The sequence below is a fragment of the Paucibacter sp. TC2R-5 genome, from assembly GCF_025717605.1.
Taxonomy (GTDB): domain Bacteria; phylum Pseudomonadota; class Gammaproteobacteria; order Burkholderiales; family Burkholderiaceae_C; genus Paucibacter_A; species Paucibacter_A albus.
The window spans coordinates 299,757-357,427 of record NZ_JAJIRQ010000002.1; the positions used below are offsets into that span (position 1 = coordinate 299,757).

General features: G+C 64.8%; 46 protein-coding genes, 1 tRNA gene and 2 pseudogenes (2 of these 49 cut by a window edge). 31 read left to right on the top strand and 18 right to left on the bottom strand.

The window, feature by feature from the left end; genetic code table 11:
• A protein-coding gene (locus LNV08_RS05040) for a PEP-CTERM sorting domain-containing protein (RefSeq protein ID WP_263532579.1) crosses the window boundary here: on the bottom strand, positions 1 to 556 show its 5' portion. Its footprint begins 26 nt before the window's first position; only the first 556 of its 582 coding nucleotides appear in the window; it begins with the start codon at positions 554 to 556; the stop codon falls past the left edge of the window.
• A gap of 260 nt (positions 557 to 816) precedes the next feature.
• On the opposite strand from LNV08_RS05040, the gene LNV08_RS05045 reads away from it, so the two are divergent.
• Genes LNV08_RS05045 through LNV08_RS05065 form a run of 5 tightly spaced genes read left to right on the top strand, consistent with a single transcriptional unit; the run spans position 817 to position 4,031 of the window.
• A complete protein-coding gene (locus LNV08_RS05045) occupies positions 817 to 1,740 on the top strand; it encodes a branched-chain amino acid transaminase (protein ID WP_263532580.1) in 924 nt (307 codons plus the stop codon).
• Between the two features lie 18 nt (positions 1,741 to 1,758).
• Positions 1,759 to 1,971, top strand: a complete 213-nt coding sequence (locus LNV08_RS05050; protein WP_263532581.1) for a zinc-finger domain-containing protein — start codon at positions 1,759 to 1,761, stop codon at positions 1,969 to 1,971.
• 7 nt (positions 1,972 to 1,978) lie between these two features.
• Positions 1,979 to 2,434 (top strand): YybH family protein, encoded by a 456-nt coding sequence (locus LNV08_RS05055; protein WP_263532582.1) that lies wholly within the window; start codon positions 1,979 to 1,981, stop codon positions 2,432 to 2,434.
• An 11-nt stretch (positions 2,435 to 2,445) separates the two neighbouring features.
• Positions 2,446 to 3,501 carry a YheT family hydrolase gene (locus tag LNV08_RS05060; protein WP_263532583.1) on the top strand — a complete coding sequence of 352 codons (1,056 nt, stop codon included), beginning with the start codon at positions 2,446 to 2,448 and terminating at the stop codon, positions 3,499 to 3,501.
• A gap of 2 nt (positions 3,502 to 3,503) precedes the next feature.
• Positions 3,504 to 4,031: a DUF2946 family protein gene (locus tag LNV08_RS05065; protein WP_263532584.1), complete on the top strand. Its 528-nt coding sequence runs from the start codon at positions 3,504 to 3,506 to the stop codon at positions 4,029 to 4,031.
• A 69-nt stretch (positions 4,032 to 4,100) separates the two neighbouring features.
• Here the strand turns inward: LNV08_RS05065 and LNV08_RS05070 are convergent, their stop codons facing one another.
• The 3 genes from LNV08_RS05070 to LNV08_RS05080 all read right to left on the bottom strand — a co-directional run bounded on the left by LNV08_RS05070 (position 4,101) and on the right by LNV08_RS05080 (position 7,427).
• Positions 4,101 to 4,667, bottom strand: coding sequence for a c-type cytochrome (locus LNV08_RS05070; RefSeq protein WP_263532585.1), 567 nt, complete (start codon positions 4,665 to 4,667; stop codon positions 4,101 to 4,103).
• A gap of 113 nt (positions 4,668 to 4,780) precedes the next feature.
• Positions 4,781 to 6,151 carry a hypothetical protein gene (locus LNV08_RS05075; protein ID WP_263532586.1) on the bottom strand — a complete coding sequence of 457 codons (1,371 nt, stop codon included), beginning with the start codon at positions 6,149 to 6,151 and terminating at the stop codon, positions 4,781 to 4,783.
• Positions 6,152 to 6,155: 4 nt separating this feature from the next.
• Positions 6,156 to 7,427 (bottom strand): PEP-CTERM sorting domain-containing protein, encoded by a 1,272-nt coding sequence (locus LNV08_RS05080; RefSeq protein WP_263532587.1) that lies wholly within the window; start codon positions 7,425 to 7,427, stop codon positions 6,156 to 6,158.
• Positions 7,428 to 7,559: 132 nt separating this feature from the next.
• Here LNV08_RS05080 and LNV08_RS05085 point away from each other — a divergent pair, with 132 nt between their 5' ends.
• Entirely contained in the window at positions 7,560 to 8,465 is a 906-nt protein-coding gene (locus LNV08_RS05085; RefSeq protein WP_263532955.1) for a LysR family transcriptional regulator, read from the top strand.
• 54 nt (positions 8,466 to 8,519) lie between these two features.
• Positions 8,520 to 8,594 (top strand) — tRNA-Arg (locus LNV08_RS05090).
• A 235-nt stretch (positions 8,595 to 8,829) separates the two neighbouring features.
• Here the strand turns inward: LNV08_RS05090 and LNV08_RS05095 are convergent.
• On the bottom strand, positions 8,830 to 9,828 hold the full coding sequence (locus LNV08_RS05095; protein ID WP_263532588.1) for a cation diffusion facilitator family transporter: 999 nt from the start codon (positions 9,826 to 9,828) through the stop codon (positions 8,830 to 8,832).
• Between the two features lie 578 nt (positions 9,829 to 10,406).
• Between LNV08_RS05095 and LNV08_RS05100 the strand changes: the two genes are divergently transcribed.
• Entirely contained in the window at positions 10,407 to 10,673 is a 267-nt protein-coding gene (locus tag LNV08_RS05100; protein ID WP_263532589.1) for a hypothetical protein, read from the top strand.
• A gap of 70 nt (positions 10,674 to 10,743) precedes the next feature.
• Here LNV08_RS05100 and LNV08_RS05105 read toward each other — a convergent pair whose 3' ends face one another.
• Positions 10,744 to 10,935: a zf-HC2 domain-containing protein gene (locus tag LNV08_RS05105; RefSeq protein ID WP_263532590.1), complete on the bottom strand. Its 192-nt coding sequence runs from the start codon at positions 10,933 to 10,935 to the stop codon at positions 10,744 to 10,746.
• The gene (locus LNV08_RS05110) at positions 10,932 to 11,504 is read right to left on the bottom strand and encodes a sigma-70 family RNA polymerase sigma factor (RefSeq protein WP_263532591.1); all 573 of its coding nucleotides are present in this window, start codon (positions 11,502 to 11,504) and stop codon (positions 10,932 to 10,934) included. The genes LNV08_RS05105 and LNV08_RS05110 overlap by 4 nt, the downstream gene beginning before the upstream one ends.
• 140 nt (positions 11,505 to 11,644) lie before the next feature.
• Here LNV08_RS05110 and LNV08_RS05115 point away from each other — a divergent pair, with 140 nt between their 5' ends.
• Positions 11,645 to 12,205, top strand: coding sequence for a cytochrome b (locus tag LNV08_RS05115; protein WP_263532592.1), 561 nt, complete (start codon positions 11,645 to 11,647; stop codon positions 12,203 to 12,205).
• A 6-nt stretch (positions 12,206 to 12,211) separates the two neighbouring features.
• Here LNV08_RS05115 and LNV08_RS05120 read toward each other — a convergent pair whose 3' ends face one another.
• Both LNV08_RS05120 and LNV08_RS05125 read right to left on the bottom strand, forming a co-directional pair.
• Positions 12,212 to 13,921 carry a mechanosensitive ion channel family protein gene (locus LNV08_RS05120; RefSeq protein ID WP_263532593.1) on the bottom strand — a complete coding sequence of 570 codons (1,710 nt, stop codon included), beginning with the start codon at positions 13,919 to 13,921 and terminating at the stop codon, positions 12,212 to 12,214.
• A gap of 99 nt (positions 13,922 to 14,020) precedes the next feature.
• On the bottom strand, positions 14,021 to 14,725 hold the full coding sequence (locus tag LNV08_RS05125) for a hypothetical protein (RefSeq protein ID WP_263532594.1): 705 nt from the start codon (positions 14,723 to 14,725) through the stop codon (positions 14,021 to 14,023).
• A 213-nt stretch (positions 14,726 to 14,938) separates the two neighbouring features.
• Between LNV08_RS05125 and LNV08_RS05130 the strand changes: the two genes are divergently transcribed.
• Positions 14,939 to 15,988, top strand: a complete 1,050-nt coding sequence (locus LNV08_RS05130) for an AraC family transcriptional regulator (protein ID WP_263532595.1) — start codon at positions 14,939 to 14,941, stop codon at positions 15,986 to 15,988.
• A gap of 42 nt (positions 15,989 to 16,030) precedes the next feature.
• On the opposite strand, the gene LNV08_RS05135 is transcribed toward LNV08_RS05130, so the two are convergent.
• Positions 16,031 to 16,894: a transglutaminase-like domain-containing protein gene (locus LNV08_RS05135; protein WP_263532596.1), complete on the bottom strand. Its 864-nt coding sequence runs from the start codon at positions 16,892 to 16,894 to the stop codon at positions 16,031 to 16,033.
• A gap of 298 nt (positions 16,895 to 17,192) precedes the next feature.
• On the opposite strand from LNV08_RS05135, the gene LNV08_RS05140 reads away from it, so the two are divergent.
• The 6 genes from LNV08_RS05140 (at position 17,193) to LNV08_RS05160 (ending at position 26,758) form a co-directional block, all read left to right on the top strand.
• Positions 17,193 to 18,662: a circularly permuted type 2 ATP-grasp protein gene (locus tag LNV08_RS05140; RefSeq protein WP_263532597.1), complete on the top strand. Its 1,470-nt coding sequence runs from the start codon at positions 17,193 to 17,195 to the stop codon at positions 18,660 to 18,662.
• Positions 18,663 to 18,688: 26 nt separating this feature from the next.
• Positions 18,689 to 18,820, top strand: a complete 132-nt coding sequence (locus tag LNV08_RS23115; protein WP_414858681.1) for an alpha-E domain-containing protein — start codon at positions 18,689 to 18,691, stop codon at positions 18,818 to 18,820.
• A gap of 13 nt (positions 18,821 to 18,833) precedes the next feature.
• A complete protein-coding gene (locus tag LNV08_RS05145; RefSeq protein ID WP_263532598.1) occupies positions 18,834 to 19,781 on the top strand; it encodes an alpha-E domain-containing protein in 948 nt (315 codons plus the stop codon).
• 14 nt (positions 19,782 to 19,795) lie between these two features.
• Positions 19,796 to 23,224: a DUF2126 domain-containing protein gene (locus LNV08_RS05150; RefSeq protein WP_263532599.1), complete on the top strand. Its 3,429-nt coding sequence runs from the start codon at positions 19,796 to 19,798 to the stop codon at positions 23,222 to 23,224.
• 67 nt (positions 23,225 to 23,291) lie between these two features.
• Positions 23,292 to 25,868, top strand: coding sequence for a circularly permuted type 2 ATP-grasp protein (locus tag LNV08_RS05155; RefSeq protein WP_263532600.1), 2,577 nt, complete (start codon positions 23,292 to 23,294; stop codon positions 25,866 to 25,868).
• A complete protein-coding gene (locus LNV08_RS05160) occupies positions 25,865 to 26,758 on the top strand; it encodes a transglutaminase family protein (protein ID WP_263532601.1) in 894 nt (297 codons plus the stop codon). The genes LNV08_RS05155 and LNV08_RS05160 overlap by 4 nt, the downstream gene beginning before the upstream one ends.
• A 274-nt stretch (positions 26,759 to 27,032) precedes the next feature.
• Here the strand turns inward: LNV08_RS05160 and LNV08_RS05165 are convergent, their stop codons facing one another.
• From LNV08_RS05165 to LNV08_RS23120, 3 genes are all read right to left on the bottom strand, one after another.
• Entirely contained in the window at positions 27,033 to 27,377 is a 345-nt protein-coding gene (locus LNV08_RS05165) for a hypothetical protein (protein ID WP_263532602.1), read from the bottom strand.
• Positions 27,378 to 27,668: 291 nt separating this feature from the next.
• Positions 27,669 to 28,703, bottom strand: coding sequence for a M35 family metallo-endopeptidase (locus LNV08_RS05170; protein ID WP_263532603.1), 1,035 nt, complete (start codon positions 28,701 to 28,703; stop codon positions 27,669 to 27,671).
• Between the two features lie 29 nt (positions 28,704 to 28,732).
• Positions 28,733 to 28,891: a PEP-CTERM sorting domain-containing protein gene (locus tag LNV08_RS23120; RefSeq protein ID WP_414858682.1), complete on the bottom strand. Its 159-nt coding sequence runs from the start codon at positions 28,889 to 28,891 to the stop codon at positions 28,733 to 28,735.
• Between the two features lie 53 nt (positions 28,892 to 28,944).
• Here LNV08_RS23120 and LNV08_RS05175 point away from each other — a divergent pair, with 53 nt between their 5' ends.
• The 7 genes from LNV08_RS05175 (at position 28,945) to LNV08_RS05205 (ending at position 41,124) form a co-directional block, all read left to right on the top strand.
• Complete coding sequence (locus tag LNV08_RS05175; RefSeq protein WP_263532604.1) at positions 28,945 to 32,751, top strand: AAA family ATPase; 3,807 nt, start codon at positions 28,945 to 28,947, stop codon at positions 32,749 to 32,751.
• Positions 32,752 to 32,819: 68 nt separating this feature from the next.
• Positions 32,820 to 34,181 (top strand): hypothetical protein, encoded by a 1,362-nt coding sequence (locus LNV08_RS05180; protein ID WP_263532605.1) that lies wholly within the window; start codon positions 32,820 to 32,822, stop codon positions 34,179 to 34,181.
• A gap of 13 nt (positions 34,182 to 34,194) precedes the next feature.
• A complete protein-coding gene (locus tag LNV08_RS05185; RefSeq protein WP_263532606.1) occupies positions 34,195 to 34,671 on the top strand; it encodes a hypothetical protein in 477 nt (158 codons plus the stop codon).
• A 5-nt stretch (positions 34,672 to 34,676) separates the two neighbouring features.
• The gene (locus tag LNV08_RS05190) at positions 34,677 to 37,217 is read left to right on the top strand and encodes a SpoIIE family protein phosphatase (RefSeq protein WP_263532607.1); all 2,541 of its coding nucleotides are present in this window, start codon (positions 34,677 to 34,679) and stop codon (positions 37,215 to 37,217) included.
• A 60-nt stretch (positions 37,218 to 37,277) separates the two neighbouring features.
• On the top strand, positions 37,278 to 37,622 hold the full coding sequence (locus LNV08_RS05195; RefSeq protein WP_263532608.1) for an STAS domain-containing protein: 345 nt from the start codon (positions 37,278 to 37,280) through the stop codon (positions 37,620 to 37,622).
• Positions 37,623 to 37,642: 20 nt separating this feature from the next.
• Positions 37,643 to 39,271, top strand: a complete 1,629-nt coding sequence (locus LNV08_RS05200) for a Na/Pi symporter (protein WP_263532609.1) — start codon at positions 37,643 to 37,645, stop codon at positions 39,269 to 39,271.
• Positions 39,272 to 39,285: 14 nt separating this feature from the next.
• Complete coding sequence (locus tag LNV08_RS05205; protein WP_263532956.1) at positions 39,286 to 41,124, top strand: uracil-xanthine permease family protein; 1,839 nt, start codon at positions 39,286 to 39,288, stop codon at positions 41,122 to 41,124.
• Between the two features lie 75 nt (positions 41,125 to 41,199).
• On the opposite strand, the gene LNV08_RS05210 is transcribed toward LNV08_RS05205, so the two are convergent.
• Positions 41,200 to 42,126, bottom strand: a complete 927-nt coding sequence (locus tag LNV08_RS05210; RefSeq protein ID WP_263532610.1) for a LysR family transcriptional regulator — start codon at positions 42,124 to 42,126, stop codon at positions 41,200 to 41,202.
• Positions 42,127 to 42,217: 91 nt separating this feature from the next.
• Between LNV08_RS05210 and LNV08_RS05215 the strand changes: the two genes are divergently transcribed.
• Entirely contained in the window at positions 42,218 to 43,123 is a 906-nt protein-coding gene (locus LNV08_RS05215) for a DMT family transporter (protein WP_263532611.1), read from the top strand.
• Positions 43,124 to 43,138: 15 nt separating this feature from the next.
• On the top strand, positions 43,139 to 44,041 hold the full coding sequence (locus LNV08_RS05220) for a CHAD domain-containing protein (protein WP_263532612.1): 903 nt from the start codon (positions 43,139 to 43,141) through the stop codon (positions 44,039 to 44,041).
• Here the strand turns inward: LNV08_RS05220 and LNV08_RS23125 are convergent.
• A pseudogene (locus tag LNV08_RS23125) lies at positions 44,038 to 44,121 on the bottom strand (PEP-CTERM sorting domain-containing protein); the annotation flags it as partial. The gene LNV08_RS05220 and the pseudogene LNV08_RS23125 sit on opposite strands and share 4 nt — an antisense overlap.
• Before the next feature lie 78 nt (positions 44,122 to 44,199).
• Positions 44,200 to 45,078: pseudogene (locus tag LNV08_RS05225) on the bottom strand (SdiA-regulated domain-containing protein); the annotation flags it as partial.
• Positions 45,079 to 45,342: 264 nt separating this feature from the next.
• Here LNV08_RS05225 and LNV08_RS05230 point away from each other — a divergent pair.
• The 3 genes from LNV08_RS05230 to LNV08_RS05240 all read left to right on the top strand — a co-directional run bounded on the left by LNV08_RS05230 (position 45,343) and on the right by LNV08_RS05240 (position 51,864).
• Complete coding sequence (locus LNV08_RS05230; protein ID WP_263532614.1) at positions 45,343 to 46,107, top strand: ParA family protein; 765 nt, start codon at positions 45,343 to 45,345, stop codon at positions 46,105 to 46,107.
• A gap of 114 nt (positions 46,108 to 46,221) precedes the next feature.
• A complete protein-coding gene (locus LNV08_RS05235) occupies positions 46,222 to 50,832 on the top strand; it encodes a PAS domain S-box protein (protein WP_263532957.1) in 4,611 nt (1,536 codons plus the stop codon).
• Between the two features lie 15 nt (positions 50,833 to 50,847).
• Positions 50,848 to 51,864, top strand: coding sequence for a two-component system response regulator (locus tag LNV08_RS05240; RefSeq protein ID WP_263532615.1), 1,017 nt, complete (start codon positions 50,848 to 50,850; stop codon positions 51,862 to 51,864).
• Positions 51,865 to 51,879: 15 nt separating this feature from the next.
• Here the strand turns inward: LNV08_RS05240 and LNV08_RS05245 are convergent, their stop codons facing one another.
• On the bottom strand, positions 51,880 to 53,637 hold the full coding sequence (locus LNV08_RS05245; protein WP_263532616.1) for a diguanylate cyclase: 1,758 nt from the start codon (positions 53,635 to 53,637) through the stop codon (positions 51,880 to 51,882).
• Positions 53,638 to 53,891: 254 nt separating this feature from the next.
• Here LNV08_RS05245 and LNV08_RS05250 point away from each other — a divergent pair, with 254 nt between their 5' ends.
• From LNV08_RS05250 to LNV08_RS05260, 3 genes are all read left to right on the top strand, one after another.
• On the top strand, positions 53,892 to 55,442 hold the full coding sequence (locus LNV08_RS05250) for a methyl-accepting chemotaxis protein (RefSeq protein WP_263532617.1): 1,551 nt from the start codon (positions 53,892 to 53,894) through the stop codon (positions 55,440 to 55,442).
• 31 nt (positions 55,443 to 55,473) lie between these two features.
• Positions 55,474 to 56,229, top strand: a complete 756-nt coding sequence (locus LNV08_RS05255; protein ID WP_263532618.1) for a hypothetical protein — start codon at positions 55,474 to 55,476, stop codon at positions 56,227 to 56,229.
• A gap of 178 nt (positions 56,230 to 56,407) precedes the next feature.
• Positions 56,408 to 56,788 (top strand): hypothetical protein, encoded by a 381-nt coding sequence (locus LNV08_RS05260; RefSeq protein ID WP_263532619.1) that lies wholly within the window; start codon positions 56,408 to 56,410, stop codon positions 56,786 to 56,788.
• A 28-nt stretch (positions 56,789 to 56,816) separates the two neighbouring features.
• Here LNV08_RS05260 and nadC read toward each other — a convergent pair whose 3' ends face one another.
• A protein-coding gene (gene nadC / locus LNV08_RS05265) for a carboxylating nicotinate-nucleotide diphosphorylase (RefSeq protein WP_263532620.1) crosses the window boundary here: on the bottom strand, positions 56,817 to 57,671 show its 3' portion. 12 nt of this gene lie beyond the right edge of the window; the window shows 855 of its 867 coding nt (coding positions 13-867); the start codon falls outside the window, past its right edge; it ends in the stop codon at positions 56,817 to 56,819.

The following is a 57,671-nucleotide window of genomic DNA, read 5'->3' on the forward strand; positions in this document are numbered from 1 at the left end:
CAAAACCGACAGCGGCCAGACCGGCCAGCATCAAGGCGTAGGTTTCTGGCTCCGGCACTGGAGATACGCCGGTCTTGTAAATGGCGGCATTGGACAAACCGCCCAAGTTGTACGTCAATTTATCCAGATTGGTGCCCGCGTTGATTAGGTAAAACGCCGTGCCTTGGGCGCCTTCACCGGCACCACCTTTGTGGATACCCAGAAAGGTAAGTCCATTCAGCGGGGTTGTGAAATCGATGGTGTTGCCGCTGAAGTCCTTCTTTTCCACCCAGATATCGGTTCCGCCATAGGCATGGCCGGCTTTTTGACCCAAGGCCGTCAAGGCAGTAAACGTTGCCAACTTGTCTGGGGCGCTGCCGTTGATCAAGTTGCCCGAGAGATATCCGCTACAGGCCAAGAACGTTCCGCCAGTCAAATCATTGGCTCCGCAAGTCTGCAATGCTTGACTACCGCCACTATTGCCATTGTTGTTGCCGTTGCCATTGCCATTGCCCGCCATCGCCGGCAAGGAGAACCCCGCCAGAGCAAGCAACGCAATCGATAGTTTCGTGTTCATGGGGGACTCCTGGTAAGTCGGTGCGGTTGTGGCCCAAGCCTTGCGCCAAGCCATGAATGAATTCTGCGGGCTTGAGATAGATTTGGGCGCCGTTTACCCCCCCGAATGGGGGAGCCAGAAGCGTACGCATTTCACGAATTGATATCGTGCCGAGCAATGCCGTGACCGGCTTCACGGATGGCCAGCGGCACCGAGCGCCCCGTTAGAATCGAACTCCTGTCAGATTCAGCGCTAAGCAGCGCAACGCACAAGGAAGCCCCATGTCACTGGACGATCGCGACGGCAAAATTTGGATGGACGGCGAGTTGGTGGAATGGCGTGACGCCAAGATCCATGTGCTGAGCCACACCCTGCACTATGGCTGCGGCGCCTTCGAGGGCGTACGCGCTTACAAGACCGACAAAGGCCCGGCCATCTTCCGCCTGCAAGAGCACAGCCGGCGCTTGTTCGACAGCGCCAAGATTTTGCGCATGAAGATCCCCTTCACGCAGAGCCAAGTCGAAGAGGCACAGCGCCAAGTCGTGCGCGAAAACAAGCTGGAGAGCTGCTACCTGCGCCCGCTGGTCTGGATCGGCTCCGAAAAACTCGGCATCAGCCCCAAGGGCAACAAGATCCATCTGATGGTGGCGGCCTGGGCCTGGGGCGCTTACCTGGGCGAAGACGGCATGAAGCGCGGCATCCGCGTCAAGACCAGCAGCTACACCCGCCACCACGTCAACATCACGATGACGCAGGCAAAGGCCGTTAGCAATTACACCAACTCGATCCTGGCCAATATGGAAGCGACCGAGGACGGCTATGACGAAGCGATGTTGCTGGACGCCTCGGGCTTTGTCTCCGAAGGCGCCGGCGAGAACCTGTTCGTGATCAAGAACGGCGTGGTCTACACGCCCGATCTGTCGGCCGGCGCGCTGAACGGCATCACCCGCAATACGATCTTCCACATCTGCGAAGACCTGGGGCTCAAGCTGGTTGAAAAGCGCATCACCCGCGACGAGGTCTATATCTGCGACGAGGCCTTCTTCACCGGCACCGCCGCCGAAGTGACGCCGATCCGCGAGTTGGACCGCATCGAGCTGGGCTCTGGTTCACGTGGACCGATCACCGAGAAAATCCAAGCCGCGTTCTTTGACATCGTCAACGGCCGCAATCCGAAATATGCACATTGGCTCAGCTTGGTCTGAGCTGCGAAGGACATCATCTTGAGCAATAGCACCGACAAATCCATCGTTGAAGTCACCGCCGCCGACGTGCAAGGCCCCGGCGTCGTCGCCTGCCCAAACCCCAAGATGGCGCTGTGGAGCAGCCACCCAAAGGTCTTCATCGACCTCAGCCATGACGGCCAAGGCAAGTGCCCTTATTGCGGCACGGTCTACAAGCTCAAGGCCGGCGAAGTGCTGCACAGCCACCACTGAAGGGCCTATGCAACACCCCAAAGTGCCGGCCGCCGCGCTCTTGTCCTCACCCGAAGACACCGAGGCGCAGTTTTACGAAGCGCTGCAACAGGCCGATCTCAGCCGCTTGATGGCCGTCTGGTCGGACGAGGAAGAAGTCTCCTGCGTTCACCCGGGCGGCCCGCGCGTGGTCGGACTGGGCGCGATCAGAGCCGCCTTCGAGGTGGTCTTCGCCCAAGGGGCGATCTCGGTCCACCCTGAGAGGGTGAGGCGTGTGCAAACCAATGAGACCGCCATCCATCAGGTGCTGGAGCGCGTCGTCGTGGAGGGCAGCGGTGGCAGCGGCCAGCAAAGCGCCTGGGTGATCGCCACCAATGTCTACCTGAAGACGGCGATGGGCTGGCGCATGGTCGTGCACCACGCCAGCCCCGGCACCGCGCATGACATCCAGGAAGTCATCGAAGAGCCGGCCACGCTGCATTGAAGCCCTCGACCATGCAGTACCAAGCCCCACGCTGGTTGCCCGGCGGTCAGGCGCAGACCATCTGGCCCTCGCTGTTCTCGCGCCACACCGGTGGCCCCAAACTGGACTTCAGGCGCGAACGCTGGGACACGCCCGACGGCGATTTTGTCGATGTTGACTGGCTGGATGGAGCCCCCTTGCCGCCGGGTACGGCGTCAACCCCCCGAGGGGGGGACGAGGCCATCTTGGGGCGGCCCGGCGATGACCTCGCTCTGACCAACAAGGCTGAGAGTCGCCCACTGCTGGTCCTCTTCCACGGCCTGGAAGGCAGCTCGCAAAGCCATTCCTCGCAGGCCTTTGCTACCGTCGCGCGCTCGCGCGGCTGGGCGTTTGCGATGCCGCATTTCCGCGGCTGCTCGGGCGAGCTGAATCTGGCGCCGCGCGCCTACCACTCGGGCGACTTCGAGGAAGTGGGCTGGATGCTGGCACGCTTCAAGGACATGCATGACGGCCCCGTGCTGGCTGCCGGTGTTTCCTTGGGTGGCAATGCTTTGCTGCGCTGGGCCGAGGAGCATGGCCAAAGCGCGGCGGCCACCACCCGCGCGGTCTGCTCGATCTGCTCGCCGGTCGATCTGGCCGCCGCCGGCCACGCCATCGGCCAGGGTTTCAACCGCCTCGTCTATACCCGCATGTTCTTGCGCACCATGGTGCCCAAGGCGCTGCGCAAGCTGCAGCAGCATCCGGGCCTGTTCGATGGTGAGCGGCTGCGCGCGGCCAGCGATTTGTATGAGTTCGACAATCTGTTCACCGCGCCGCTGCATGGTTTTCGCAGCACCGAAGACTATTGGGCGCGGGCCTCGGCCAAGCCACATCTGAAGCGCATCCGCATCCCGGCGCTGGTGCTGAACGCCCGCAACGATCCCTTTGTTCCGGCCGCCAGCCTGCCACGCCAGCAAGATGCCGGTTCCTATGTGCAGCTCTGGCAGCCGGCGCAGGGCGGTCATGTCGGCTTCGCACAGGGTCGCCCGCCGGGCCATGTCTTCGGCATGCCCGAGCAGGTCTGTGACTGGTTGGCGAGAGCGCTCTAGCGATGGACGCCATCGTCGAAGCGGCGCTGAAGAAATGGCCCAATGTGCCGCATTGCTATGGCTGGCTGGCGCTGGACGCGCGCGGCGACTGGTATATGCGCGACGAGCGTATTCAAGCGGCCGGGCCGTTTCCGCAGGTCAAGGGCAGCCGCGTCACGCATGAAAAGCTGCGCCAGTTCATTGCGCGCAATTACGCGGCGGACGAGTCGGGCTGCTGGTTTTTCCAGAACGGGCCGCAGCGCGTCTATCTGCAGCTGGAGGCCGCACCCTGGGTATTCAGGTTGGGCGCCGAGCTGCTCCAGGACGGCTTGGTGCACACCCACACAGACTTGAGTTGCAGCGTCAGCTCGACCTGGCTTGATGAGCAGGATCGCCTCTTCCTCAGCACGCCCTTGGGCCTGGGGCTGGTGCACAGCATGGACATGGACTGGGCGGCGCGAGCCGTGGAGGCCGGCTTGTGGGAACCGCTCGCCAGCACACATGCCGAGTTACTCGGGCGGCACGGGGTGCGATTGAATCCCGGCGCTTAGACGTACAGAAAAAAGCAGGCGAAAAAAAGCCGACCTCAGCGAGTCGGCCTTTTTTGGCGCAAAGACGCGTCAGTTGGCTGCCGAGGCCGCCGCTGCAGGCGCCTTAGGCTCATCAAACTTGGCGCCGCCTTGGTTGGCCATATAGACCACGGCACGGCCGATTTCGAAATCGCTGAAGTCGCCACCACCTTGCGCGCCCATCGCGTTCTTGCCCTTCAGGGCCGAGTTCAGCAAGGCCTCGTAACCAGCACCAATGCGCGGGCCCCAGGCTGCAGCGTCGGCCAGCTTCGGTGCGCCGGCCGCGCCGGTGGCGTGGCAAGCAGCGCATTGCGCCTGGAACACTTGCTCGCCGGTCTTCAGCGTAGCGACGTTGTTGGCGTCCTTCAATTCGATGCCGCCGACGGGCTGGATACGGGCCGCGACGGCCATCGCCTCAAGCGCTTCGCTGCCGGCGGCCGGCTTGGTGGCGCTTGACACGTAGTTGGCCAGCATGATGATCACGATGATGGGCACAACGAAGGCAAAGAACACCGCCCAAGCCAGTTGTTTAGGCGTCTTGATCGGGCCTTCATGGGCCTCTTCCTCGTGAGCGTGCGCCTGAGCTTTTGCGTTCTCGTGATTGTTGTTTGCGCTCATGAAATCCTCGTTGGCCAGTTAGCCGTGTTGGGCAGAGAGAAGAAAGGCTGTGCCCCGCAAAGTCGCAGGGCGCAAAACCGGCAGATTATATCGATTGACGCGGGCCGAAAACTTCAGGGGCGTTGGCGCGGCGCCACCCTTGATTCCAATTCTGCCGCTTGATAGTTCGGCAGCAGCCGGCAGCCAGGGCCAAAGCGGGCCTCCATCGCCTGGCAGCGCCGCGCCACGCTGGCAGGACTGGGCTTTTCACCGCGCCCGGCCCAGCCCAACAACTCCGCCATCAAAGCCGGGTAGACCGGGTCACTCAGATAGCTGTGCTCGCCGTCGTCGCTGAAGGTCTGCACCAGTCTATCCCCCTGCCCGGCAGCCACCACCGTGCGGCGGAGCTGCGATTCCAACTCCACAAAGGCGGTCGCATCGTAAACGCCGTGCACGCTCAACATCGGCACCCCCACCCGCCCGCTGGGGTCACTGTCCAAGCCGAACTGGGTCACAGCTCGCGCATCGGCAGCGTAGCGCTGCACGCCGGCGTTCAGGGCGGCATCGTCGATCGAGCCGCTGTAACGCGCACCGATATTGCCCCAGGGGCTCAAGCCGCCGGTGCGCTTTTGCACCACGTCTTGAAAATGCCAGGTCGCCCAATTCAAGTGCCCCAGCACGGAACGCTCCGGGATTTGAAGCACGTTCACAACAGTATGCAAACGCGCCTGCTGCTCGGGTGTGCGCTTTGGCACGGGCGTCGCCAAACCTAAGCAACTGTCTGCACGGGCGGCCAAGTCGGCCCGCGTCAGCGTGGCGCCCGCCGGCAAGCCCATCCACAAGGGGTATTGCGCCTCGTCGGGCCGCGGATGATTGCCGCACAGGTATTGATAGATCACGCGCAAATCGAGCCTGAAATCGTAGGACCGGGTGCCGCCGCCGAGTACGCCGTTGCTGAGCAGCACGCCGTCATAGGCCGGCCTTGGCTGGCCGGGCGCGGCATAGCGCTCGGCCGCCTTGAGCGCCACGCCTGCGCCCCAGGACTGGCCGTGCAGAATGGTCGTCGTCGGCTGGGCGATATGCGTGACAAAAATCTGCCGCAGCCTTTCGGTATCGGCCGCCGCCGCGCTGACAGCCACGCCGCCCTGTGCAAAGGTCGAGCCCGCCCAGGCATAACCCGCCTTGACCATGATGGCCCAGCGCTTCAGGTCCTCGGCCGCGCGTTCGGCCTTGGGAGGTCCCAACTCCGGCCCGCCATGCGCATGCAAGACCAGTACGCCGCCCCAGTCCCTGGGGATCGCGATCAGATAGAAGGCCCCGGCCGAGTCCTGCCCGCCCAGGCAGCGCGTGCCTGCGGCCAAGCCGGCCGGGCACTCATGCACCTGCGGGGCCGCCTCGGCGAGGGGCGGTGGTAGTGGCGAAGGCAGGCGCGGGCCGCTGCAGCCGAGCAACAGTTGCAAGGCCAATAGCGCGCCGGCACCACGCATGATCCGAGCCATGCTCATCGCCTCAAGCCTTGGCTTGACGTGTGCGCAAGCCAAGCAAAAGCAGGCCGGCCAAACTCAAGCCCCAAGTGGCCGGCTCGGGCACCGCCACGGCGAAGCCCAATTGCGCCGCCGCCACGCCTTGCAGCGCCCAGGCCGCATCGGCGCTGATGCCGAGGTCGGCGGCCGCCTGCTCCTGCCTACCCAGGCTTTGCGGGTCCAGGCCGGTGATGCTGCCGAACAGGGTCAAGGCACTCAGGTAGGAGCCGTATTTGCTGGCGTGGGTGCGGTCCAACCACCACAAATTCATACGGCCATCGCTCGGTTCGACATACAGGCCGTTGGCATCGTAGAAGCCCTGGCCCAAGGCCAGACCTTGATCGACAGCGCGCTGAAACGCGTCGCCCACTGGCACCACGCCGGCAAAGCCGCTGTTGCTGGCCGCCTTATCGAAGAAAGACTTGTGCAGATCAGCCGTCATGCCAGCCAGGCTGCCGTAATAGAGCGTCGCCGCGCCGCCGGCGCTGCTGGTGTCGACGATGGGCGCGCCGTTGGGCGTGGTCTTGTCGGGCGTGGTGATTTTGTGCGCCTCGACCATATCGGGCCGGGCCCAGCTTTGCTCCAGATAGATCTGCGTATTGGCGTTGGCGTTGTTGTTCTTCGGAATCACACGGCTGAGATTGCAGCTGGCGCTGCTCAGGCCGGTGGCCATACAGGCTGCGAGGCTGCCGAAGAGCTGTGCCTCGGTATAGGTCTGAGCCGCGCCGTTGTGGATGAAGCGCTCAAACTGATCGGCATAGGCGTTGAAAGTGGCGAGGTTGGCATTTTTGCCCTTGCCGGACGGCAGCGCCGCATCGCTTTGCTCCTGCAAGACCACCTTGCTCCAGTTTTGAGAGGCCACATTGCCGCGCAAGTCCCAGGTGGCGTTGGCGGTGTTGAGAAACTGGCCGCGCAGCGAAGCGGCGTTGCGGGTGGACAGTGAAACTTCGTAATCAAGCCCGGCCTGGTCGGTCATCTTCTTGAACACCCCTGGCACCCCGCCCCAAGGATGCTGTTCGAAGGAACCAAAGCCGGCTGTACCCACCGGGTAGCTGTTGGTGCCGCTGGGGTTGATCGCATTGAAAGCGGCGGTCAGGTCATGAACCTTGGCCGCGTTGTAACTCATCACGGGGTCAACCCGGCCGAAGGTGTAGCTGTTGCCGACGAACAAAATCGTCGTTGGCGCGGCCAAGGCGGCCGCACCCGCGCTCAAGCAGATCAAACCGAGGGCGGATTGGCGCAAAAAGGACAGTGTCATGTCTTGTCTCCATTTCTTATGGTCTGCGCTCAAGCCGGCGCTGGCCGACTATGGACAGGAAGGCACACAAGGTCAAATATACTGAAATCGTCTTTTCAAGACTTTTTAAATATGACAACGACCGCACTTCCGCTGGACTTGCGCCTGCTGCGCTACTTTCAAGCCGTTGCCGAAGAAGGCCATATGACGCGGGCCGCCGCGCGCCTGGGCCTGCAGCAGCCGCCCTTGAGCCAGCAGATCAAGGCGCTGGAGTTGCAACTGGGCTTGCAGTTATTCGAGCGCCACCCCAAGGGCGTCAGGCTGACCGAAGCCGGCCGCTTGCTGCAGGCCGAGGTGGCCAAAATCCTGCAAGACATGGCCGATATGCAACAGCGCATGGCCCGACTGGCGCAGGGCGAGCAGGGGCGTGTGGCCTTGGGCTTCACCAGTTCGGCCGCAGCGCATCGCTTCACGCCGGCCGCGCTGCGCGAATGCCGGCGCCGCTACCCCGCCATCTCGCTGGAGTTGAGCGAGGCCAATGCCGCCGACATCACCGCCGCCGTGCTGGCCCACAGGCTCGACTGCGGCCTGATCCGCGTGCCGGTGAGCGAGCCGGAGGAACTGCTGTTCGAGACCTTGTTCCGCGAACCAGTGCTGTTGGCGCTGCCGGTCGACCACCCACTTTTACAAGGTCGGCCACCCCAGCCACGCCTGAGCTTGACCGACCTAGACGGCGAAGCCCTGATCCTTGCACGCCGCCCCGGTGCGCCCGGTCTGTATGCCAATTTGCTCGAGCAATGCCGGGCACTGGGCGTCACGCCGCGCATCGCGGCAGAGGTCGACCGCATGATGAGCAATCTCAACCTGGTCGCCGCCGGTGCCGGCATCAGCGTGGTGCCCGCATCCATGCAGGGCACTCATCCGGAAGCGATCGTTTACTGCCCGCTGAAGGAAGCCGATCTGCTCGACGCGCCCATGACCTTGGTGCGGCGGCGCACCCAGCCGGCCGGCGCCGTGGCAACTTTTTTGGCCTTGCTGGCCGAGTCGGTCGCAGGCTGAGTCGGCCAGCCAGACCGGCCCTCGCCGACGCGGGTTAGAATGCCGCTCCAGTCAGCGACCGTGGTGAAGTGGATATCATTGGGCCCTCCGAAGGCTTAGGCGCAAGTTCGATTCTTGCCGGTCGCACCAGATTAGTGAATCACGATGGTTCACAAAGCATCAAGCCCCCAAGTAAATCAACGACTTAGGGGCTTTTTCTTTGTCACCTTGCGTCACGTTTGGGCCAGGCAGAGCGTTGCTTGTGAGGGCAAATGCCGGGGTAGAAGACGGGCTCCGTAGATTGAGCAGCATCTAGGCGTTCGAAAGGTCGATTGCGCGGCTTGAGTCCCCCGGGAGCTACGTGCATGCCATCAGCCGGCAGCCCCTACGTCCAGCGCGGATCCTCGAAGAAGGAGACGGTCAGCCAAGCCTCATCCAATGAAATGCCGATGGCAGCGCGGATCTCCTCGCGCAGCTGGTCCTGCTGCGCAATGCGCTGCACCGTGAAGCGCGGGCCGACCACGAAGTCGATCTCCACGAACACCGTGCGACCGGTACGCACCACATGGTGTGTGGCGCTGACGATGTCGTGCCGTGCCCGCAGGTCGGCCAGCACCACATCAATCCGCTGCACCAGTTCGTCTTCCGGTACAGCCATGCGCAGCACCTCGCGCAGGCTCTCGCGCAGGATGTCGATCGGCACCAGCAGAAACAGCAACGACAGCACCGTCACCATCGCCGGGTCAGCATAGCGGGCCCACAGGCTGTGCTGCGGCTCGGGCAGCAGCGGCAGGACCGCGAAGCCGGCAAAGGTGACCAGGCTGAACGCCGCATCCATCAGCCATTCCTTGGCGTCATTCAGCATCAGCTGCGAACCAATGCGCCGCGCCAGCACCCACTCCCACGCACCGGCGGCCAAGCAGAACAGCGCAGTGGCCACCGCGAACAGGATCACGCCCTCGGCATCGGTCTCGTGACCGCCGTGGCGCATGCCCTCGATGCCGTTGAGTGCCGCGTAGAGGCACATCAGCAACATGAACACGCCGTTCACTGTGTGAACCAGCGGTTCCACATGCGCGTAGCCGAAGGGAAAGCGCCGGTCCTCGGGGCGCACGACCAGACGGGCTGCCAGCAGGCTCAGCCCGCCGCTAACCGCGCTCAACATCGAGAACACCCCGTTCAGGATGACGATGTCCGAATCGATAATCAGGCCCCAGATCACGCTTCCGCCAGCCAATACCAGCACGCCCACCACGGACAGCAGCAGGGCGCGCTGCTCGAGGCGGTTGCCGTCGCTGCCGCGTGGCGCGGCCTGGCGTGTGCGGCCGGACCCGCTCTTGCCGGCTTGGGCGGGGGCGGTCGCAGAGGAAGTCATGGTCATCATCGGTGCGGGTCGGACGTTTAGGTTGATGGCACTCGGCCTGGTCCTTTCCCCGGCTGTGCCGCAGAGCGCGCAGTCCGTCTCGAAGCACTGTGGGGCTGCTCAGGGCTGGCTCACTCCCGCACCTTGCCATGGCACTGTTGGCGAACGACGCCGGGGCGAACTTGGCGCAGGCATCTTACCGAAATGCAGTTGCCGGGAGCCAGGACTTGCAGGGCAAGCAGATACAGGTCCCAAATGCTGCCGGTGGGTTCGCCAGTTCGGCACTACCCCGAGGGACAGGTCGTTTCTCGACCCTGCAAGCGTTGCGTTGTTCTGCTCGTCATGGGCGCGTCGCATGTCACAGACCGCTGCGAGCCTGCCAGACAATGTCGCCTAGGACGAGGTCAGAGATGTCGGCTTTGCGGCTGAGAAATTGACCTTGTGCCTGGCAGCCACGGTGAAGTTTTGCTGTGGAGCGGTCGAATCTCTTATGCCTAACGGCGCTGCTTGAGTCTCGGGCACCAAGCCCCGGACTCAATCGGGCAAAAAACTCATCATGACCTCTTGAGTGGCCTTGTCGGCCCCATGTCGAGACCGAGATGAGCGAGACAGAGAAGCTCTCGTTGCTGATGCTGGGCCAGGGCCTGGGCGAGGTGCGCGAAACCATCCTTCGTCTGGGCACGCAGCTGTGCTGCGTCGGCTACGAGCGCGGACTCAACTCCACCACAGGCAATTGGCAGCTGATCTACCGCATAGCCCGCGCTTCGCGCTGCGCGCGCAATAAGGCAGATTTCCTATCCGTGGCGCCCTGTTCCTTGTGGCGAGCGACGATTCCACCGGAGCGCCGGCACCGCGCAGCACGGTGAAAAACCCCCAAGTCGACCCATGACTTGAGGGCTATTTTCATTCATGTGTGGCATGCGCCACCGCCGGCACTCACTCCCCGGAATAGCCACGCCAGCGCGCCGAGGCCTTACTCATCAGTTCGACTTGCTTGCCGAAGTTGGTGCAGGCCTTGCAGATCAGGAAATGCGCTCGGACGGCGAGCTTCTCGCTGGAGCGCAGCGGGCGCTCTTCGCCCTCCAGCACCAGGCGGGTGACTTCTCTGCAGTTGGGCAGGCCCATCATGAGGCAGCCCCTGCCTGCAATTCCTGCGCGTCAAACCAGTTCAGCTGCAGGCATTCGCGCAGGCGCAGGCGCGCCCGGTGCAACATGACCCACAGATTGCTCGGGCTGATGCTCAGCTGCTGGCAAATTTCCTCGGTATCCAATTCCAACCATTCACGCATCATGAAGAGCCGACCTTGCTGGCCGGGCAGATGCTCAACGCAGGCTTCCATCACTTTCATGAAGTCCACCTGGCGCAGGCAGTGATCGGGGTCGCCCCAGTCCTTGGGCCGCTCACGCCAGTGACCATCGGCGCTGAAGAGCTCATCGTCCAAGTCCTCGCCGTCTTCTGGGGTGCTGGACATTTCGCGGCAGTTGCGGCGGATCTGGTCGACCAGTTTGTGCTTGAGGATGCCGATCAGCCAGGTCTTGAGCTGGGATTGGCCGCCAAAGCTTTGCGGCTTCTCGATCGCCGCCAGCAGCGTCTCGGAAACCGCGTCTTCGGCCCAGGCCGCATTGCGCAGCTGCAGCTGCGCAAACTTCAGCAGCTGCGGGCGGAGCAGGTTCAATTGGGCGGCGATGTCGTTCATGACCTAAGGCGAGTCCCGGCAAGTTTGTGCGCAGTGTAAACACAGCGTGCTCTGAGGCCGAAAGTGAAGCCATGTGACCTTCAGCCCCTTCAACAAAGAGTGCCAGAATCGCCCCAAACCCAAACTAACCCTATATGTCCATGGACCAGCCCAACAAACTCAGCCCCATCTCCGTCGCCCTGCATTGGCTGGTCGGCCTCGGCATGATCGCGCTGACCGCGATTGGCCTTTACATGAGCCGCGCCGAAGTTTGGGCCCTGTATCCGATTCACAAATCGGTCGGCGTGCTCTTGTTCGTGCTGATTCTGGCCCGCGTGGTCTGGCGGCTCAAGAATGGCTGGCCGGCGCATGTGGCCGGCGGCTCAAAGCTGGAACAAGCCCTGGCCAAGCTGGTGCACTGGCTGCTGATACTGGCCACCCTGGCCATGCCGATCAGCGGCATGATGAATTCAGGCGCCGGCGGCCATGGCATTGACGTCTTCGGCCTGCAGATTGTGCCCAGCCAACACAGCGCCGATAAACCCGATCAAGCGCTGCCCTATAACGCCAGCGTCGCCGAGCTCGGCGACGAGATGCATGAGTGGATCGCCTATTTGCTGATCCTGGCGCTGGTCCTGCATGTGGCGGGGGCGCTCAAGCATCATCTGGTCTACAAGGACGGGGTGCTGCGGCGCATGCTGGGCAGCCGGATCGAGCCCTGACAGCGCTTAGCCCTGTTTCGCCGGCGCGGCAAACCAGGCCGCCTTGGGCACAAACTTCGCCTCGGCCGGGTCGGCCAAATAATGTGGCGACATGATTTGCACGCCGTATTCATTGAACACATCCTGGATATTGGCGTGCAAGGCGCTCAAGACCTCGGCGCGCGGGCGCGGCTGGCTGGGCACGGCCTGGCAGACCAAGCGGTACTCCGGGTAGAAATCCGACAAGGCCGTCTGATACACCCGGGCCGACGGGTTGCTCAGCACACCCGGCGTGCGGTGCGCCGCCTCGATCAGCATCGCCTCGACCTGGCGCCACGGCGTGTCATAACCAATCGTCACGACGGTGTCGACGATATAGCCGGGGCCCTTGACGGCGCGCGAATAGTTCTTCGTCACCGAGCCCATCACCAGCGAATTCGGCATCGACAGCTCCTCGCCCAGGCCGGTACGAATGCGGGTATTGAACATGCCCAACTCGGTGATGGTGCCTTCATGACCGTCAATTCGCACATACTCGCCGACGCGGATGGTGCGCGTGAACATCAAAATCATGCCGCTCGCCCCCTGCCCCACCAGGCTGGAGGCGCCCAGCGAGATCATCAGCCCCAAGAGCACCGAAACCCCCTTGAAGGCCTCGCTGCTGGAGCCGGGCAAATAGGGGTAGGCCATCACCAGCGCGAACAACCAGATGCCAGTGCTGATGATGCGCCGCGAGGGCCGCACCGTGTCGCGGTCCAGCCAGCCGAGCGAGGCCTCACCGCGCTCGATGCGATTGAATACCGGCGTGAACAACTTGATGACGGTGCGCGCCAGCATAAAGATCAGCAGCGCCACAAACAAATCCGGCAGCGCCCCCAAGATGCCCGTGCCCAGCCGCACCACCACCTGCCATAAATAGCCGCTGAGTTGCTCGCCCCAGGGCCTTGTGTAAGGGAACTGGCTGAGGACCAGGCTCAGCCACTCATAGCTCAGCAAGGCCAGCAAGGCCCAGCCCGCGCCGCGCACGGCGAAGCTGACCGCCGTCAAGACCTTGTCGCCCTGCAGCAGCTGGGTGCCGGCCACCTCCAGTTCGGCAGCGCGCCGACTCATCTGCGCCGACAACCAAGCACCCAAAGCCCGCTGGCCGCGCCGCACCAGGGCGAGCAGGCCAGCAAACACCAGCGTCGCGGCCAACGCAATCAAGAGTCCGCGCAGCAGCCGCGATTCGTCGCGGCTCTCGCGCGTTTCTGCGATCACCTGTTCGAGCTGAAACTTGGCCGCTGCGGCGGTCTCGTCCAGGGTCTTGTCGCCCTTGGCGTCCACATCCTCGGGCGTCAAGACTAAGGCCATCTCGCCGTCAATCATCACGATGCGACCCTGCGCCTCTTGCTTGACGGTCACCTCGCCGGCCCCGGTGCGTGCCAGCACCTCGTTCATATACAGATGGGTGCGCCTTGCACGCTCGGCCGGGCTAACGCCGAGAAACGGCGCCCTGTAAACCGCAATGGTGCGGTTGAAAATTTGCACAGCGGCCTCCGGCGCCGTATTCACCGGCGCCGCCACCAAGGGGCTTGCCGATGCTGCCGCCGCGACTGCCTGTACTTGCGCGGCCACAGGCAAGGCAGCCAAGCCCATGGAGAACAGCAGGGCAAGGCTCAGCCAGGCCACGATGCGATGCAGCCGCGCAGCATTGGCCAACACGGCGAGGACCTTCAAATCGACATTGATGACGCGCATGTACAAGCACCCGAAGCAAGAAGTCAACGGGTGGTGCACGCGATGATGCCCCAACCCGGCGCCCGGGCCGGCCCCGCGCGCCGCGCGAGCATATCGCCCTCAGTGCAGCGTCGGCAAGCAGTCGGTATGGCGTCGCCTCGGTGTGACCGAAAGTTCGGCGATGTCCTGTGCTTGGGGCTGCGTCGCAATACCCGGCATCGCAATACTGGGCGCCGCAGAGACTGCGGCAGGCGTGCTGAGCGGATTGGTATGCGCCTGGCTGGACGGGCTGGGCTCAGACACCGGTCCGTCCCGCAACTGCATATAGGCTGCCAACAAGCGGTCGCTATAAAGCAGCCAAGCGCTTTGCAGACTCAACAAATCTTCGTCCATCTGCCGGCGGGCTGCCTCGGTCAGGGGCATTTTGTCGGCCTGAATTCGGCTGAGCAGTTCCTGCGCCTGCAGCATCGCCAGCTCGATCGGCCGGTTCACCGCACGGCGCATCAGGCGCAGGGTCTGCTCACGCTTGCGCTCGGTGCCGAGCAAGCTGAGCACCACTTTTTCGTAGCGTGTGCTCTCGGCCACGGCTTGCGCTTGCCAGCGCGCGTTCGCCAACTCGGCCAGCATCGCCGCCGTCCAGGGGTCGCCCGACAGTTTCAACAGCGCCGCAATCTCATCCCTGGCAAACACGCATTCCGCGCCCACGCGCGCAAACTCGGGGCGCTGATTGAGCAGCGCCAGAACCGTGTCGATACGGGCATCGGCGGGCATATGAAAGCCCTGCACTGCGGGGTTTTTAGGTGTCTTGGGGCCGGGGTCGAACATGGCATCTCCTGAATGGCTGTGGTGGCCACTTCAGTGCGGTGACCATAGGAAGGATGCTAAGAAGAGATCAGGGTTTCCCCCATGTCTGGCGCGGCCATCGGTTTGACAATTCGGGACAATCGTTCACCGACCATCTGGCTCCGGCAAGCCGGCTAAGATAGCCGTTACTGTTTTGACCGCGGCTTGCACCGTCAGTGAAGGAGTTGCCCCAGCGTGAACAAACCCAGTCGACAGCGCGACGGCGTCGCAAGCGGTCTATTGCTGCCCTTGCATCAGACCTTGCTGCTGCGCGGGCTGGACGCCAACGCCTTGCTGCAGCGCGCCAACATCAGCCCGCAGCAGTTGCTGGACCAGCGCAGCCGCATCAGTCAACGCGACACCATCCAGTTCTGGCGTTTAGCCGATGCCGCCTGCGCCCATGACCCGGGCCTGGCGGTTGAGATCGCCGGGCAGTTCAATTTGCGCGCGCTGGGGCTGCTGGGCGTGGCCTGGCTGGCCAGCACCAGCTTGCGCGAGGCGACCCGGCGGCTGGTGCGTTATTACGATCTGGTCAGCTCGATTGCCGTGTTACGCGTGTGCATCGAAGGCGAAGGCGAGCAGGCCTTGACCTGGCTGCAATACCACGCCAGCCCCGGCGTGCTGGCGCTGACGCATGACACCTGGGCCGGTGTTGTCGGCGCCATGTGCCGTCATGCCTACGCCGGCGCCAGCGGCCAGTCCTTCACGCCCGCAGCCGTGCGTGTGGCCCATGGACGCAACGCCGGCACCGACTTGCTGGCCACCAGCCTGGGCTGCAGGGTCGAACCGGATGCGGATTGCACGGCGGTGGCCTTCACGGCCGCCCAACTCGATGCGCCGCTGCCCGGCGGCCACCCCGGCATGGCCTTGAACGCCGAGAAGATCTTGGCGGCCACGCTGTCCGAACTCGATAGCGGTGCGATTCACCACCGGGTACGCGCTCATCTGCTGAATATGCTGCCCTCGGGCCATGTGTCACGCGCGGCGGTAGCGGCGCGCATGCATATGACCGAGCGCACCTTGCAGCGCCGGCTGGAGGAGGAGCAATTCGGCTTTGCCGAGCTGCTGCAACAGACCCGGCTGGAGCTGGCACAGAACCTCTTGCGCGACCCCGAGCATGATGTGCAAGACGTCGCTTTCATCCTCGGTTTTGCCGAAATTTCCAGCTTCACGCGCGCGTTCCGGCGCTGGACCGGGGCTGCGCCGAGCACTTGGCGCGAGCAGGTCGGGGCGGGCATGCACTGAGAACCCCGTCAATCGCCAAGGCTCTGCGCCTGCGCCGGGCACTCAAGCCGCCGTCGACAAGCCCTGCGTCACATGCTCGGGCAGCACCACCTGGCCCTGGGCGTTTGCGATGGCCTCGATATGGATGACCGGTGAAGCGCCGCGCACGCCGCCGAAGATGGTGGCGAAGGCAGTATCGGCCGCGTCATGGCCGGTGCCGATGCGGATCAAGGCCATCGGGATGGCCACGCCCGAGGGGTCAAACAAATACCAACGCTGCCCCAGATAGACCTCCACATAGGCGTGAAAGTCCTGCGCGCGCAGGCTCAAGTCCAAGCCGTAGTCGATGCCGGTGACAAAGCGCGCCGGCATATTCAAGGCCCGGCACAGAGCAATCATCAGATGGGCGAAATCGCGGCAGACACCGGCGCGGTCCACCAGGGTGTCCACCGCCGTGGTGGTGCCGGTGGATGAGTTGGCCTGAAAGCTCGTGCGCGCCTGCACCCAGTCACGGATCGCCAGCACCCGGCCGTAGCCCTTGGGCAGCTGACCAAACTCCTGCGCCGCCAGCCGGTATAAGCGGTCCGACTCGCAATAGCGGCTAGGGTAGACATAGGGCAAGACGGCGCCGGGCAAATCGGCAACGGCCAACTCGGTGAGCTGATCGGTCGGCGTTTGCACATGATCCAGATCGACGCTGGCGCTGTAGTTCATTGTCAGCTGGCCGGCCTGCGCCTGCAGGCGCAAAAAACGCGTCTGGCTCAGCGCGTCAACGTAGAGGACGGAGTTGACACCTTGGCTATTGCTGAGCGACTCGCTGAGCACGGTCTGCTGCGGTGTCTGCGCGGCATGCAGGTTGAAAATGAAATCGCAGCCCGGTGCGTCAATCTCGTAGCTCAACTCAACGGTGTATTGGAATCTGAGCATAGGGAGGCTCCGTTTTGGGCGGGGCCAGCGCGGGCTCAAAAGGCAACCGTCAGCCGATATGGCGCTGCGGGGAGCCATTATGGGGCTAGGGCGCGCCCTTGTCAGGACGCACTTTCCCGCGCTGCGCAAATTGCCCCCGGACGAAGCCACAGCGGACACCAGCTTGGTGCGGCGCGTGCGACCATGCTGGTGCACAAACGCCCGATATTGAGCTAGCGCCAAAACCGCACGCACCAATCAGCACCGCCCAGCACATGGCCCGGATATTGCTCACACGTTAAAGACAAGGAGAGCATGAATGAAATCCAGCTTCGACGAAATGCACTTCAATGGCGCACCCGGTGCTTTTGAGTTCCCCGGCCCAAGCGCCCGCACGCATTACCAAACCTTCGAACGCTGGCTGGCCGGTCAAGCCGAAGAGACCATGCGCTTGCGCCGCGAAGAAGCGGAAGTGATCTTCCGCCGCGTCGGCATCACTTTCGCCGTCTATGGCGACAAGGACAGCGGCGAAGGCACCGAACGCTTGATTCCCTTCGACGTGATCCCGCGCGTCATTCCCGCTGATGAATGGCGCGAGATGGAAGCCGGCCTGCGCCAACGCGTGACCGCCTTGAACCGCTTCATTCACGATGTGTATCACGGTCAGGACATCATCCGCGCCGGCATCGTGCCCGAAGGGCCCATCCTCAACAACGCGCAGTTCCGGCCCGAGATGATGGGCGTGGATGTGCCGCTGAATATCTATTCCCAGATTGCCGGCATCGACATCGTGCGCGCCGCCAACCCCGACGGCAGCGGCAGCTACTACGTGCTGGAAGACAATCTGCGCGTACCCAGCGGCGTCAGCTATATGCTGGAAAACCGCAAGATGATGATGCGGCTTTTCCCCGATTTGTTCTCCCAGCACCGTATCGCGCCAGTCGCCCATTACCCCGATCTGCTGTTGGAAACGCTGCGCAGCGTCGGCCCGCACAGCATGAACGTCAAGAGCGAGCCGACCGTGGTGGTGCTGACGCCGGGCATGTACAACTCGGCCTATTTCGAGCATGCCTTCTTAGCCCAACAAATGGGTGTCGAGCTGGTCGAGGGCAAGGACTTGTTCGTCAAGGAGAACATCGTCTATATGCGCACCACGCGCGGCCCGAAACGGGTGGACGTGATCTACCGCCGCCTGGACGACGACTTTCTCGACCCCAAGGTGTTCCGCAAGGATTCGACATTAGGCTGCGCAGGCCTGGTCGAGGCCTACAAGGCCGGCAATGTGAATCTGGCCAATGGCATCGGCACGGGCATCGCGGACGACAAGTCCATCTACCCCTATGTGCCCAAGATGATCGAGTTCTATCTGGGCGAAAAACCTATCCTGAACAATGTGCCCACGCATGTCTGCCGCGAGGCCGATGACCTGAAGTATGTGCTGGACAACCTGGCCGACCTGGTGGTGAAGGAGGTGCATGGTGCGGGCGGCTACGGCATGTTGGTCGGCCCGGCCGCCACCAAGCAGGAGATCGAAGACTTCCGCGCTTGCCTGCTGGCCAATCCGAGCAATTACATCGCCCAGCCGACCTTGAGCCTGTCGACCTGTCCGACCTTTGTCGAAGCCGGCATCGCACCGCGCCATATCGATCTGCGGCCTTTTGTGCTGTCCGGCGAGAAGGTGCAAATCGTGCCCGGCGGCTTGACGCGCGTGGCACTGAAGGAAGGCTCGCTGGTCGTCAACAGCAGCCAGGGTGGCGGCACCAAGGACACCTGGGTGTTGGAAGACTAATAGACAGGCTTTGACGGAAAAGACCCATGCTCTCAAGAACCGCAGATCACCTGTTTTGGCTCTCCAGATACATGGAGCGGGCTGTTCTGACGCGCAGCGTCAGCGGCGCAGCCACAACACAGCCGAGCGCGCCAGCGCGTGCGGTGTTTTCGGCCTGAAGGAAGAATAACAATGCTGTCAAGAACCGCCGACCACCTGTTCTGGCTCTCTCGTTACATGGAGCGGGCCGAAAACACCGCCCGCATGCTGGACGTCAACTATCAGACCTCGCTGCTGCCGCAGTCGGCCGAAGCGGCGCTGCAGGGCTGGCGCAGCTTGCTCTCTATCTCCGAGTTGACCGGGCCTTATCAAGCCCGCTGGGGCGAGATCGACAGTGAGCGGGTCAAGCATTTCATGGTCAGCGACGAGCGCAACCCCTCGTCCATCCTGAGCTGCTTGCGCGAAGCGCGCGAGAACGCCCGCGCGGTGCGCGGCACACTGACCACCGAGGTTTGGGAAACCACCAACCAGACCTGGCTGGAGTTCAAACGGATGATTGCCGACGGCTTGCTCAAGCAAGACCCGGCCGCTCTGTGCGAATGGGTCAAGTTCCGCTCGCATCTGTCGCGCGGCGTGACGGTGGGCACGATGCTGCAGGACGAAGCTTTTAACTTCCTGCGCATAGGCTCCTTCCTGGAGCGGGCCGACAACACCGCCCGGCTGCTGGACGTCAAGTTCCACGCACTGGAAGCCAAGCCTGAGCCTTCGGGACCTGGTGCGCGCGACTTCTACCATTGGTCAGCGGTGCTGCGATCGGTCTCGGCCTTTGAGGTCTACCGCAAGGTCTATAGCAATGTGATCACGCCGGACAAAGTGGCCGAGCTGCTGATTCTGCGACCCGATATGCCGCGCTCATTGGCGCATTGCATGGCGCGCCTGCTCAGCAACTTGAAGCGGGTGGCCAACAACCAGTCCGGCGAGACGCTGCGCCTGGCAGGCCGCATCCATGCCGACCTGGAATTCGCCAGCATCGATGAAATCCTGCAACCCGGTCTGCATGTTTTCCTGAGCCAGTTTCTGGACCGCGTTGGCAAGCTCGGCCTTGGCATCAGCCGCGACTTTTTGAATCCGTCGGTCTAACAAATTAGGCACACATGGCTATCCGCGTCGCACTGCACCACCGCACCAGCTACCGCTATGACCGCGCCGTAGCACTATCCCCGCATGAGGTGAGGCTGCGGCCGGCGCCGCATGCGCGCACGCCCATCCTGTCCTACTCGCTGACGGTCGAACCGGCCGAGCATTTCATCAACTGGCAGCAAGACCCCTACGGCAATTACATCGGCCGCTTTGTGTTCCCCGAGAAGGCCGAAGAGCTCAGCTTCACCGTCGATCTCGTGGCCGATATGACGGTGATCAACCCGTTTGACTTCTTCGTCGAAAAATACGCCGAGCGCTTTCCCTTTGCCTACCCGGCCCAGCTGGCGGCGGAGTTGGGGCCCTATCTGCAGGTCGACCCGCCCGGCCCGATGCTCAAAGATTGGATAGAGGCGGTACGCACGGAGATGCTCAGCACGTCGCTGCCGACGAATGACTTTCTGGTCTATCTGAATCAGCGCGTGCAGGTCCGCATCGGCTATTTGCTGCGCATGGAACCGGGCATTCAAACGCCCGAGGAGACGCTGCAAAAAGCCTCGGGCTCCTGCCGCGACAGCGCCTGGCTGCTGGTGCAGATCCTGCGCTCGCTGGGCCTGGCCGCGCGTTTTGTGTCCGGCTATCTGATCCAGCTCAAGCCCGATCAAGCCTCGCTCGACGGCCCCAGCGGCTCGGCGGTTGATTTCACCGATCTGCATGCCTGGACCGAGGTCTACATCCCCGGCGCCGGTTGGATAGGCCTGGACCCAACCTCGGGCATGCTGGCCAGCGAAGGCCATATCCCGCTCGCCTGCACCGCCCTGCCCTCGTCGGCTGCTCCGGTCAGCGGCTTCACCGACAAGGCCGAGGTCACTTTCGTGCATGAGATGACGGTGACCCGCATCCATGAAGATCCGCGCGTCACCAAGCCCTATTCCGACGCCGACTGGCAGGCCATAGACCGCCTGGGCCAGCAGGTCGACGCCGACCTCAAGCGCAATGATGTGCGCCTCACGCAAGGCGGCGAGCCGACCTTTGTGTCCATCGACGATATGGACGGCGCGCAATGGAATACCGAAGCGCATGGCGAGCACAAGCGCGAGCTGGCCGGCCAGCTGATGCTGCGGCTCAAGAAGCATTTCGCCCCCGGCGGCATGCTGCACTACGGCCAGGGCAAGTGGTACCCGGGCGAGCCGCTGCCGCGCTGGGCGCTGAATATCTATTGGCGGGTCGACGGCCAGCCGATGTGGCGCGACGCCTCGCTGTTCTCGGCAGAAGGCAGCAACGACGGCTATGGCAAGGCCGAAGCCGAACGCTTTATGGCCGCGCTTCTGGAGGGTCTGCATCTGCCCTCCGCCAGCGCCATTCCCGCCTATGAAGACGTGCGCCAGCAGGCGCAGATCGAAGAGGGCCTGCCGAGCAATTTGAACCCGCTGTTCGCTGATCTGAGCGACTCCGAGCAGCGTCGCCGTCTGGCCCGTTTGCTGGACAAGGGCCTGGGCGAAGTTGTGGGCTATGTGCTGCCACTGGCGCCGACACCGTTTGAGCCCGGCGTGAGCCTGAGCAGCAGCTGGCGCAGCTCGGCCTGGCCGCTCAAGCGCGAGCATCTCTACCTGATCGACGGCGACTCCCCATTGGGTCTGCGCCTGCCGCTGAACTCGCTGCCCTGGGTCTTGCCAGACGAGCAAGAGGTCGAATTCGATCTCGACCCCTTTGCCGAGCGCAGCGCGCTGCTGGAAGCCAAGGCGACGCTGGACGTCAAATTGACCCATGCTGACCGCGAAACTCAGCGGGGCCCACGCGCCGCGCTGGCGGCGGCCAAACGGCTGGCGCGTGCCACCCTGGGTCGCTCGACCAGTACCGAATCCGAGCCAACGCCGCCTCCTTTGGCCGGCCAGCACAATGCGGCGCCGGCACCACGCGACGTCATTCACACTGCCCTGTGCGTGCAAGTCCGTGATGGGCGCTTGCATGTCTTCATGCCGCCGATCAAACGCATCGAAGACTATCTGGCCCTGGTGCAGATCGTTGAAGCGAGTGCCGCCAAGCTGCAGCTGAAACTCTGGATCGAAGGCTATGGCCCGCCGCGCGATCCCCGCATCAAGCTGCTCAGCGTGACGCCGGACCCCGGCGTGATCGAGGTCAATGTGCATCCGTCGGCAAGCTGGAACGAGCTGGTCTACACCATGAGCACGCTCTATGAAGAGGCGCGGCTGAGCCGCCTGGGCACCGAGAAGTTCATGGTCGACGGCCGCCACACGGGAACGGGCGGCGGCAACCACGCGACGCTTGGCGGCGCCACCGCCGAAGACAGCCCGATGCTGCGCCGCCCCGATCTTCTCAAGAGCCTGATCACCTATTGGCAGAACCATCCGGCCCTGTCCTATCTGTTCTCGGGCACCTTCATCGGCCCGACCAGCCAGGCGCCGCGCGTGGACGAGGCGCGCGATGACAATCTGTATGAGCTGGCGATCGCCTTCCAGCAGATGGACCGGGTCTTGCCCGGCATGATGCCGGGCGACAAACCCTGGATGGTTGACCGCCTCTTGCGTAATTTGTTGGTCGATCTGACCGGCAACACGCATCGCTCGGAGTTTTCGATCGACAAGCTCTACTCACCCGACGGCCCGACCGGGCGTCTGGGCCTGGTCGAGTTCCGCGCCTTCGAGATGCCGCCGCATGAGCGCATGAGCCTGTTGCAGATGTTGTTGCTGCGGGCGCTGGTGGCGCGCTTCTGGCAGCAGCCTTACCAGGCCAAGCTGGTGCACTGGGGCACGGCCCTGCATGACCGCTGGATGTTGCCGCATTTTGTCGCGCAGGACATTCGCGATGTGGCGCGCGACCTGCGTGCGGCCGGCTATGCCTTCGAGGACCATTGGTTCGACCCTTTCATCGAGTTCCGCTTCCCGCGCTTCGGCACCGTCGTCTACGAGGGCGTGGAGCTGGAACTCAGGCAGGCGATCGAACCCTGGAATGTGCTGGGCGAAGAGATGGCCGCCGGCGGCACGGCGCGTTATGTCGACTCCTCGGTCGAGCGCATGCAGCTTCTGGTGCGCGGCCTGACCGACGGGCGCCATGTGATTGCCTGCAACGGCCGCATGTTGCCGCTGCACCCGACCGGTGTGCCGGGTGAATATGTGGCGGCTGTGCGCTTTCGCGCCTGGAGCCCTTGGTCAGCACTGCACCCGACGATTGGCGTGCAAGCACCCTTGACCTTTGATCTGGTTGACACCTGGAGCGGCCGCGCGATCGGCGGCTGCACTTATCACGTCGTCCATCCGGGCGGTCGCAGTGAGGAGCATTCGCCCGTCAATGCCAACGCGGCCGAAGCGAGGCGCTTCGCGCGGTTTTGGCCACATGGCCACACGCCGGGGCCGATGACGGTGTTCAAGGAGCCGCTCAACCCGAGCTTTCCGATGACGCTGGATCTGCGCTGGCAGCCGCTGTGAACGTGGCGGCCACGCGCGCAGAGATAATCACGGCCCTGTAGTCCCCCGCGAACCTGCTCGCCACACCGTGCCCTCTCGACTCCTTGCCGGCTACCCGGCCGCCACCGACCGCTTTGACGAAATGCTGGGCGCCGATGGTCAGCCGCGCCCGCATTGGCGCGCGCTGCTGACGGCGCTGGCGCGCGAAGCGCCGGGCGTGATGCGCGAGCGCGACGAGGCGGTACAGCGCCAGGTGCGCGAAAACGGCGTCACCTACAACGTCTACGCCGACACCCGCGGCGCCGGTCGGCCCTGGGACTTGAACGTGCTGCCGCTGATCTTGCCGCACAACGAGTGGGCCGAGATCGAGGCTGCCGTGACACAGCGCGCCACACTGCTGAATCAAATTCTGCTGGATGTCTACGGCCCGCAACTGCTGCTGCAGCAGGGCCAGTTGCCGCCGGCCTTGATCCACGGTCATGCCGGCTTCTTGCGCCCCTGTCATGGCATGCGGCATCGCGACGGCATTGCCCTGCACTTCTACGCAGTGGACCTGGCGCGCGCGCCGAGCGGCCGCTGGTGGGTGGTGGCGGACCGCACACAAGCGCCGTCCGGCAGCGGTTATGCGCTGGAGAACCGGGCTGTGATTGGCCGCACCTTCCCCGATCTGATGCGCGACCTGAATGTGCGCCCCTTGACCGGCTTCTTCGACAAAATGCGCGACAGCCTCAGCTACTGGGGCCACCAATGCGCCAACAGCGGCAGCACGCCGCTGCGCGCCGGCGAGCCGCCGCTGATCGTTTTGCTGACACCCGGCCCCTACAACGAAACCTATTACGAGCAAGCCTATATGGCGCGCCACCTGGGCCTGCCGCTGGTGGAGGGGTCGGATCTGACCGTGCGCAATGGCATGGTCTGGCACAAGACCTTGTCCGGCATGAAGCGTGTGCATGTGATCATGCGCCGGGTCGACGACGACTATTGCGACCCGCTGGAGCTGCGCGCCGACTCCAGCCTCGGCATCCCTGGCCTGATCGAAGCAGCGCGGCTGGGCAATGTCTTGATCGCCAACAGCCTGGGCTCCAATCTGCTGGAGTCGGGCGCTTTGCTGGGCTTTTTGCCGGCGCTGTCGCAGCGCGTGCTGGGCGCGCCCTTGAAGATGCCTTCGGTGGCAACTTGGTGGTGCGGCGAGCCGGCAGCGCTGGCCCAGGTGATTGCCAAGCTGGACCGCCTGGTGATCAAGCCCGCCTTTCCGCAAAGCCGCCAGTTCACCGTCTTCGGCCAAGACCTGAAGGGCGCCGAGAGGGCGGCCTTCATCGCCAAGCTGCGCGCCCACCCGGCCAACTATGTGGCGCAGGAGCTGGTGCATTTGTCGCAAGCGCCGGTCTGGCGCGCCGATATGTCCAAACAGCAAGGACATGGCTCACGTGCAGGTGCGCATGGTGCATTGACCGCCAGCGCAATGGGCTTGCGCGTTTATGCCTGCGCCACGCCAACCGGCTATGTGGTGATGCCCGGTGGCCTGACCCGTGTGGCCACCGGCCCCGATGTGCGCGTGATCACGCTGCAGCGCGGCGGCGGCAGCAAAGACACCTGGGTGCAGGCGCGCGAGCTGCCGCTGGTCGATGCGCACCGGCCGCTATCGCGCACCACCACCGTGGCCGATCTGGTGCGCGACGACACCCATGTGTCGAGCCGCGCGGCCGAGAACCTGTTTTGGTTCGGCCGCAATGCCGAGCGTTGCGACAACATCGCGCGCCTGCTGCGCGTCAGCCTGAACTTCCTGTTCAATCTGCGCCCCGCCAGCCAAGGCGCCGAATGGCCGACCGTCAAGGCGCTGTGCGCGCAGCATCATTTACTCGACGGCAAGCAGCCGCCCAAAGACAGCGCCGAGCGTGCGCAGCTCAACGCATCACTGAGCGACGCGCAGGTCGAACAAGCCTTGCTGCTGGCCGTGGTGTCGCCCGAGGTGCCGGGCTTGGCACGCCAGCAACAGCAGCTTTACCGCAGCGCCAGCCAGTTACGTGAGCGGCTCTCGATCGACAACTGGCGCGCCCTCAACCGCATGCTGCAGCAGCAAGCGCCGGCCGAGGGCAAGCACTTATCGCAAGCAGATGCGATGACCCTGCTCGACGATGCGGCCGCCGCCTCGATGACGATGGCCGGCTTTGCCCTGGACGGCATGAACCGTGACCTGGGCTGGCGCTTTTTGTCGCTGGGCCGGCGCTTGGAGCGCTTGCAGTATCAGTGCCAGGTCTTGCAGAGCGCGCTCAGCATGGACGCCGACGGCGAGCTGGACTGGTTGCTGGAGTTGGCCGACAGCATCGTCACCTACCGCTCTCGCTACCGGGCTCAGCCCGAGTGGCTGCCTGTGCTGGACCTCTTGTTGCTGGACGCCAGCAACCCGCGCTCCATCTTGTTCCAGCTCGACGGCATCACCAAGGGAATGGACAAAATGGCGCTGGCGGCGGGCGGCTGCGGTGAGGCCGAAATGCAGGCAGTGCGCACCGAGCTATTGGCGCTGGCGCCAGCCACCGACCTTTACCGCGGCAATGCGCGCCTGACGCAATTGCTGCTGCGCATACGGCGCGCCAGCGAGGCCATGTCCGAGCTGATCAGCGTGCAGTTCTTCAGCTACACCGGCGAGAAGGCGGCCCAGCGATGAAGGTCGCCAGCATCAAATACCGGGTCGAACACGAGACCGAGTACCGCTATCAAAGCCAGGTCACCTTGTCGCAGCAATACCTGCATCTGACGCCGCGCAGCTTTGCACTGCAAAGCACCGAGTCACACCGGATTGTGGTGCGCCCAACCGAGCATGAAACCAGCGAGGGCCGCGACTACTTTGGCAACCCGACGCGGCGATTGACCCTGATGGCGCCTCACATGACGCTCAACGTGCATGCCGAATCGGTCGTGAGCTTGAGCAAGCGGCCGAGCATGGCGGAGCTGCAGGGCTCCAAGCCATGGGAATCGGTACGTGAGCTGGTGCAACGCGCGCAGTCCCCCGACACCCTGGAAGCAACGCGTTATCTCTACGCCTCACCGCATGTCGAGCTGAGCGCTGCGCTGGAGCTGTATGCACGCCCCAGCTTTCGCCCGGGCAGGCCGATACTGGAGGCCGCGCTGGACCTGACGCAACGCATCTTTGCCGACTTCAAGTTCGACCCTGCCGCCACCGAAATCTCCACCCCGCTGGAGCAGGTCTTGAGCGGCCGCCGCGGTGTCTGCCAAGACTTTGCCCAGCTGATGATTGGCTGCCTGCGCAGCCTGGGGCTGCCGGCGCGCTATTTGAGCGGCTACATCCTCACCCACCCCAAGCCCGGCCAGCCGCGCTTGGTTGGCGCCGACGCCTCACATGCCTGGGTCTCGGTGTTCTGCCCCGTGCATGGCTGGATCGACTTCGACCCGACCAACCGCTGCCTGGTGCAGGGCGAGCACATCACCTTGGGCTGGGGCCGCGATTTCAGCGACGTGACGCCGATGCGCGGCATCGTGCTGGGCGGTGGCGCGCAGCATTTGCAGGTGAAGGTGACGGTGACGCCGCTCGGGTGAGACGGGCCGGCTTTGCGCCAAGTTTTGCTTGGATGAATTGCAGGGCTTGGTGTGGCTGCAAAGTACCCACACCAGCCCTTGGGAATCGGCACCAGCCGCTGCAATGCCGTCTTTTGCGGTGCGAGCCGTGTTGACGCCGTACTCCAATGCCAAACATGTGCTGAGCATGCCGCAGGCGTCAGCGATCGGTCTGAAGGGTAATCAGGCCTCGCGGTTCAAGCGGCTCTACCGCGTACATCGACCGCAGAAGGGCAGTCCTGGCGAGACATAGGGGTCAGCGCTGCAGATCAAAGTCCAGGCTGTTGCAGTCCAGCGGCACGCGGACATGACGTTCACGCGGCCGCGGCGGGGCTTCTGCGATGGGAGCAAGGTCGTGAATGACAAGCTGTGGTGTAAGGTGATATCGGCCGGGTTGCGACAGGTCAAAAGCCAGTGCCAGGTCGACCTCCGCCAAGCGCGTTTGGCCCGCGTCCAGCTGAAGGTAAGCCGCAGCGTCGGGGTCGCCCCGTTTGACAGTGGCGCCGCGGTAGCGCAAGGCTTGGCCGTTGTGCGTCACCTTGACATAGGGTCCCATCCAGGGCCTGGGTTCCAGCGGCGTGGCCCACACCAGCACGTTCACGGCTTCCGGGCCGCTGTTATGCAGACTGAATCTCAGCGGCGCCTTTTGTCCCTGGGCCAACTTGGAAGGCATTTGCAGCGAACAAACCAGCTGAGTTCCCGTGGCTGCCAGCGACGCGACGGCGGCAGCGCTGGGTGCACCAGCAGGCAGTGGCCCAGCTGACTCTGAAGCCGAAACTGACGCCGCCATCACCGCCACTCCAGTCGCCACGGCGGCGGCGCCACACGCCAGCCGCCGCCCCATGGCAACCGAGTCAAGCCGCAGCAAAGCAGTAAGGCGCTGGGCTGCCGTTCAGGGCTTGGCCGGTGTGTTCTCAGCAATGTATTCGTGGCTGTCTGCGTTGCGGATGGCCCGGGATGGGTTGCTCAGCGCCAGGGCGCGCGCGGCGGTCTGGCCGTAAGCCCAGTCATCGGTGTCGGCCACCACAGTGAAGTGCGACATTTCATGGATCAAGGTACCGGCCTTGGAATCGGTGCCCAGCGCCGGGGCAGCCCAGAATGCTTTGCAAAGGTAGATTTTGTAGTGATCATCTGGATAGACGTAAGCGTAATAGTTGTCAGTGCAAGCGCAGTCAAAGCGCAGGGGTTTGGTGGCAAAGGCATCTTGAACCTTGACAAAGTTGGTTTTCACGGCGTTCCAACTGCTGCGCGTGCCTGGACCGAACCATTCAGTGAAACGCTGTGTCGCCACGCGTGAGTTCTGCATGTAGGTCAGCACACCTTGCGAGTAAGTGTTGGCGCTGCTGACAGCGTTGTTCAGGTCGGTGATCTGCGAGGCCGAGCAGGCGGTGAAGGTTGGCGCACCATCGGTGAGGTTTGTCGAGGCGGGTGCCGTCCTTGCCGCGCCCACGCCGCTGCGCGATTCCAACCAGACAAAAGCCGGGGCAGACTTCATCACGCCACGGCCGCCGCTGCTGCCAGGGCTGTTGAATTCGACGCTGTACCTGCCGTTGCGTGACAGGTCGTAACCGGCTGTCAACTCCACGCTGTACTCGAGCGTGGCGCCTGCGGCGATGGTGACCCAGTCGCTGACCGCAGGTGCAGCGCGTTTAATCAAGCGCCCTTTGTAGGGCACCGGAGAACCGTCCAGCGTGACGGTGAACAACTTGCTGTCGTGGCGGGCCGAAGGCAGTTCCCAGCGCGGTACCGAGATCGCCGCTTGTGTGCCGTTGGTGACGCTGACATTGACGAAAACGTTCACGTCTCCGAGCAACACCGGGGTCGGCGCCGAGACACGCACATACAGGCCGTCCCAGGAGGCAGCGGACACGCTGCCGGCCCAAGCCAAGGCAAGCAAGAGCCACAGGGCACGTACGATTCTTTGCATGGCAGATCCTTTGAGGTGAAACCGAGGTGTCAAGCTTGCGGCGCGACGCTGCGGCCGCGCGTGGCACGGCGCAGGGCCAGTAGCCCGGCGGCCATCATCACCACGGAGGAAGGTTCGGGTATGGGAGCGACTTGGCCCAAGGTCAAGTTGTCAATGCCTCGAAAGCTGACGCGACTTTGCCCCAGCACGCCGAGCAGATGTCACATCAGGCGGGCATACTAGCGCCTGATTCTTGACCGCCATGCCACCCCTGACCCTCGAGTTCCCTGGATCCGCCACGCCCACTGTGAGCGAGCAGACTTCCCCCGCCACCCGCCCCCTGCTGCGACTGTTGGGCGGCTTCGAGTTACGCGACTCACTGGGCCAGGTCTTGCCCCTGCCCTACGACAAGGTACGTGCCTTGCTGGCGATGCTGGTGCTGCAGACCGGGCCGCTGGCGCGGGAAACTCTGGCTGAAACCCTCTGGCCCGACTCCAAGCTGGAGCAGGCGCGAGCCAATTTGCGCCGGGCTCTGTTTGACTTGCGCAGGGTGCTGGCCCAGCTCTGGCCCGATCAGCCCGATCTGGAGCCGCTGCTGTCCGACAAGAAACAGCTGCAGCTGCGCGAGGATTTGGCCTGGCAATTGGACTGCCGGGACTTCGCCCTGGCCCAACTGGATGCCGCCACGCCGCAAGCGGAGGCGCGCCGCCAAGCCCTGCAGCAGGCGCTGAGCCTCTACCGCGGTCCCTTGCTTGACGGTTTGCAGCTGCCCGAAGCGCCCGGCTTCGAAGCTTGGCTGCAACCGCGCCGCGAGGCTCTGCTGCGCCAGGCCCAACAGTTGCTGGAGGCGCTGGGGCAGCTGTATGAGGACGCCGGCGAGACCGAGGCCGCCCTGTCCTGCGCGCGCCGAGCCCTGGCCCAAGACCCCTGGTGCGAACCCGCCCTGCGCCGCTGCATGCGAATGTTGGCGCCTACGGCCGCAGGCGAAGCCCTGGCCTTGTTCGAACAGTTGCGCCTGCAACTGCATAGCGAGCTACAGCTGCAGCCGCAAGCCGCCACCCAGGCCCTGGCCGAGCGTCTGCGCGCCGCCGCAGCCCAGGCAGCCAAAGCCCCGGCCTCGCGTGCCGAGCGCCGCCGCGTCGTCGCCCTCGCCTGCGAATGGGAGGCCCCGTCCGACGATAGCGCCCACGAGGCCGAGGCCGAGGCCATGGCCGCCGCCCTGCAAGCCCGGCTGCAACAGGCCCGCCTGCTTCTTCAGGCGCGCGGCGCCCATGTGCAACGCGCCGAGGGCGGCGAGCTGCTGGCCTTTTTTGGTCACCCGCGCGCGCAGGAGCAGGTGCCACGCCTTGCCCTGGACGCCGCGCTGGAAATGGCCGCCGCACACGAAAAAGACAGCCTTGAGCCCTGCTCCCTGCGCCAGGGCCTGCATGTGGGCTGGGTGCACGCCGACCCGGAGCGAGCCTCGCCCGACAGCGTGGGCGCGCTTTCGCGCCAGGCGCGCAAGCTGGCCCTGCAGGCCGAGGCCGGCCGCATCCTCGTCAGCGCCGAGCTGCAACAGCAAAGCGAGCGCCATCACCGCTTTGCCGCCATGGCGGGGCCCGGTGGTAGCGCCAGCCTGCTGGGCGCCCGAGCACCCCAAGCCCGCGGCCGGATCGACGCGCTCAAGCCCATGGTCGGCCGCAACACCGAACTGGCGCTGCTGCGGCAAGAATGGCTTCTCGCTCAAGGCAGCGCGCGCACGGTCTGGGTGCAAGGCGAACCTGGCCTGGGCAAGACCCGGCTGCTGCAGGCCTTGCGCCAGCATGTGGCGGCCGCTGCGGATGGCGCGCCAACGCCGATCTCCCAACTTCAGTGCCGCCCCGAATATCGCCACACGCCCTTGGAGCCAGTGCGGGCCACGCTGCGCCGGCGCATAGGCGCCGCACTGAAGGGTGATGCAGCGCAGGCAGAGGCCGCCCTCAGCGCGCTGCTGCAGCATGCGGGACTGCCGCCGGCGAGCCATGTGGCCGCGCGCGCCCTGCTGCGTCCGCTGCTGCTCCAACACCAGAACAAGTCGGGCCCGGCAGAGCCCTTGCACATGCGTGAGCTGCACACCCTGCTGTGCGATCTCTTCGAAGGCCTAGCCCAGGGCCGGCCGCAGCTCATGCTGTTGGAAGATCTGCAATGGGCCGACCCGTCCACGCTGGAGCTGCTGCAGCTGCATCTCCAACGACAACTTCGGCGCCCCGCCGCGCAGCGCGCCCCGGGCCTGCTGCTGCTGAGCTCGCGCGAGGTGCCGCCCGACGATGTGCGCGCCAGTCTAGACCTCTGCCTGAATCTTCAGCCCCTGCCGCCCGAAGACATGTGCCGCCTGATTGAGCAACTCGACAGCGCGCCGGCTTCGGCCGCGCAGCGCCTGCAAGTGCTGCAGCGTGCCGGCGGCGTGCCACTGTTTGCCGAAGAGCTGGCACGCTCGCTGCGCCTGCGCCCGACCGACAAAGTGCCGGCCACGCTGTGGGACTTGTTGGCCGCCAGCCTGGACCGCCTGCCGCCCGAAGCCAAGCGCCTGGCCCAGGGCGCGGCCCTGCTGGGCAGCACCTGCTCGCCCGCCCTGTTGCAAGAGCTGCTGCAGTTGCCGGCCGGGCCGCTGGCCCAGCAATTGGCGCAACTGGAACGGCTGGACCTGCTGCAAGCCATTGAGTCGCAACACTGGCAGTTTCGCCATGCCTTGATCCGCGACGCTGCGCTGGAGACCCTCAGCGCCAGCGAGCGCCGCGCCCTGCACCGGCGTGCCGCCCAGGCCTTGATGGGCCCCTTCGCCGCCCAGGCCGCCGATGCTCCCGAGGCCCTGGCCCAGCATCTGCACGCTGCCGGCGACCCGGCGGCCGCGCATTACTGGCTGCAAGCGGCCGAGCGGGCCGCCGCCCAATCGGCCCACCAAGAAGCACGCCATGGCTTCGAGCAAGGACTGGCCGCCTTGCAGCTACCCGAGGCAGCACCCGCCCTGGTGCAACGCTTGCGCCTGCCCTTGCTGCTGGGCCTGGGGCATGGCCTGTTGGCTCTGGAGGGCTATGGCTCGCCGAACGCGCGCCAGTGCTACCGCCAAGCGCTGCAGGCCTGCGATGAGCCTGGCGCCGCCAGCAGCCCGGGCCAGCGCTTCCAGGTACTCTGGGGCTTGTGGCTGGGCAGCCGCAGCGGCCCGGGCGAAGGCCCGGTGCTGAATCTGGTGCAAGAGCTGCTGGCGGTGGCCGCCGACACCGGGGACGCCGCTGCCGCTGTGCAAGCGCGTTATGCCCTGGGCAACAACCTCTTCTTCCTGGGCCAGTTGCAGGCCTCTTGCGAGGCCCTGGCCGAAGCGGCCGCCGCCGGGGACCGCCTGCCGCCGCGCCAGCGCGCCCAGCTGACCCAGCGTTTTGGCGAGCATGGCGGCATCGCTGCCCGCGCCATGCTGGGCTGGCCGCTGGCCTTGCAGGGCCGCATCGAAGAAGCCTTGCAACAAACAAACCAGGGCCTGCAGCAAGCGCGCGAGCTCGGCCATGCCCAGACCCTGGGCTTTGCTCTGACCATGGCGGGCGTGCTGCATCGCCATCTGCGCCGGCCCGAAGCCGCACTGCCTCTGAGCATGGAGCTGCTGGCGCTGGCCCAGCGCCATGGCCTGGCCCTGTGGCAGGCGGTGGGCGCCCTGGTGTTGGGCTGGAGCCAGGCGGCCGGCGGCGACCCGGACGGCCTGCTGCCCATCCGCCAGGCCGCCAGCGCCTCGGCCGTGGCCATGCCCAGCACCGAAGCGACCTTTCTCTCCTTCCTGATCGAGTCGCTGCTGAGCCTCGGCCAGGCCGAGGAAGCCCTGAGCCAGATCGACGCCTGCTTGCCCAAGGCGCATGAACGCCAGGAGCTCTACCTGCTGCCCGAACTCTGGCGCATGCGTGCCCAGGCCTTGGCGTCCCTAGGCGCGCCGTGCGGCGAGATTGAAGAGGCGCTGGATCGGGCCGTTCAGGCCGGCCGCGCCATGGGTGCCGAGCTGCTCTTGCAGCGCAGTGCCGCCCAAGCCCTGGCACTGATCAACGGCGATTCAACGCAAATTCAACGCTAGGCCGACAAGCTCTCGCTTAATTTCAGGCCCGCCGATCAAGACGCGGGTCTCAGCGAGGGGATGCTTTGATGTTGGCAAGACCAAAAAAACACAGGCGATGCGCAGCGGCGTGGGCGCTGGCGGGCCTGGGCCTGCTGGCCAGCGCCAGCGGGCAAGCGGCCGAGGAAGCCAGCGAAGGCCGGGGCAACCCGCTGCGCTTCTCCGGCTTCGCCACTTTGGGCCTCGCCCATAACGACAACGCCACCGCAGGCGCCATTACTTCCTTTTCTCAGCTCAAGCCGGTGCAGCAAGGCTGGTCGGCCAATATGGACACGGTGCTGGGCCTGCAACTGGAATGGCAGCCGCTGAGCGGCACCACGTTTCAAGTGCAAGGCGTAGCCCGGGCGGGTGAGGACATGCAGCCGCGCCTGCGCATCGCCGCCCTGCGCCAGCAGCTGGGCCATGGCCTGAGCTTGAACCTGGGCCGCATGCGCAGCCCGCTGTTTTTCGATTCCAGCATTGCCGAGATCGGCTATGCCAATCTGACCGTGCGCCCGGCGCCGACCATCTACGCCCTCACCAATAGCGTGGCGGGTCTGGACGGCGCGGACCTGCATTGGCGCCTCAACTTCGGCGACGCCAGCGTGCTGGCTCAAGTCTTCGGCGGCCGTTACGACTACACCCACCGCTTCAACAATTTCTCACCCGCCCTGTCGGCCGACGCCAGCTTGCGCGGCATGCTCGGCTTCAGCCTCAGCGCCAATCTGCAAGACCTGACCGTGCGCGTCTCGCGCACCGAAATTGACCGTTATGTGCTGCGCTCCGAGCAGGTCAGCCAGATCAACAGCGGGCTGGACCAACTCAGCGGCGCCTTGCAGCAAATGGCGCTCAACCCCCAGCTGCCGCCGACGCTGCAGTCCGGCTTGCAAGCCAAGGCCCAAGGCCTGGATGCCCTGCGCAACCCCTTCGACAACCGGCCCGTCTACACCAGCCTCGGCATGGACGGCAACTGGCAGCAATGGCGCTTGTTGGCCGAGCTGACCTGGATGGACCCGCGCAACGATCTGGTCGGCCGAGGCACCGGCTACAGCCTCACGCTGGCACGCAGCTTCGGGGACTTCACGCCCTATCTGAGCCTGGCCCGGCTCAAGCGCTCCAGCGCCAGGCTCAACACCAGCGCTCTGGCGCCCTCCGGTCTCGACCCGCAGCTCGACGCGGGCTTGAACCAGCTCAAGCAAGGCTTTGATCGCGCCCAGCAGTTCGCCGACATCAGCAGCCGCTCGGTCAGCATCGGCCTGCGCTGGGACTGGCGCGAGAACATGGCGATCAAGACCCAGCTCGACCAGATACGCACGCCCAACGCCAGCACGCCCGGCCCGCTGGCCGTGCCCGTGCTGCCCTTCGACAACAAGCTCCAGCTGTTCAGCGTCACGCTGGACCTGGTGTTCTGACGAGGGGCCGGTCATGACACTCAATCATCAACACGTTCACCGCGCTCGCTTGGCCCTGCTCTCGCTGCCCGCTCTGCTGGCCTTGCTGTGTTTCAGCGCGGCGCAACCCGCCCTGGCCGGCAATGAGCTGATCGTCATCGCCCACAAAGATGTGAGCCTGGACAAGATCAGCCCCGAGCGCATGACGCAGATCTATCTGCGCCAGCAACAGAGCTGGCCCGACGGCCAAGCCATCCAACCCATAGACCTGCGCGAAGGCAGCGGCCTGCGCCGCGCCTTTTACGACCAGGTCACCGGCCGCAGCCCAGGCCAGCTGCGCGCCTTCTGGGCCCGCCAGAGCTTCACCGGCATGGGCTTGCCGCCGCGTCAGGTGGACAGCGACGAGGAAGTGACCCGCCTAGTGCAGAGCACGCCGGGCGCGATTGGCTATGTGTCGCGCAAGCCCAGCGGCGCCGCCGTCAAAGTCCTGTTAACTGCCAACCTCGACTGACGCGCATGACAGCCACTGTCACCGACCTCGGCCGGGCTCAAGCCCGCTGGCTGCGCCTGCTGGCGCCGGCCAGCTGGCTGTCGGGGCGGCTGAGTTTTTCGCGCAAATTTCTGCTGGTCGGCGCGGTCATGCTGCTGGCCCTGGCCTTGCTGAGCTGGCCGCTGCTGCGCAAAGCCGGGCAAGACGCACAAAGCGCCGAGCTGGAACGCCGCGGCCTGAGCGCACTGGCGCAGCAGGCCGTCGTACTCGACACCCTGGTGCGTCAGCGCGGTGAACTCAAAGGCGAGCGCAGTGGCCGCCCGGCGGCCCAAGCCGAACTGCAAGCCCTGCTGGCCTGGGCCACCGCACCGCAGCTGCCGCCCAACGCGCCACCCAACAGCTTGCCCGCGCTGGCCCTGCGCCTGCAGCAGCAGTGGCAGCAGCTGCAAGAGCTGGCCGCGCAAGACGACGACGCCCAGCGCCGCTTTGCTGCCCACACCGGCACCATCAACGCCTTGCTGGCCCTGATGCGCGAGAGCGCTCGCGCCCACCGCCTCAACGTCGACCCGACGCTGGACGCCGCCTTCGAGATGCTCAGCCACCGGCTGCCCCTGCTGATGGAAACACTGTCCAAGCAGCAGGACGCGCTGGCGCTGTCCAGCGGCAGCATGGCCAGCTATGCCTTGGCCGCCCAGGTGGTGCTGAGCGAGGCCACGCCGGCCCTGCGCGCCGGCATGCAGCAGCTACTGGCGCCCGGCGACCGTGCCGGCCTGCAAGCGCAGCTGGACGAGCTACTGGCTCGCATCGAGCGCCAGCAAGACGCGGTCGACAAGGTGCTCGATGCACCCCAAGCTCTTGCCGAGCTGCGTCCCCTCGCCAGCGCCAATCTGGCTCAAGCCCAGGCCCTGCTGGTGGCAAGCACCGCGCAGGCCGATGCCCTGCTGCAAGAGCGCCTGACCCAGCTGCGCCGCAGCCAGTGGCAGGTGGGCGCCCTGCTGGTGGGGGCGATGGCGGCGATCGCCTACTTGTTCGCCGGCATCTATGTGTCCACGTTGCGCTCGCTGCGCCGGCTCTCGCAAGGCACGCAAGACTTCTGCGCCGGCCGGCTGGACACCCGCATCCGCATCGACACGCAGGACGAGCTGGTCCTGGTGGCGGGCAATTTCAACACCGTGGCGTCTGAGGTCGGGCGCCTGCTCGATGTGATCCGCGAGCAGAACGAATCGCGCCAGCGCGAGCTTGAGCGCCTGGTGCAACAGCGCACGCTTGAGTTGGCCGACAAGAACGATCAGTTGCACCTGGCCGCCCTGCGCGTGCAAGAGGAGCTTGAATCGGCCCGCGATATGCAGCAGGCCATCCTGCCCCAGCACTTCCCCGACACGGCGGACTTCTCCATGCAGGCCTGCATGCACCCGGCGCGCGAGCTGGGGGGTGATTTTTACGACTGTTTCGCGCTGTCAGACGGCCGCTGGGGCTTTCTGGTGGCCGATGTGGCGGGCAAGGGCGTGGGCGCTGCCTTCTTCATGGCCGTCTCACGCACCGTGCTGCAAGACCTGGCGCAAGACGAACTGAGCCCCGAAGAAGTGCTGGCCCGCGCCAACGATGTGCTCAGCGGGCGCAACCCCATGGAGCTATTCGTCACCGCCTGCTACTGCATCTACGACCCGCGCGACGGCAGCTTGGCCTACGCCAGCGCCGGCCACCCCGCGCCGCTCTTGCGCAGTGCCCAAGGCGAGGTGCAGGCCCTGGACTGCCCGCGCGACATCGCCCTGGGCGTGCTGCCCGGCATGAGCTACAGCCGCCGATATGCGCAGTTAGCCAGCGGCGACACCCTCTTGCTTTACACCGACGGCATCACTGAAGCCTTTGACGCCGCCGAACGCGCTTATGGCGACGAGCGCCTGATCGCCTGGCTGCAGGAGAGCCAGGAGCCACAAGCCGCAGACAAATTGGCCAGCCTGGTGCGCGATGTGGCCGACTTCGTCGGCGGTGCCGAACCCAGCGACGACCTGACCGCCCTGTTGCTGTGCCGCAAGCCGCGCGTGGACGCTCCCATTGTCGTTACCGCCAATACCGAATCCCCCGACCCGTCCGCCAGCCCCCAAGCCCGAGGAGCTCTGACCGTGAGCCACACCCCCCTGGAACTGAAGAACAAAACCTTGCTGCTGGAGCATCGCCTGCACAGCCGTGTCGAAGAGATCACCCCGCTGGCCGAGGCCGTGGACCAAGCCCTGGCCGATCGGTCAGATCTGGCCTTTGCCGTCAACCTCTGCCTGGAAGAGCTGATCACCAACACCATCCAGCACGGCCTGCACGGCGCGCCCGACCGCCCCATCCATGTGCGGCTCTCGCGCTCCGACGAGTGGCTGGAGATCATTCTCAAAGACGACGCCCCGCCATTCGACCCCTTTGTGGAAGCGCCCGAGCCCAGCCTGGACGCCAGCGTGGAAGAACGCGCCGTGGGCGGCCTGGGTGTGCACATGGTCAAAACCATGATGGACGAGGTGCGCGCCTTCTACGACGGCAGCGGCAATCTGATCGTGCTGCTCAAGACTCTCAAGCGCTGAAGGCCGCAAGGCCTGCGCCCCAAACCACAAAACCCCTCAGTCAAAGAAAGAGCCCCCACCATGAACTTCGAACACCAAAGCAGCGATGAACAAGGCAGCCGCCTGCTCAGCCTGAAAGGCCGCATCGACAGCGCCACCGCCGGCGCCTTTGAGCAAGCCGTACAAGACCTGTTCGCCACGCCGGGCGCCCGTGCATTGCTGGACTTTGCCGCCGTGGACTACATCTCCAGCGCCGGCCTGCGCGTGGTGCTGATGGCCGCCAAGCGCGCCAAGCAAGCGCAAGGCCGCTTGCTGCTCTGCGGCCTGCCCCAGCATGTGCGTGAGGTGTTTGAGATCAGCGGCTTCTTGAAGATCATTGACAGCGTCACAGACCGTTCCGAGGGTCTTCGTCAACTGAACGCCTGACTGCGGATTCACGCGGTCTCATGAGCATATTTTTCAGTCTGTTCGCCGGGCTGGGCCTGTTCTTCATCGGTGTCCGCCTGATCAGCAGCAATCTGCGTCAGGTGATTGGCCGACGCCTGCGCCAGCTGATTGCGCGCGCTGTCACCAGCGCGGGCTCGCTGGCCTTGTTCGGCCTGCTGGCCGGCGCGGTGATGCAAAGCGTCAACGCCGTCATCCATGTGCTGGTGGCCCTGGTCACCGCCGGGGCCATGGACCGCAAGCGCGCCTTCCCCATCATCCGCTGGGCTAATCTGGGCACGTCGATGCTGGCCCTGGTGGCCGCCATTGATCTGCATGCCCTGGCGCTGTGCCTGGTGGGCCTGACCGGCATCGCCTACTACCAGCAGATCGACCAGTCCACCCGCTGGCGCCACGCCGTCGGCGCGCTGCTGGGCCTGGGCCTGCTTTTCCTGGGCACCGATTTCATCAAGAGCGGCGCCGCCCTGCTGCGCACCGCCCCCTGGCTGCGCGAGCAGATCGCCGAGCTGGGCGTCTGGCTGTTGCCCAGCTTCGCCATCGGTGCTGCAGTAGCTTGGGCCGCGCAGTCTTCGACCACGGTGGTCGTCATCACCATGAGCCTGGCGGCCGGCGGCCTGATCGGCTGGAACGGCGGTGCAATGCTGGTGATGGGCGCCGGCCTGGGCTCCGCCGCTTCGGCCTGGAACCTGGCCGGCCGCTTGCAGGGCAGCGCCCGCCAGTTGGTGCTGTTCCAAGTGCTGCTGCGCCTGCAGGGTCTGCTGCTCACCTTGATCTTCTACGCCTGCAACCGCTGGCTCTTTGACGACCCCTTCGGTCGCCTGCTCGATCAATTCGACATGGGCTTGCCGGCGCGGCTGGCAGCCTTCTACATGGTGGTGCAAGTGCTCAGCGACCTGGGCAGCCGCGCGCTGGACAAGCCCAGCCTGCGCTGGTTGGACGCCTGGGCCGCGCCCTCGCTGCAAGAGAACCTGAGCAAGCCGCACTTTGTGCACGACGAGGCCCTGGACGAGGCCGAAACCGCCCTGCTGCTGGCCGACAAAGAGCAGCAACGCCTGCTCGCCTGCCTGCCCGCCTACCTCGACGCCTTGCGCCAGGACGCACCCACCGCGCTGGCCTCGGCCGACAAACGCCAGGCCGCCGAGAGCCAGGTGCTGCAACTCTGCGAGCAGTTCTTGGTGGAGCTGGCTGACCGCCAGCGCAGCCGCGATGTGCTTGAACGCAGCATGGTGCTGCGCGACCGCAACCGCCTGCTCGGCTCGCTGCAGGAGTCGCTGGCCGAGCTGCACCAGAGCACCCAGGCCGCGATGGGCGAACCCAGCGTCGCCCAGCTGCTGGACCAGCTGGTGCAAAGCCTTCACATGATGCTGGAGACCCTGGCCGAAACCGCCGCACTTGCCAGACCCGAAGCCGAAGACCTGGCGCTGCTGCGCAGCCTCACCCACGACCGCTCGGAGCTGATGGATGGCATCCGCCGCCGCTTGCAAGGCAGCGAGCTGGAAGCCGGCTTGCGCCAAGCGGTGTTCAGCGCCACCACGGTGTTTGAGCGCTGCGTCTGGTTGGCGAGACGCTATGTGCTGCTGCTGGACAGCCCCACCACCTTGCCATCCTTTTCTCCCTCGACCAAGACTTGAGGCTCCCCGCTGTGATGCAAGCCCTCAGCCGCTGGCTGCCCCCGTCCAAGCCGGTGCGCCGGCCCTTTGATCTGATCTACGCGGCCGATGAATGCCCGCCGCGCGGCGCGCTCGGCCTGCTGGCCCTGCAGCATGCGGCCACGGTGCTGGCCTTGATCGCCCATGTGCTGGCAGCCGCCAAGATCGCGGGTTTAAGCCTGCCGCAAACCCACTCCATCGTTGCCATGACCCTGCTGGGCATGGCCATGGGCACCGCCCTGCAGGCCTGGGGCGGGCGCTGGGGCAGCGGCACGCTGCTGGTCTTCCAGCCCGACCCGATGATGATCACCGTGGCTGCTGCTGCCATCGCCAGCTACGGCTTGGGCTCCCTGGTGCAGGTGAGCCTGATCGCCGCCGGCGTCACGCTCTGCGTGGGCCCGCTGATGCGCCATCTGCGCGCCCTGTTCCCACCCACCGTGGTGGGCACGGTGGTGTGCATGGGCGGCTTAGGGCTGGTCGAGCCGGCCATGCGCAATGCCTTGGGCATACATGAAACGGCCGGCGCAGCCACCGGCTTGCAAACCCTGCAGATCGACGGCATCAGCGCCCTCATCTCGGGCCCCACCCTGGCCAGCATCGTGGTGCTCTCGGTCTGGGGCGGGCGGCGCTTCAAACTGCTGGGCGTCTTGGCCGGCTTGTTGATGGGCCTGCTGATCGCCGCCCTCAGCGACCGGCTGCTGGGCCTGGAGTGGCTGCACAGCGCGCCCTGGCTGGCCCTGCCGCAGCCGATTGCACCCAGCTTCAACCTCGGGCCCGAGATCATCTTCGCCATCGTGCTGATCGCCACGCTCAACCAGCTCGACAACATCGGCTGCCTGATCGTGATGGACAAGACCGACAACGCCGACTGGAAGCGTGCCGACATGCAGATGGTGGGCCGCGGCATCCGCGCCAATGGCGCGAGTGACTTGTTGAGTGGCCTGTTCGGCAGCTTCCCCACCGCGCCGAGCTCCGCCAATATCGCTCTGGTGCACGCCACCGGCTCCAGCAGCCGCTACATCGGCCTGGCCTGCGCGGCACTGTTACTGCTGGTGGCGATGAGCCCGCTGCTGACCATGGGGCTCACACTCATCCCGCAAGCCGTGCTGGGCGCCATCTCGCTCTACGCCGCCGCGTACTTGATCGTCTCCGGCATCGAGATGATCGCCACCCGCGCACTCGACAGCCGTGGCATCTTCATGGTGGGCTTGTCGCTGTGCGCCGGCCTGGCCACCATGCTGATGCCGGGCCTCAGCAAGGGCTTGCCCGAGGGCCTGGCCATGCTGGCCGGCGATGGTTTTGTGGTCACCGGCGTTTGCGTGATGGGCCTGAACCTGCTGTTCCGCCTGGGGACACGCTTGCGCGCCAGCTGCGAGTTGGACCCCCGCCTGGGGCCTATCAGCCACCAGCTCACCGCTTTTGTCGAGCGCCAAGGCGGCGCCTGGGGCGCCCGCATGGACATCGTCCGCCGCGCGGCCCTGGCCGCACTGGAGGCCAGCGAATCCATTCAAGCCGCAGGCGGCGGCCGCCTGCTGGTGATACGCGGCAGTTTTGATGAATTCAACTTCAACCTGGAGCTGATTCATGAGGGCGAGCCGCTGAGTGTCGGCGCTGCGGCAGGTGACGCCTCAGCAGATACAGGCAGCGCGACAACGGTGCCCTTGGACCTGGATGCGCTGATGAACAGCGATGAGGACGAAGTGGACATCAAAAGCCAACTCGACGCCGCCATGGCCCGCGTGTCAGGCGTGCTGATGCGCCACTTGGCCGACAAACTCAGCAGTGCCAGCCTTGGCGAGGGTCAGGCGGTGTTGAGATTGCATTTTGATCATTGAAAGCGCAAGAGCACCTCGTTGGCACTGAGGTCTGCAGGGCAAATACCTTGGCCAAGTGCCCAGGCTGCCGCTTGCTCAATCCGCCAAGGCAGCCACCAAACAATCGATCCAAACCCGCAGCTTGGGCGCCACAAACCGGTTCGATGGATAGAGCAGCCAAGCCATGCCGGCATAGTCGGTGACATGCTCCCAATCCGCCAGCACAGGCAGCAAGTCCCCGCTCGCCAAGGCCTCACGCGCGACAAACTCGGGCAGGCTGGCGATGCCCAAGCCGTGCAGCGCGCCCTCCAGGCGCAGTTCGCTGTGGTTGGCGACATAACGCCCTTTGACCTTGACCACGAGCGCCTCGCCGCCTCGCTTGGCAAAACGCCAATGCCGGTCTCGCTCGTCCTCACCCAGGTACAGACAGCTATGCCCAGCCAGTTCGCGCGGATGGGCCGGTGCGCCGTGCTGGCGCAAGTAGGCCGGGCTGGCGCACAGCATATGGCGCAGGCGTAGCAAAGGCCGGCCGGCCAGACCCGGCGGCGGCGCGTCGCCGACTCGGATCGCCAGGTCAATCGCCTCTTGGTACAGGTCCACCGTACGGTCGGTGACGATCAGCTGCACATCGACTTGCGGGTACTGCGCCAGGAAGGCCGGCATCAGAGGGTGAATCAAATGCCGCGCGATCGCCTTGGGGCAACTGACGCGCAAGAGTCCGCTTGGCGCTGACGCTTTGTCCGCCAGGCCGCTGTCGCTCAAGGCCATCACCTCGCGTGCCGCCGCCAGCATCTGCTGGCAATGCGCATAGGCGGCCGCTCCCGCTTCGGTCAGGCGCAGTTTGCGGGTTGTGCGCTCCAGCAAGCGCACCCGCAGCAAGGCCTCCAGACGCGCCACTTGGCGGCTCGCCGCCGAGGGGCTGACGCCGGCTTGCCGCGCCGCCGCCGAGAAGCTCCCGGCTTCGACCACGCTGGCAAACATGGCCATATCGGGCAGCGCGTCAAACGAGTAATTGATGCTCACAGCACATAAGTGTTATTCCGATCGACAGGATTATCACCACACAGGCAAAACCGAATAATGCGATCTCGACTTGCATTCACCCTAGAAAACCATGCCCAGCCTGGCCCTGCCCCATCCGAATACACATTTGCTGCGCCTGTCCGACCTGATGCTTTTGTTGGTGGCCATGGTCTGGGGCAGCAGCTACGGCGTAGCCAAAGGCGCACTGGCCTTCTATCCGGTGCTGGGCTTCTTGGCGCTGCGCTTCTCTGTCACCTTTGGCTTGCTGATGCCGGCGCTGCTGCGGGCCGATGCCAAGCAGCGCCGCGACGCGTTGGTCTGCGGCCTGCCCTTGGGCGGCTTGATGCTGGCGATCTTCCTGTGCGAGACCTTTGGCGTCGCGCTGACGCAGGCCAGCAATGCCGCCTTCTTGATCAGCCTGTGCGTGGTGTTCACGCCTTTTGTGGAATGGCTACTGCTGGGGCGGCGGCCGACGCGGGCGATGTTCGGCTTTGCGGCGGTCTCGCTATTGGGAGCGGGCATGTTGAGTGGCGCTTCTGGTGAGGGCTTGCCGGGCCGGCTGGGCTTGGGCGACGGTCTGATGCTGGCTGCGGCGCTGCTGCGCGCCGTCACCGTCTGCATGACCAGCAAACTGAGCCGTGATCGGCACGCCCCGGCTCTGGCTTTGACGGCGGTGCAGTCCGGCGTGATCGGGCTGGGCAGCCTCGGCCTGGCCCTGCTGTCGCCGGATGGCCTACCTGCCTTGCCCGGTGACGCTGCGTTTTGGTCGGCCAGCATTTATCTGATCTTGGGCTGCACCGTGTTCGCCTTCTTTGCGCAGAACTGGGCGCTCAAGCACAGCCTACCCAGCCGCGTGAGCTTGTTGATGGGCAGCGAGCCGGCCTTTGGTGCGCTGTTCGCGGTGCTGTGGCTGGGCGAGTCGCTGAGTCCGCTGGCATGGGCCGGCGGCACGCTCATCGTGCTGGCGACGCTGTGGACGAGCATGCGGCGCGGCTGAGCTAAGCTAGCTGCCATGCCCAGCCCTCTCAAACCCAGCAAAGCAAGGCCCGTCAAGCTGCGCGCTGGCCTGACGCTGGAGCAAGGCTTTGCCTTGATCGCGCGCAACTGCTTGCGCCAAGTTAGGGCCAATGAGGCCGGTCTGCGGCTCAGCGAGGAGCCCGAATTCGTCCACCAGCTACGCGTCGGCTTGCGGCGGCTGCGCTCGGCTTTGGCATTGTTCAAACCTTGGATCACACTGCCGCCCGCCTTGGCCGACGAGATAGCCTGGCTGGGCCTGACGCTGGGCGCGGCGCGCGATGCCGAGGTGCTGGCCGGCACCACCCTGCCCGCCGTGCTGCTGGGCAGCGCCGGTCAGGAAGAGTTAGACGGGCTGCAAAAAGCAGCCGCAAGCCTGGCGCAGCGGTGCCGCCGCAAGGCCATCCAAGCCGTGAGCTCCGAGCGCTATCTGAAGCTGATGGCGAACTTGGGAAGCTGGCTCAAGGCAAAGCGCTGGCGAGAAGATTCAGCCTGCCCTGACGGCCTCGCTGCGGCGCTCGACACTGCCGCCAAGCGTATGTTGAAGCAAGGCGACAAGAAGCTGCGTCAGCGGCTGCAGAGCTTGCAAGACCAAACCACGGCCGAGAACCGGCACCGCCTGCGCATTGCCGTCAAGAAATTGCGTTATGCCAGCGAGTTCTTCAGCGCCATCGCCGGCGCCAAGGTTGACGCCCGCTTGAATCAGCTGAGCGCATTGCAGGATTTGCTGGGCCAGCTCAATGACGCCGAAGTGGGCCGGCAGCAATTGCTGGACATGGGCCGGGCTCATCCTGGCCCGGCCGCCTTTGCGCGCGGCGTCTTGTGGGCTCAGTCACAGCAGCAGATTGAAAACCTCGCTCCGCTGCTGCAGGCACTGGGCCCCAAGCGGCCCGGCTCTTAGGCCTGCTTGCGGCGACGCGCTTGCACGCCCAGCAAACCCAGGCCCAGGGCCATCAAGCCGTAGGTCGAAGGCTCAGGCACGGGCTGAGCGGCCGACAGCACGATCAGCTGTGAGTGCACGCCGGGCATGTCCTTGTAAGTTTGGTCTTGCTCGGCTACCAAGTAGATATTGCCCAACTCGTCGACGGTCACGCCTTCGATGCCGTTAACCGGCACAACGTTGCTGAGATCGAAGCTGCTCAAGACCTGACCCGCGCGGTTCACTTCGACCAGCTTGCGCGAACCCAGGCTCAGCACCAGCAGGTTGTCGGCGCCGGGGCCGCCGGCCAGGGCATCTACCGACGACAGCGTCTGCACGTCGGACAAAGTGCTCAAGCCCAGCGAGGTCGGGTTGAACAAGCTGCTCATGGTGGACGTGCCACCACCCGGCGGGGTGGAGCCATCGCCCGAGGACGACGCCGGGTTGCCGGTGGCCGCAGCGAATGTCAGCGCGCCCGCCAAGATGTTTTGCGGCGACTGCTGCTTGATGGTGATGAAGCTGCCGCCGTTGCGGGCGTCATAGCTGATGCCCTCGATGCCGTCGTTGCCGACTTTGTTATTCGCAATCGACACGAAGCTGTTCTTCAGAGCAGCGCTGCCGCCGCTCACGAAATTGAAGCGGTAGACATCTTGCAAACGCTCCTCGCTGACCACCAGCACGCCATTGCCCAGATAGGCCAGGCCTTCGGTGTCATGTTTGGTGCTGCCGGTGCCGGCCCAGTCAAAAGCCATCTTGCCCAGGGTCTGGCCGGTGCGCGAGATTTCCACAACGCCCGTGCCTTCATCTCCGACAAAGAACAGCGTGCCACGGTCGCGCGCATAGGTAACGGCCGAAGCCTCCAGACCCGAAATCAGGCCCGGTGTGGTGCCACCCAAGATGTCCAAGGCATATGTGCCCTTGACGCTGTAGTTGCCCAAGTTGAGAGAGTTGGCGGCGTTGGCGAAGGCGGGGGCCATCAAGGCAGCGGCGAGGGCGAGGATCAGACGGTTGAGTTTCATGGTGTGCGAGCTGAGGAGGACCAGAAAAAGCCCAGGGAGCGGGCACTCTGTGCGTCAGATTGGCGCCAAAGCGGCGCCAGTGTGGCTTCGCAATGTGACAGTTATGCGGGGCTTGTCATCAAGCATTGGCTCGGTTAGCTGCCGCCCCCCTGAATGCGGGGGGCGCTGCGGCAGGCTCAGCGCAAGTCTGGAGGATACCCTGAGCTTGCCGCGTCTTGCTGCAGTGCACAATAGCGCCATTGCAATTCAGCCAGGGATAAGCGAATGCGCCGCGTTGTTTTCAATCAAAAAGGGGGTGTTGGTAAGTCCACCATCACCAGCAATCTGGCGGCCATTGCCGCCCATTCTGGCCGGCGCACACTGCTGGTCGATCTGGACCGGCAGGGCAATTCCAGCCGCTATCTGCTCGGTGACGCTGCCGATACGGAGCAGCCCGGCGCGGCCGAGTTCTTCGAGACCACGCTGAAATTCAGCGTTCGCGCCCCCAAGACCAGCGACTTCATCATCGAAACGCCTTGGGAGAACCTGCACCTGATGCCGGCCAGCCCCTTGCTGGACGAGTTGCACAGCAAGCTGGAGAGCCGCTACAAGATCTACAAGCTGCGCGAGGCGCTGGTAGACCTGGGCGAGGACTACGACGAAATCTGGATAGACACCCCGCCCTCGCTGAACTTCTACACCCGCTCGGCGCTGATTGCGGCCGAGACCTGCCTGATCCCCTTCGACTGCGATGAATTCGCCCGCCGCGCGCTCTATGAGCTGCTCGACAACGTCAAGGAAATCCAGGCCGATCACAACGCCGAGCTGGAAGTCGAGGGCATCATCGTCAACCAGTTCCAGGCCCGCGCCGCACTGCCGCAGCGCACGGTGCAAGCCTTGATAGACGAAGGTCTGCCGGTGCTTCAGCCCTATCTGAGCGCCAGCGTGAAGGTCAAGGAATCACATGAACTGGCCCGGCCGATGATCCATCTGGACCCGCGCCACAAACTGACGCAAGAGTTCGTCGCGCTGTACGATTCTCTGCGCTAGCAAGGCAGGCAGGCCCGTCACAGCCTGCTAGGATCAAACGACGCATTCGCAAGCCCGCGATGCGTCACAGGTGCCATGGTGCGGCGCCACATCCGAGAGCAGCTGAACTTGAAGATGCCCAGGGGCCACAAGCGCTTGTTGCTGATGCTGCTGAGCATGGCAGCGGCGCTGCCCTTGCTGGCTTGGGCCTATCTGCACTGGGCCACCCCGCAGGCCGAAGCCAAGGCCTTTGCCAATCTGGAGGCGATTGCCCAACTCAAGACCGAGCAAGTCGAGTCTTGGCTGAGTGAGCGGCTCAGCGACGGCCACGCTTTGATGAGCAATGGCAGCCTGATCGACGAGGTGCTGAGCTTGAAAAGCGCCAGCACCGACGCCAATCAAGAGCATGTAGAACAGCAGTTACGCGCCATTCAGCAAGCCTATGGCTACGCCGCCGTTGCGCTGTTCAGCAGCTCGGCGGAGGCACTGCTGAGCAGCGGCGAGCCCTTGCAAGACAGCCCGCCGGACGCCGCCTTGGTGCGCCAAGCCCTGCAGACCGGCGAGCTGCAGCTCGGCGAGCTTGGGCCCGACAAGCAAGGCCGCATGCGCATGGATTTGCTGGTGCCGCTGAGCCATCACTCTGGCGGCGCACATGTGGCCGCAGGCGCGGTGCTGCTGCGCATTGATCCGCAGCAGTTTTTGTTTCCCTATATGCAGCGCTGGCCGGTGGTCAGCGACAGCGGCCAAACCCTGCTGCTGCGCCGCGATGGCGAATCGGCGCTGTTCTTGAACAATCCCCAGCACATCTCGCCGGGGGCTGAACCTTTGCGGCTGCCCTTGAGTGAAAGCGAGCGGCCCGCCGCGCAGGCGCTGAGTGCCAAGGGTCCGGGCACCACGAAAGGGCTGGACCACAGACAGATCGCCGTGCTGGGCGCCTACCGGCAAGTACGCGGCAGCTCATGGACCTTGCTCGCCAAGATGAGTCGCGATGAGGTCTTGCAGCCGGTTCGCGAGGCCCTGTTCTGGGGCGGCTTGCTGGGTTTGCTGACGATGAGCTCGCTGTTGGCGGCCCTTGTTCAGATGCAGCGTGCGCAAGAGCGCGAGCAAGCCCTGGCGCTCTTGCGCAAGCAAGGCGAGGCCGAGCAGCAGATCCAGCAGTTCTTTGAGCTGCCCTTTATCGGCATGGCCAGCTCAGAGCCAGCCTCCAAAACCCTGGGCCACTTCAACGACTATCTGTGCGAGCTGCTGGGCTATTCGCGCCCAGAGCTGGAACGCATGAACTGGGCCGAGGTCACGCACCCGCAAGACCTGGCCGAGGAGCTGCCGCTTTATGAGCGCGTGTTGCGCGGCGAGGCCGAGGGCTACCGCCTACAAAAGCGCTTCTTCCGCAAAGATGGCCAGACCGTACACGCCGATGTCAATGTGAAATGCCTGCGCGCCGAGGACGGCAGCGTCAGCCTCTTCCTGGCCACCGTGCAGGACATCAGCGCCAACATCAGCGCGGCCGACAAGCTGCAGCGCCAGGTCGATCTTTACGCGGCGCTGTACGAATCGAATCAGGCGATTCTGCACAGCCGTGATGAGCAAAACCTGTTCGAACGCATCTGCCGCAGCGCGGTCACCCTGGGCCGCCTGCGAACCGCCTGGATTGGTTTTGTTGACCCGCTCACTTTGCAGATCAAACCGCAAGCGCGTTTTGGCGCTGCGGCCGACTATATGGAACAGGTGCCGGTCAGCGTGGACCCGCTGATTCCTGGCGGCCAAGGCACTTCCGGGCAGGCCATACGGGAAGATAGGCCCCAATGGGTGCAAGACTTCATCCACGACCCGCGCACCCGGCCCTGGCTGGAATTGGGCCTTGCCAATGGCTGGGGTTCGAGCGCCTCGCTGCCGCTGCACCGCGAAGGCATTGCCTGCGGCGTACTGGTGCTGACCGCCGCCGAGGCCGATGCCTTCGACGCCGAAACGCAAGAGCTGCTGCTGGCCATGGCGAGCGAGGTGGACTATGCCTTGGCCAATTTCGACCGCGAGCGCCAGCGCGCCTTTACCGAGGCCGAGCTGCGCCGCTCCCAACGACGCTTCGCCACGGCATTTCAGTCCAGCCCGATTGCGGCGGCCATCACGACGCTGCATGAAGGCCGCTTCTTGCAGGTGAACCGCAACTTTGAGCGCGAACTGGGCTGGCCGGCCGAAGACATCTTGGGCCGCACTTCGACCGAGATGGGTTTTTGGTACCAGGAATCGCAGCGCCAGGAATGGATGCAGGTGATCCGTGAGCAAGGCCGCTTGATTGGCTATGAGACGCAGTGGCGCACCAGCAGCGGCGAGCTGCGCACCATCAGCCTGTCGGGCGAAGTGACCGAGTTGGACGAGCAGCCCTGCGTGCTGGCCTTCGTGATCGACGTGACCGAGCAAAAAGCCACCGAGCAGCGCCTGCGCATGCTGTCCTTGGCGATCGAGCAAAGCCCGGAAAGCATCGTCATCACCGACCTGGACACCCATATCGAATATGTGAACCAGGCTTTTGTGGATTCCTCCGGCTACAGCCGCGAGGAGCTGATGGGCAAAAAGCCTTCGGTGCTGAAATCGGGCCGCACGCCCGCCAGCATCTACGCCAGCCTGTGGGCGGCCTTGAATCGGGGCCAGGTTTGGAAGGGCGAGCTGGCCAATCGCCGCAAGGATGGCAGCGAATACGCCGAGTTCGCCATCATCACGCCGATCTACCAGGCCGACGGCAAGTTGACGCATTACGTGGCACTCAAGGAAGACATCACTGAGCGCAAACGCATCGGCGAGGAGCTCAACCAGCATCGCCACCATCTCGAAGAGCTGGTGGTCGACCGCACCCATGAGCTGGCGCTGGCGCGCCAAACCGCCGAGGCCGCCAACCAGGCCAAGAGCAGCTTCTTGGCCCATATGAGCCACGAGATTCGCACGCCGATGAACGCCATCATCGGCCTGAGCTATTTGCTGCGCCGCGATGAGCCGCGGCCGGGCCAACTGGCGCGCCTGAAGAAGATTGACCTTGCGGCCGCCCATCTGCTGGCCACCATCAACGACATCCTTGACGTCAGCAAGATCGAAGCCGGCCGCCTGAGCCTGGAAGAGCGCGACTTCCACATCGATGCGCTGCTCGATCAAATCTATTCGATGATGGCCGAGCAAGCCCATGCCAAGGGCCTGCAGCTGAGCATGGAGCGCGGCGTGGGGCTGCCCGACTGGCTGCGCGGCGACCAGACCCGGCTGCGCCAGGCGCTGCTGAACTACGTCAGCAACGCGCTCAAGTTCACCGAGCAAGGCCGCATCACCGTACGGGTGCAGTTGGCCAGCACCGAGCCGGCTGGGGCTGACGCGGCGCCGCTCTTGCTGCTGCGCTTCGAGGTAGAAGACAGCGGCATCGGCATCTCCGCGCAAGCGCTGAGCACCCTGTTCCATGCCTTTCAGCAGGCCGACAGCTCTATCACCCGCAAATACGGCGGCACCGGCCTCGGGCTGACCATCACCCAGCTGCTGGCTCAGCTGATGGGCGGCGAAGCCGGGGCGCAAAGTGAACCCGGCATAGGCAGCACCTTTTGGTTCACCGCAAGGCTTGCACCGGGTGAACCGCAAGCCGCATTGCCGGCCTTGGGTGCGGCCAACGAGCTGGAGCAGGCCTTGCGCGAGCAGCATGGCGGCGCCCGCGTCTTGCTGGTCGACGATGTAGAGATCAATCTGGAGCTGGGCCGCTTGCTGCTCGAGGGCTGCGGGCTGCAGGTGGATGTGGCGCGCAACGGCCGTGAGGCGCTCGAATGTGTCGCAGCTTCGAGCTACGACTTGGTGCTGATGGACATGCAAATGCCCGAGATGGACGGTCTGAGCGCCAGCCGGGCGATACGGCGCAGCCCCGCGCACGCAAAGCTGCCGATCTTGGCGATGACGGCCAATGTGTTTGAGGAAGACCGGCAAAGCTGCCTGGAAGCGGGCATGAATGACTTTGTGGCCAAACCGGTGGAGCCGCGCGAGCTGTATGCCGCACTGTTGAAGTGGCTGCCCGCTAGGACGCCGAGCACAGCGCCGGGCACAGCGCCGGTGACAGCGCCGGGTGCAACGCCAGGCGCAGCGCCGGCAGCGCGCCCTTTGCCTGCCATGCCCACAACCAAGCCACCGAACGCGGCACTGCAAGCCTTGGGCGAGCTCGCAGGCCTGGATCATCAACACGGCCTGCAGGTCTGGCGCGACCCCCAGATCTATGGCCGCCACCTGCAGCTGTTTGCGGCCGAGCATCGCGATCTGCTGGTGCGCCTGCAGGCCGAGCCCAGCGAAGCGGCCGCCTTGCTGCACAAGGTCAAGGGCGCGGCCGGCAATTTGGGCTTGACCCAGTTGGCGCGCCTGAGCGCTGATGCAGAGAGCCGGCTGCACGCCGAGGCCTCGGCCGTGCTTGAAGGGGCCGCGCTGCAAGCGGCCCTGGCGCAAGCCACGCAGTCGATCGAACAATTCTGCGCCGCCTTGGACGCGCAAGCCCCGGCGCCTGCGGCCGCGCTGCTGGAGCCGGCCCAAAACCGGGCGCTGTTGCAGACCGGCCTCAGGGATTTACTCCGCAGCTTAGATGCCGATAACCCGGAGTTGGTGGAGCCACTGCTGGCCCAGTTGGCAGGGCTGCTGCCGCCCGAGCAGTTGCAGCCGATATTGACGGCGGTCGAATCCTTTGACTTCAGGGCGGCAGAACTCGCCACCGAAGAACTCGCTGCCCGCTTGAACCTTGCCTAGAAAGCGCCCGTGCCCATGCCGAACTCGCCGCTCTTGATCGTTGATGACGACCCGAGCAACCTCGCGGTGCTGCGCCAGATCCTGTCGCCGTATTACGCCTTGGTGTTCGCCCGCAGCGGGCCCGACGCCATGGCCGCGGTGCGTAAACACGCGCCGGCGCTGGTCTTGCTGGATGTGCAGATGCCCGGCATGGATGGCTATAGCGTGTGCCGCCAACTGAAGGCCGACCCCAGCACGCAAGCGATCCCGGTGATCTTCGTCACATCCCTGTCCGAGGTCGGTGACGAAGCGCGCGGCTTTGCCGCCGGCGCGGTGGACTACATCATCAAGCCGGTCTCGGCGCCCATCGTGCTGGCGCGGGTCAAGACGCATTTGTCCCTGGTCGGCGTGGCGCAGCTGGAGCAGGTCTATCACGACGCCATTTATATGCTGGCCGCCGCCGCCCACTTGAAGGACAAAGACACCGGCGCCCATATCTGGCGCATGGGCGCCTATGCCGGCGCCATCGCCAGCGCCTGCGGCTGGAGCCGCGCCGAGCGCCGCCTGCTGGAGTTGGCCGCACCGATGCATGACACCGGCAAGATCGGCATCCCCGAGACGATTTTGTGCAAGCCGGGCAAGCTGGACGGCGCCGAGTTCGCTTTGATGAAAACGCACTCGCAGATCGGCTTTGAAGTGCTGTCCATGAGCCAGGCGCCGGTGTTCAAGCTGGCGGCCGAGATCGCGCTATGCCACCACGAAAAATGGGACGGCAGCGGCTACCCCGGTGGCCTCAAAGGCGCGGCCATCCCGGAGTCGGCGCGCATCACCGCGATTGCCGATGTGTTCGACGCGCTGGGCATGCGCCGGCCCTACAAGGCCGCCTGGCCGATGGAGCGGGTGCTGGCCACCGTGGTGGAGGGCGCGGGTACGCATTTCGAGCCCCGGCTGGTCGAGGTCTTTATGTCCATCCTGCCGCAGATTCAGGCCATCAAATGCGAATGGGACGAACGCGAGGCCACCGGCCCGATGACCATGCCGGCCGAGTTGTGAAGCGGTCCGTTGGCCTCAAGCCTGCGCCGGCGCCACCCGGTTGCGCCCCAGATGCTTGGCTTCGAACAACTTGGCATCCGCCGCATTGATCAAGTCCTCCAGGCGCGCGGCCTGAACTCGTTCGGCCACGCCGATGCTGGCCGTTAGCAAGGGCGCCACATTATTGAGTGCGGGTCGGCTGTTCTCGATCGACAGACGCAAGCGTTCGGCCAGCAGGCAGGCTTGCTGCAAGTCGGTCTCGGGCATCAAGAGCACAAACTCCTCCCCGCCCCAACGCGCCAAGATGTCGCCGGCTCGGCAACATTGTTCAAGCAAGCGAGCCACCTTGACCAAGGCCTTGTCGCCGGCAGCATGGCCCATTTCGTCATTGATCTGTTTGAAGTGATCGAGATCGAGCATGATCAAACTCAGTGGCCGGCTGTTGCGCAGCGATGTGCTCCAAGGGGCCGCCGCCTGCTCCAAAAAGGCGCGACGGTTGCGCAACTGGGTCAGCGGGTCCAAACGCGCCATTTGCTCGGCGCGCAAGGCCGCATCTTGCTGTTGCCGCACCCAGAAAGCCAAGGCCAGGGCCAAGAGGCTGGCCTCGAACATCAGCCCGACCTCCAGCGCATGAAAGGTCCAGGTCTTGAAGGGAATAACGCTCCAGGTCGACAAGGTTGTGACCAAGGTACCCACCATGCCGCACAGGGCCGCGATCAAAAAGTAGCGCCCGGCGCGCCGGCGCTGCCGCAAGGTGAGCCAGCCCAGCCCGACCATCGCGAAGGTAAAGATCGTCACAAAAAAGAACGCCAATAACGTCGCCGCAAGATGCCAGTCACCCAACACGGCGGCCAACATCCCCAGCAGGCCAAGCCCGCAAAACCACTGCACCGCCCGCAAGGCGCGGGGCGCATGTTCACGCAAGGCCAAAAAGCGCGCTGCAAAGAGCAGGCCGCTGCAGCCAAACAACACAATCAACACCACGATAATGTAGAGCTGCCAATAGACGGCGCCGGGCCAGAACCAGGCCTGGCCATGGCCGGTGTAGGCCATATTCATCGCAATCAGCGTGGCCAGATAGAGCGCGTAATAAAGGTAGCTGCGCTGGCGCAGGCCGGCGAACAGCAGCAAGTTGTAGACGCACAGCGCAAACAAAAATCCGTACACCAGACCGTAAAAATAGCCAGTTTGCAGCCGGCGCTGAGCCAATTGCCCCGGTGTCACGAGTTCCAGCGGCAGCAGCATCGGGTCCACCGAGGCGACGCGCAAGAACAGCTCGCTGTCACCTGGCGGCAGCCGCAGCGCAAACACGAAGCCCAGCACCGGGGTCAGGCCTTGCGCGCCCGCTTGCTCGTCACCGGTGTGCACTTGTGTGAGCAGCTTGTCGCCTTGCAGTTGATAGAGCGCCACGCTGTCCAGCCAGGTGGTCCCGGCCAGCAAGCGCATCTCCACGGCCTGCGCGCCGGGATTGTGCAGCGCCAGCCGCAGCCAGACCGGCGGCGCGCCGATGCCGAAGTTCAGCACTTGTTGCTGGCCCGGATTGAACTTGCCGGCCCGCTGCAAGGCCTGGGCCTGCGCCAGATCCAGCGGCTGCGCCACAGTTTCACCCGGCGTCTCGATGAAAACCTCGGTCTGCAGGCCGAGCGAACCGCCGGGCAAGCCTGTCAAACCTGTCGAACCTTTTACAAGCAAGGGCTCCGCGCCCACCCGCCCTGCCTGCAGCAGCAGCAAGATCAGCAGCAGGATCGGCAGCTTCAGCAGCAGCTTCAGCCAAAGGCGCGAGCCCCCGCTCACGGCTTCGGCTCGCCAACGCGACGCCAATGGCCTGAAGATCACAGCGGTGCAATGGCTTGAACTCACCCACTCAGTCTAAGCCGACACACACCCGCCGCATTGAAGAAAAGCCAGTGTGAGCAGGCGCAATTTGGCCCGGACTCAAGATTGCCAAGCCCGCGCCGATAGCTGAAGATGCGCCTATCGCCCTGCGCCCAACAGGGCTTTGCCCACCGGCCCGCTCGTCTCGAAGAATCTTTCTCATGGAGTCCCGCATGAAACTGAATCTGGCCCAACGCATCTTGCTGTCCAACGTCATCTTGCTGACGGTTTTCTTGGCGGTCATTGCGGCCATCATGGTGATGATGGGGCGCATGGACACCGTCAATGACGACATCAACGACAACAATATCCCGCAGCTGACCAGCCTCTCGGCGCTGAACGATTCGGTCAACGGGCGCGGCATCGCCATACGCAATTTGGCCCTGCTGCCCGCCGCCAAGCACGAGGCCGAGATTGCCACCTTGTTGAAATTGCGCGAGCAGGGCAATGAGGCGATCAAACACATCAAGGAGCAGTTCGTGCCCGGCGACGCCACGGCCGAAGAAATCGCCGAGGCCAAGGACATCATCGCCAAAAACCTGGCCTCGCGCGCGCTGGTGGACGAGCTGCTGGCGCTGATCAAGGACGGCAAAAAGGATGAATACGTCGAGCTGCTCTATGGCCGCTACGACGGGATGGAAGACGAGATCTTGGCGCTGCTCGACAAGCTCAGCACCCAGATGGAAGAAGCCGCCCGCAAAGACGGTGAAAGCGCTGCGGCCGCCTACGACAACGCCCGCCTGACCGCGATCATTGGCTTGGGGCTCGCCGTCGCCTCGGCGGCCTTGCTGGGCTTCACGCTGCGCCGCTATGTCTTGCAGCGCCTGGGCGCCGACCCCACCGATCTGGCCGAGATCGCCCAGCGCATCGCCGCCGGCGACCTGCGCGCGCTCAAGCACAACGGCGTGACCTTCCAAGGCAGCGTGATCGAGGCCATGGCGACGATGCAGCAATCGCTCTCAAACCTGGTCAAGGCGGTGGGCGATAACGTCAACGCGGTGGTCAGCGCCAGCGAAGAAATCGCCCATGCCAGCCATGACCTGAGCAACCGCACCGAGCAGCAGGCGGCCAATCTGGAGCAAGTCGCCGCCACCGCGCAAGAACTTAACAGCAGCGTGCAGCGCACCTCGGCCTCGGCTCACGAGGCGCATCAACTGTCCAACGCCACCAGCCAGGCGGCCGATGCCGGCGGCGAGGCGGTGGGCCGGGTGGTCAGCACCATGGAGCAGATTCAAGCGTCCTCGCGCCAGATCGGCGAGATCAGCTCGGTCATCGACGGCATCGCCTTCCAAACCAATATCCTGGCCTTGAACGCCGCCGTCGAGGCAGCGCGGGCCGGCGAGCAAGGGCGCGGCTTTGCGGTGGTGGCCAGCGAGGTGCGCAGCCTGGCGCAGCGCAGCGCCGAGGCGTCCAAGCAGATCGGCGCCTTGATCGCCCGCTCGACCGAGACCGTCAATGACGGCGCCAGCCTGGTCGACAAGGCCCGCCACACCATGGAAGAGCTGCGCGGCTCGGTGCAAAAAGTGCAAACCATGATCAGCGAAATATCGAGCGCCACCCAAGACCAAGCGACCAGCTTGGGCGAGGTCTCGCAGGCGATACGCCAGCTCGATGAGATGACGCAGCAAAACGCCGCCATGGTGGAAGAGACCACCGCCTCTTCGGACAATCTGCGCCGCATGGGCAGTGATCTGAAGCAGCACACCGATCGTTTCCAAGTCTAGTTCGGCCAAGCCAGTGCCTCGAAAGGCGATCATGATGAAACAAGATTCGCGCGTGAACGTCAGCGTCTGCCTCAGGCCGGCCGCTTGGGGCTTGTTGGCGCTGGCCTGCGCCGGCCCTGCCTTGTCCGGGCGTCCCTTGTCCAGCGATGACGCCGCCACCGCCGACCCCGGCAGCTGCCAGCTGGAGGGCTGGGGCGAGAAGGTCGGCAGCAGCCGCGCGCTGGTGTTGGCGCCGGCCTGCGGCATCGTCGAAGGCCTGGAAATCGACGTCGACTACACCCACCCGCATCCGCGCGACGAGATCCGAGGCGAAAGCGGCTTCGCGGTCAAATGGGCGCCCAAAAGCTGGGGGCTGTTGACCTCGGCCGGGCAGATCAACTTCGGTCTCAAGGCAGGCGTCGGCTTCGAGCGCCCGAGTGACAGCGGCTGGCGGCGCAATGGCCAGGGCTTGCTGGGCCTGGCGACGCTGGTGGTCAACGAAGACTTTGCCCTGCATGCCAATCTGGGGCCGCATCAAGACCGCGCCAGCGGCCTGACCGGCACGGCGCTGAATCTGGCGCTGGTCTGGGTGCCCAGCCCCATGGGCCTGCTGTTCGCCGAGGTGCAAAGCAATGATCGCCGCAGCGTCTTTGGTGGCACGCAACGCACCATGGGCGGCCTGTGGTGGGTGACACCGGACAAGCTGGGCCTGAGCCTGACCGTCGGCCAGCAAGCCGGCAGCAGCCAGATGCAATGGACGCTGGGCTTTGGCTGGTATGGCCTGACGGCTTGGGAAGCAAGCCCTTGATTTCTGCTTCAGCCTCTGCCGTAGCGTCTGCTTAAACGCCTGTTTTCGTGATTTTTTGCTCAAACCCGGGCCAACCCACCCCCTCGGGCAAGGGTGGCGCGTCAAGGCCGCTGGCCTTAAGCTGGCAACATAGTTTTCAGGCACCTGGGGTGCCACTCCACCACAAAGGTTGAATCCCATGAAGCGCAATATCACCGCCATCGTCCTGTCCAGCCTGAGCCTGCTGGCCGGCGTCGCTCAAGCCGCCAGCCCCGCCGCCAACGAATCGGCCGCCGGCAAGGCGCTGCGCGCCGAATGCGCCAACAAGTACAGCGCCAACTACGCGCAGGCCGATCAAGCGCAAGCTTCGGCAACTGCCGAATACACCTTTGTGTATCACAAAGGTCAGTACAAGGGCGAGCATGTGGCCGGCCAAAGCCTGGACTGCACCGAGCAGCAATACGCCTCTTACCTGAACACGGTTGATCTGGACCGCGTGATGAACGCCTACCCGACCGCCGCCGGCCGCCCCAGCATCAAGGCGCCACGCCTGCCGCGCACGCCAAGCGCCGGGAAGTAATGCTCAGAAAGGGCTGTTACCGCGGCCCTTACAGCGGCCCATCGACGCGCATCGAGTAGTCGACCGCCCGCACATCCTTGGTCAGGCGGCCGATCGAGATGCGATCGACGCCGGTGGCGGCGATCCAGCGCAGCTGATCGAGTACCACGCCGCCCGACACCTCCAGCAGCGCACGGCCCGCGCTCAAGGCGACCGCCTCGCGCATCATGGGCTCGCTGAATTCATCCAGCAGCACACTGAGCGCGCCGCCGTCCAGCGCCTCCTGCAACTCGGCCAGCGACTCCACTTCGACCTGGATGCTCACCCCCGCATTCAAAGCCTGGGCGGCCTTCAGCGCCGCGCTGACGCCGCCGGCGGCGGCAATATGGTTTTCCTTGATCAGAATGCCGTCATACAGCGCCAGCCGCTGATTGGCGCCGCCGCCCGTGCGCACCGCGTACTTCTGCGCCAAGCGCAGGCCCGGTAGGGTTTTGCGCGTGTCCAGCACCAGGCAGCCACGCGGGTTCGTGCTGGCGCCGGCAATGGCCTGGACATGCGCGCGGGTCAGCGTCGCGGTGCCCGACAAGAGCTGCAAAAAGTTCAGCGCCGGCCGCTCGGCCGAGAGCAGCAGCCGGCCGTCGGCCTCGATGCGGCAGACCACGGTGTCGGCGTTCATCAAGGCGCCTTCGTCGTACAACCATTCAATCCGGCTGGAGGCATCAAGCGCCGCGAACACGCCCTCGAACCAATCGCGTCCGCACAGCACGGCCTGCTCGCGCACCCGCACATGGGCCTTGACGCGGCGCCCGGCCGGCACCAGCTGCGCGGTCCAGTCACACAGGCCGATGTCCTCCAACAGAGCATCGCGGATATTGCGCTGGCGCGCCTCGGAAAGGGTTTCGTT

Bases quoted from the DNA above. Each gene is read 5' to 3' on its own strand.
- LNV08_RS05190 (WP_263532607.1), top strand. From the start codon at position 34,677: ATGACAGCCACTGTCACCGACCTCGGCCGGGCTCAAGCCCGCTGGCTG.
- LNV08_RS05255 (WP_263532618.1), top strand. From the start codon at position 55,474: ATGATGAAACAAGATTCGCGCGTGAACGTCAGCGTCTGCCTCAGGCCG.
- LNV08_RS05185 (WP_263532606.1), top strand. From the start codon at position 34,195: ATGACACTCAATCATCAACACGTTCACCGCGCTCGCTTGGCCCTGCTC.
- LNV08_RS05220 (WP_263532612.1), top strand. From the start codon at position 43,139: ATGCCCAGCCCTCTCAAACCCAGCAAAGCAAGGCCCGTCAAGCTGCGC.
- LNV08_RS05080 (WP_263532587.1), bottom strand. From the start codon at position 7,427: ATGACACTGTCCTTTTTGCGCCAATCCGCCCTCGGTTTGATCTGCTTG.
- LNV08_RS05075 (WP_263532586.1), bottom strand. From the start codon at position 6,151: ATGAGCATGGCTCGGATCATGCGTGGTGCCGGCGCGCTATTGGCCTTG.
- LNV08_RS05235 (WP_263532957.1), top strand. From the start codon at position 46,222: ATGCCCAGGGGCCACAAGCGCTTGTTGCTGATGCTGCTGAGCATGGCA.
- LNV08_RS05250 (WP_263532617.1), top strand. From the start codon at position 53,892: ATGAAACTGAATCTGGCCCAACGCATCTTGCTGTCCAACGTCATCTTG.
- LNV08_RS05170 (WP_263532603.1), bottom strand. From the start codon at position 28,703: ATGCAAAGAATCGTACGTGCCCTGTGGCTCTTGCTTGCCTTGGCTTGG.
- LNV08_RS05215 (WP_263532611.1), top strand. From the start codon at position 42,218: ATGCCCAGCCTGGCCCTGCCCCATCCGAATACACATTTGCTGCGCCTG.
- LNV08_RS05140 (WP_263532597.1), top strand. From the start codon at position 17,193: ATGAAATCCAGCTTCGACGAAATGCACTTCAATGGCGCACCCGGTGCT.
- LNV08_RS05095 (WP_263532588.1), bottom strand. From the start codon at position 9,828: ATGATGACCATGACTTCCTCTGCGACCGCCCCCGCCCAAGCCGGCAAG.
- LNV08_RS05045 (WP_263532580.1), top strand. From the start codon at position 817: ATGTCACTGGACGATCGCGACGGCAAAATTTGGATGGACGGCGAGTTG.
- LNV08_RS05110 (WP_263532591.1), bottom strand. From the start codon at position 11,504: ATGAACGACATCGCCGCCCAATTGAACCTGCTCCGCCCGCAGCTGCTG.
- LNV08_RS05125 (WP_263532594.1), bottom strand. From the start codon at position 14,725: ATGTTCGACCCCGGCCCCAAGACACCTAAAAACCCCGCAGTGCAGGGC.
- LNV08_RS05175 (WP_263532604.1), top strand. From the start codon at position 28,945: ATGCCACCCCTGACCCTCGAGTTCCCTGGATCCGCCACGCCCACTGTG.
- LNV08_RS05055 (WP_263532582.1), top strand. From the start codon at position 1,979: ATGCAACACCCCAAAGTGCCGGCCGCCGCGCTCTTGTCCTCACCCGAA.
- LNV08_RS23115 (WP_414858681.1), top strand. From the start codon at position 18,689: ATGCTCTCAAGAACCGCAGATCACCTGTTTTGGCTCTCCAGATACATG.
- LNV08_RS05100 (WP_263532589.1), top strand. From the start codon at position 10,407: ATGAGCGAGACAGAGAAGCTCTCGTTGCTGATGCTGGGCCAGGGCCTG.
- LNV08_RS05070 (WP_263532585.1), bottom strand. From the start codon at position 4,667: ATGAGCGCAAACAACAATCACGAGAACGCAAAAGCTCAGGCGCACGCT.
- LNV08_RS05205 (WP_263532956.1), top strand. From the start codon at position 39,286: ATGCAAGCCCTCAGCCGCTGGCTGCCCCCGTCCAAGCCGGTGCGCCGG.
- LNV08_RS05065 (WP_263532584.1), top strand. From the start codon at position 3,504: ATGGACGCCATCGTCGAAGCGGCGCTGAAGAAATGGCCCAATGTGCCG.
- LNV08_RS05160 (WP_263532601.1), top strand. From the start codon at position 25,865: ATGAAGGTCGCCAGCATCAAATACCGGGTCGAACACGAGACCGAGTAC.
- LNV08_RS05180 (WP_263532605.1), top strand. From the start codon at position 32,820: ATGTTGGCAAGACCAAAAAAACACAGGCGATGCGCAGCGGCGTGGGCG.
- LNV08_RS05240 (WP_263532615.1), top strand. From the start codon at position 50,848: ATGCCGAACTCGCCGCTCTTGATCGTTGATGACGACCCGAGCAACCTC.
- LNV08_RS05135 (WP_263532596.1), bottom strand. From the start codon at position 16,894: ATGCTCAGATTCCAATACACCGTTGAGTTGAGCTACGAGATTGACGCA.
- LNV08_RS05145 (WP_263532598.1), top strand. From the start codon at position 18,834: ATGCTGTCAAGAACCGCCGACCACCTGTTCTGGCTCTCTCGTTACATG.
- LNV08_RS05060 (WP_263532583.1), top strand. From the start codon at position 2,446: ATGCAGTACCAAGCCCCACGCTGGTTGCCCGGCGGTCAGGCGCAGACC.
- LNV08_RS05230 (WP_263532614.1), top strand. From the start codon at position 45,343: ATGCGCCGCGTTGTTTTCAATCAAAAAGGGGGTGTTGGTAAGTCCACC.
- LNV08_RS05260 (WP_263532619.1), top strand. From the start codon at position 56,408: ATGAAGCGCAATATCACCGCCATCGTCCTGTCCAGCCTGAGCCTGCTG.
- LNV08_RS05115 (WP_263532592.1), top strand. From the start codon at position 11,645: ATGGACCAGCCCAACAAACTCAGCCCCATCTCCGTCGCCCTGCATTGG.
- LNV08_RS05200 (WP_263532609.1), top strand. From the start codon at position 37,643: ATGAGCATATTTTTCAGTCTGTTCGCCGGGCTGGGCCTGTTCTTCATC.
- LNV08_RS05195 (WP_263532608.1), top strand. From the start codon at position 37,278: ATGAACTTCGAACACCAAAGCAGCGATGAACAAGGCAGCCGCCTGCTC.
- LNV08_RS05105 (WP_263532590.1), bottom strand. From the start codon at position 10,935: ATGATGGGCCTGCCCAACTGCAGAGAAGTCACCCGCCTGGTGCTGGAG.
- LNV08_RS05150 (WP_263532599.1), top strand. From the start codon at position 19,796: ATGGCTATCCGCGTCGCACTGCACCACCGCACCAGCTACCGCTATGAC.
- LNV08_RS05120 (WP_263532593.1), bottom strand. From the start codon at position 13,921: ATGCGCGTCATCAATGTCGATTTGAAGGTCCTCGCCGTGTTGGCCAAT.